Genomic DNA, 57,671 nt, shown 5'->3' with positions numbered 1-57,671 from the left:
CGCTTTAATGCCAGTGCCAGTGAGTTTGAAGGTTGGGTCGATTTTTATCCTAATTGGAAGACCCAAGGGCTTAAGGTCGTGGCGAGTAAGTTTTACTTTGCCCCTGAGGTTAAAAAAGAGGGAGAGGCGGATTTTGGTGCGGACCAAGTCCTAACGAATTTGCCGCCGGTAGCGGTGAATGTGGAGGATTTTCGCTTTTTCGATAAGCCCTTTGGTCAGTTAGTGTTACAGGCTGGCCCACAGGCGTCAGGTTATCGGATCCAAACTTTATCTTTAAGTACCAAGGATGTGAACTTGCAAGGGGCTGGCATTTGGCGGCAGCAGGATGGACATAACAACACAGATCTGAGCCTGACGTTAAATGCCACTCAGTTTAATCATCTAACCCATCAATTGGGGATAGATCCTGGCGTTAATGAGGCGCCGCTTGAGGTTAAGGCCGATCTCTCCTGGCAGGGCGCGCCCTATGCTTTCTCCCTCGAAACCTTAAATGGCAAAGTGCAGTTTGCATTGGGGAAAGGCCATTTATCCCAAGTGAGTGATAAGGGCGCGCGGATTTTCTCCCTCTTTAGCTTAGATTCCCTCGTGCGTAAGTTATCCCTCGATTTCAGTGATGTGTTTGGCCAGGGAATGTATTTCAACTCCTTTGGCGGTAATCTACAGATTGACAATGGGGTAGTGAAAACCACAGATACTGAAATGGATGCAATCGCGGGTAATATGAAAGTGCGTGGCTATACGGATCTCACCACTGAAAGTTTAAATTACGATATCCGCTTTGTGCCGCAGTTGGCATCTAGTGTGCCGACCGTTGTGCTGCTCAGTACCAGTGCTTGGACCTTGGGCCTAGGGGCGTTTGCGCTAACCAAAGTGCTTGAGCCTGTGATCGAGGTGATCTCCGAAATTCGCTTTAGGGTCACGGGCACTATGGCCGATCCCGTGGTTGAGGAACTCGAGCGCAAGAGTAAAGAGATTGAAATTCCAGAGTCTATACTGCCAATGCTCGAGCCGCCTAAGGTTGAGCCCGCCGTCACTGAACCCGCCGTCGAACCCATAAAGCAACTTCAGGGAGATAACCATGCACATCAGCCTGTTGCAATGTCAGAGCAGTCGCGACGTCAGCGCCAATCTGCTGTTTATCGAATCGCAGCTTAAGGATCTAAAGCGGGATGCCGATACGCCGCATTTAGTCGTGTTGCCCGAGTGCAGCCTGCTGTTTGGTGGCCATGAAAGCGCGCAACTTGCCTATGCGGGCGATAGCGATCAAGGCCCACTCAAATTGGCGCTAAGTTCATTGGCCGCTCAGTACCAAGTCTTTATGGTTGCGGGCACTATTCCGGCCCTCGCCGAGGATGGCCGTGTGTATAGTCGTTGTTATCTGTTTGATGATAAAGGTGATACCTTAGGGTATTACGATAAATTGCACCTTTTTGATGTGGATGTGGCCGATGGCACTAAGCAGTACCGCGAAAGCGAAACCTTTTGCCCCGGCGATCACATTAGTGTTATAGACACACCTTTTGGCAAAATTGGCCTGACCGTCTGTTATGATTTACGCTTTCCCGACCTCTTTAGGGCGATGCGCCTCGCGGGGGCCGAAATCATTACCGTTCCCTCGGCATTCACTAAAGTGACGGGGGAAGCCCATTGGCAGGTGTTATTACAGGCAAGGGCCATTGAAACCCAATGCATTATTTTAGCCGCTGCCCAATGGGGACAGCATAATGAAGGCAGCCGGGAAACCTGGGGGCAGAGCATGGTTGTTGGTCCTTGGGGAAATATTATCGCCCAGCGCCAAACGGGAACCGGTTGGGTACATGCAGAGGTTGATTTAGCCGAGGTGCACAGCATTCGCAGTAAAATGCCCGTTATGCAGCATAATCGTTTTATCGCACCCGCTTTAAAATCCAGCAGCTGAAAGCACAACGGATAGAAAGCAGTTTCATTATTGATTTTAAAATAATTAGTACAGCCAGTCGGCTTAGTTTTTATACTCAGCATAGTAAGATCCCTTGGGATCAGAGAGAGCATCGATGCCATTTTTAGCACAAGTAGAGCAGAGTTTATTGAAGGGTGGGTTAGCGTTAGACGGCCTACAAACCTATTTAAACATCATACATCAGCACAAAATCGATTTTTCCGATCTCTATTTCCAAGGCAGTCGCCATGAATCTTGGGTGCTGGAAGATGGCATTATCAAAGATGGCAGCTTCCATATTGAGCGTGGTGTGGGCGTGCGTGCCATCAGTGGTGAAAAAACCGGTTTTGCCTATGCCGACGATATCACTCCCGCCGCGTTGAGTGCAGCGGCCGAAGCGGCCCGTGGCATTGCTGGTGCGGGTGAGCAGGCCAAGGTTCAGGCTTTCAAACGTCAACAAGCCTTGGCGCTGTACGATAGTCTCGACCCTATCGCCGCCATGGAAGAAGTCAAAAAAATCAATCTGCTGAAGGAGGCCGATGCTTTTATTCGCAGCTTAGATAGCCGTATTATCCAAGTGGTGGTTAGCCTGGCTGGCGTGCATGAAGAAATCCTGGTTGCCGCCAGTGACGGCACTTTGGCCGCCGATATTCGCCCGCTAGTGCGGTTTAACTGCAGCGTGATCCTAGAGGAAAACGGTAAACGTGAACGCGGCGGTGCCGGTGGCGGTGGCCGCCATGATTACAGCGTATTAATGGCCAGTGATGACACGGGTTTACCTATGTGCTTCGCCTTTGCCCGTGAAGCCGTACGCCAGGCGCAGGTCAACCTGAATGCCATTGATGCGCCCGCGGGTGAGATGCCAGTGGTCTTAGGTAATGGTTGGCCGGGCGTATTGTTACACGAAGCCGTTGGACATGGTTTGGAAGGGGATTTTAACCGTAAGGGCAGCAGTGCTTTTAGCGGCATGGTCGGCCAGCAAGTGGCCTCTAAGTTAGTGACTGTGGTGGACGATGGCACTTTGGCCAACCGCCGTGGCTCACTCAGCATAGATGATGAAGGGGTGCAAACCCAAAGAACTGTGCTGATCGAAGACGGTATTTTAAAGGGTTATATCCAAGATAAATTAAATGCGCGCCTGATGGGCGTTGCCCCTACGGGTAATGGTCGCCGTGAATCCTACGCCCACTTACCTATGCCACGTATGACTAATACCTATATGACGGCGGGGCAGTCGGATCCGAGTGAGATCATCAAGTCGGTGAAGAAGGGCATTTACGCACCTAACTTTGGCGGTGGCCAAGTCGATATTACCTCGGGCAAGTTTGTGTTCTCGGCATCAGAGGCCTATCTGATTGAAAATGGTGAGGTCACTCAAGCGATTAAGGGCGCAACCTTAATTGGTAACGGCCCAGAAGCCATGGGGCAGATTTCCATGGTTGGCAATGATATGGCGCTGGATAAAGGTGTCGGTGTGTGTGGTAAGGATGGCCAGAGTGTGCCCGTCGGTGTCGGCCAACCGACTCTGAAACTCGACAAGCTCACCGTGGGTGGCACGGCTTAACAGTTAGAATCTAGAGCGTAAGCACATAAAGCTGGATCCCCGCGGCGATAACTGATCCTGCGTTATTCTACCTCCTGCATCCATGCAGTCGTACGCGAGGATGACGGCTTAAGTGCTTCTTCGACTAGCTTCACGCCACACTTAAGGAGGCGAGTTCTAGCCGCTGTTCGCGATGAATGTTATCATTCGCAAAGGAAATTAGAGTAACTACTCTAGAGGTGTTAATGAAACTATCCCGTGTGGCATGGCTATGTTTATTGCCACTGCCTTGTCTATTGCCTTTGGCTGCCTCGGCGCAGCCCATCAGTTTCACCGACGCTTGGCAACAAGTGCTCAAGGTGAGCGACAAGTTGCAAGCCCAATCCCAGGAAGTCAACCGTGCCAAGGGGGAAGAAGCGGCGGGCGAAAGCTTAAATCTGCCTTCATTGAGCCTTAATGGCAGTTATACCCACCTCGAAAAACCGATCGAGTTAGATTTAAGGGATCTCAATCCCTTAGCCTCGGGTTCATTGCCATTACCTCCTGAATTAGGTGGCATACTGGCGAGTATTCCGGGTTCAATGTTTGTCACGCCTTTTACCGAGCAGGATATTTTTCGTGCCAGCCTACAGGCCATGTGGCCTATCTATACGGGCGGCCAGATCACCGCCGCCCAGGGCATACATGCGGCCATGGTGGCCGAGAAACAGCAAGAATTACAGCTCGCGACCCGTGACCTATTCACCCAGCTGGTGGACAGATACTACGCCGTTGACGTTACTAAGGCCCTAGTGAATACTCAAACAGAGCTTGTGGATTCCTTCACTAAACACCTTGACCATGCCCTCGCATTAGAGCGTGAAGGGCAAATTGCTAAGGTCGAGCGCCTTAATGCGCAGGTCGCCCTAGACAATGCTAAGGTCAATTTAGGTAGTGCTCGCCGGCAACATGAAATGGCGGTGATCGCCCTATCGCGCATGTTACAACAGAACGCCCAGCTGGAAACCCAGTCCTCATTATTCCTCTTGCCCCATGCGCCCTCTTTAGGGGATTTAACCCAAGTCACCCTTAGTCAGCATCCGGCGCTAAAGTTGCTGGAGTCAAAGGAAGCGCAGGCTAATGGATTGGTTTCATTAGAGAAAGGCAAATATCATCCCACAGTGTTCCTCTTTGGTAATTACATCCTGTACGAAGATGACAGCTTGTTTTCTAAGGTGGAGCCGGATTGGATGGTCGGTGTCGGCGTGAAAGTGCCCATCTTGAGCCGCGATGGCCGCAGCGGCAAAGTCGAAGCCGCTAAGAGTGCATTCTTGCAGGCCCGTTATACCAAAGCGCAAACCCGGCAAGACTTAAGTTTGTTGCTCGACCAAAGTTATCGCCAGTTATTGCAGGCCGAGGAAGAAGTGAAGGCGCTCGATACATCACTGGAATTGGCAACTGAAAACCTACGCCTTAGGGACATCGCCTTTAATCAAGGGCTTTCAACCTCCATCGACAGAGTCGATGCCGAACTAAAATTGAGCGCCGTGAAAACACAACAACTCGGTGCCAGTTATCGTTATGTGCAAGCCTACGCTAGATTAATGGCCATCAGTGGCCAATTAGATGAATTCATCGGTCGCACCACCGATAGTCGCTTAATGCAGGAGACAAACAATGCGCGCTAACCGAATGCTTGCCCTTGTGGCGTTAGTGGCATTAGGCCTTATCTTAGCCTACGGCCTCAAGCTGGCCTATAGTCCGCAGCCAAGCTTGATGCAGGGACAAATTGAGGCTCGAGAATATAATGTGTCATCTAAGGTGCCGGGGCGGGTCGAACAAGTATTAGTTCGCCGCGGCGATAGTGTGGCCGAAGGGGATTTGTTATTCGCGATTGAAAGCCCTGAACTTGATGCCAAATTGATGCAGGCCGAAGGTGGCCGTGATGCGGCTAAGGCTAAGCAATTAGAGGCAAATAATGGTGCCCGCAGCCAAGAAGTGATGGCCGCCAAGGAGCAATGGCTCAAAGCCCAAGCGGCGGCAACGCTGGCTAAAACCACCTATAACCGAGTTGAAAACCTGTTTAATGAAGGTGTGGCAGCAAGGCAAAAGCGTGATGAAGCCTTTACCCAATGGCAGGCGGCAAAGTACACAGAGCAAGCGGCACTGGCCATGTACCAAATGGCGCAGGAAGGGGCTCGTGCCGAGACTAAAGCCGCAGCCGCAGGCAATGCCCGTATGGCCGAGGGAGCCGTCAAAGAGGTCAGCGCTATTATGGCCGATACCCAAATGCGCGCCCCTAAGTCCGGTGAAGTCAGCGAAGTATTGTTGCAGGCGGGAGAGTTAGCGCCGAGTGGTTTTCCTGTGGTGAGCCTGATTGATATGCAGGATGCTTGGGCCGTGTTCCAAGTGCGTGAAGATCAGCTTAAACGCTTTAATAAAGGCGATAAAATTCAACTGAATATTCCTGCGCTCGGGCAGGATGTGGCATTCACTGTATCCCATATCAGCGTGATGGGGGATTTTGCGACATGGCGCTCTACCGAAAGTGGCCACGATTTTGATATGCGAACCTTCGAGGTGGAGCTGCGCCCCAGTGAGCCGATAGCAAACCTAAGGGTTGGTATGTCAGTACTATTACGTGGTGAGTAAAGGCCGTGACTGAACCTAAGCCTCAGGTCAACGCGGTAGACAGCATCAAAAATACGCCGCATAAGCTAAGCTTTATGGCGCTGCTTATCGCCTTGGTTCGCCGTGAACTGCACGCCCTCTGGCGCGATCCTTGGCAGTTGGCGTTGGTCAGTTATATTCCGCTGCTGAGCGTGCTATGTCTCTGGTGGTTGTTTAGTGCTGGGTTGCCAAGGCAACTGCCGGTGGCGATTGTCGATCAAGACCATAGCCAATTAAGCCGTATGCTGACCCGTCAGCTTAAGGCCAACCCGGTTACCGATCCGCAAAGTTTTACCGATCTTCCCTCGGCTGTCGCGGCCATGCAGCAGGCGCAGGTCTATGCCGTGGTGGTCTTTCCCCATGATATGAAAAAAGATTTGCTCACAGGCCACAGTCCCACTATTGATGTGCGTTACAATAGCCAGTTCCTGCTGGTGGGTAAATTGTTGTCGAGCCAAATTCAGTTGAGTCTAGGCGATGGATTGTTGCAGATCGCGGGTTTAAAGCAGCTCGCTAAGGGGATACCTAAGTCCCAGGTGGCGGTGAACTTAAGCCCAGTAAAAAGCCAAACCACAGCCTTATTTAATCGAAATAACAACTATATCGGCTTTTTAGTGCCGCCAGTATTGGTCGCACTCTGGCAGTTGTTATCTATGCTCGTGATGGCTAACAGCTTAAATCGCGAGTTACACCTTAATGCCGCGCAGCCAGAGGATGGGATCTCCAATCGATTGACCGAGCATTTTTGGCTTAAGGTGTTAGCTAAAATCCTGTTGTTTACGCCTATCTTGATGCTGCAAGGCGGATTTATCCTCACTTGGTTGTATCTGTATTTAGCTTTGCCTTTTGCTGGCAGTTTAGCACTGTTGCTATTTGCCCAGTTGATTATGCTGCTAGCGGTGTGGAGCCTAGTGTTATTTATCTTTGTGCTGATGCGCGATAGCGCGCGGGTCATCAGTTTTTGTACAGCCTTATTTGCCCCCGCTTTTGCTTTTATGGGGATCACTTTCCCCACCCATGAGATGCCACCATTAGCCCAGTGGTGGCGGCTGATTATGCCATCGAGCCATTATATTGAGTCCCACGTTAGCGTGGTGAGTTACGGCGTCACTTGGCCAACTGTGGCTGCTCAAATGAGCAGTTATTGGGGATTTATCTGCCTGCTGCCGTTGATTTACCTTTTGTCGCGTAAATTACTGCCTCTTACTGTGAGTGCTAATGGTGTGACGACAGTTGACTCGGACACCGCATTCGCTGTGAAGGGGCAATAGCATGAATTTATGGCAGTTAGTGCTGACAGAATTAAAGGCGATTGTGAGCGATAAAGCGATAGCAGTGACCTTATTTGGCGGCGTATTGTTTTATTCGATTTTGTACCCTTTACCCTATCTAAACCAAGTGCCAACCGAGCAACAGCTTATCGTGGTGGATTTAGACCATTCCTCCCTGAGTCGTCAACTTATTCGCCATGCGGATGCCAGCGCAAAGATCCAAGTGATAGGCCAAGTGGGCTCGATAACCGAGGCGAAGCGTTTTATCGAAACCGGTAAGGCCCATGGTTTATTGGTGATCCCCGAAGAATTTCGCCGCGATTTGCTGCTCGGTAAAGGCGTGACCTTAAGCTACGGCGGCGATGCCAGCTATTTCTTGATTTACTCCGCGGTGGCCGAAGGTTTGGTCAGCGCAGGAATGGATGCGGGTAAACAAGTACAGTTGATAGGCATGCTCGCCCAAGGTCAAAACCCTAAGTTGGCACAGGAAAGCTTAAACTCGCTTCACCTTAATAGCGTGCCCGCCTTTAACCCAAGTCTTGGATATACGCCCTATGTGGTGCCGGGGCTGTTTTTGCTGATCCTGCATCAAACCTTGCTGATTGGTACTGGGATTTTAGGGGCGGGACAATGGCGCCATAGGAGCTATTGGCAGCAGGTATCACCAGTGCAATTGCTCTGTGGTCGCATTTTTGCTTTTATGTTGATTTATACGGTTTTTACCAGCTTTTATATCGGTTATTGTTTTCACTGGTATAAGGTGAGTATTCAAGCGAGCCTTGGTTTAGTGGCGCTGTGGTTATTGCCTTTTTTATTGGCAAGCGCAGCGGCAGGGGTCGCCATGAGCACACTGTTTACCCGCCGCGATTTACCGACCCAAGTGTTGCTGTTGATTTCTATGCCGATCCTGTTCGTCTCTGGCTTTGTTTGGCCGATAGCACTGATCCCCGAACCTTTAGTATTGGGCTCGCAGTTTATTCCCGCGGTGCCAGCCATTATGGGCATGTTAGAACTCAATCAAATGGGCGCAAGTTGGGCGAGTGTGATGCCAAAATGGTTACAGCTGTGGGGGTTGTTTGTGCTGTTTTTTGGTCTTGCGATTTTAGGGATTAAACGTCGTGCGCGGGAATGGGAGTAGCTCTGTTCATCTTTCCTATTGCCGCATAGTCTCTGTATCTTAAATGAACTTTCTCTAGCTTTAAACATAGCCTTAATGGGATGGTTTATGCCTAGATAAGTCGTTTTTCACTTCTGATTGCGATGGCATTTATCCCTGTCTTCTCGCCCCAATGGGCTGGCTTTTTACGTATCTTTGCTCCCTTTACCGTATAGACGACACAGATAGGCAACTTAATGCCCTTATTGGGTTGTCTTCGACTCTGTTTTGGGCGAAAATGCGCGCCGAAAAAATAACCGGGGTATGCAGTATCCCGGTTATTTTCTTTTTGAGCGTATGGGTTTTAAACCAAATGAGGCCGGTAAACATCCGGAAATGATATGAGGTTCGTTTGAACCTACTTTACTGAGGACAATTCAATGGGGCTGTTGTTTACCGGATGTTCGGTAGTTGCCGTAAATCAATCTGTTGCGCTTGCAATTCCACCTGCTGCAAAAGGAGGTTGGATATGAGCCAACAAAATCCAGGCTTAAAGCAAAGCCTGAGTCTGTGGCAAGTGGTTGTGATGGGGTTAGCCTATCTCACGCCCATGGCCGTGTTTGACACCTTTGGTATTGTCTCCGAGATCACCTCAGGCCATGTGGCCACCTCTTACCTGCTCGCGTTAGCGGGGATCCTGTTTACCGCCTTTAGCTACGGTCACTTAGTGCGTAAATATCCCTATGCGGGCTCGGCCTATACCTATGCGCAAAAAACCTTTAGCCCGAATGTGGGCTTTATGGTGGGCTGGTCATCGCTGCTCGATTATATGTTTATGCCGATGATCAATATGCTGCTGGCAAAAATTTATCTTACGGCGATGTTCCCTAGCGTCGAGCCGTGGATCTTTATCTTCGGTTTAGTCGCTGTGATGACGCTACTCAACCTGAGGGGCATAGATTTAGTGGCTAATTTTAATGGCGTTATTGTGTTCGCCCAGATAGCCATTATCTTAGTGTTTATCGGTTTAATGGCCCACAGCCTGTCCCTTGGCGAAGGCGAAGGTGTGATTGCCAGTGTACGCCCATTCTATTCCGAAGAGATAACCCTGGCGCCACTATTTACTGGCGCGACTATTCTATGTTTCTCCTTCTTAGGTTTCGATGGCTTAAGTTCTTTGAGTGAAGAAACCAAGGACGCTAAGCGGGTGATCCCCCGCGCTATTGTGCTGACGGCGATGATTGGCGGCGTGATTTTTGTTAGCGTGTCCTATTTCTTGCAGCTGTTTTTCCCGGATATTTCTCGCTTCCAGCAGTTAGATGCTGTGCTGCCTGAGATTGCCCTGTATGTGGGCGGGAATTTATTCCAGTCGGTGGTGCTGGTGGCAACCACCATTGCGGTTTTGGCCTCGGGCATGGCGGCCCATGCGGGCGTGGCGCGTATTCTCTACGTGATGGGGCGCGACAATATGTTGCCCAATAAGGGCTTTGGTTATGTGCATCCTAAATGGCGCACACCGGCATTTAACGTGATTCTGGTGGGATTACTGGCGCTTTCGGCGGTGTCCTTCGATCTCGAAATGGCACTGGCGCTTGTCAATTTTGGTGCCTTAGTTGCCTTCACCTTTGTAAACCTGTCTGTGATAGTGCAGTTTTATATCAAAGAGAAACGCAACCAATCCTTGAAAGAGCACTTGCAGTATTTCGTCTTACCCTTGTGCGGCGCGGCGACTATTGGCTTACTGTGGCTTAACCTTGAACCTGAGTCCTTAGAGCTTGGTCTAATTTGGGCTGCAGTAGGGGTCTTGTATCTGGCGCTGCGAGGACTGCGGTTACGTAAGGCGGTAGAGTTACAGAATTAATCTATAAATTGAGCTAGAAAGTAAAAGACCCGCATTTGCGGGTCTTTTGGTTTTTACAGTGTCGGCACGGTAAAGCTGAGGGAGGTCTTAACTTGCTTGGGAGTAGTGGTCACTATGCTGACTTGACTTCCCGCAGAGGCGGTGAAACTGAGTGGTGTGCCTAAGCCATTCTTCCCGGTGAGAGTATTGGCTACCTCAATGATATCTGGCGCACCGTTACAATCGACGCAGAGCTCGATTTTGGTCTTAGCAGGCATAATTTGCTTGGCACTGTCATGTACAAACACCACAAACTCAGACTCGGCACCTGCGGCAACGGGTTTAATATCATTAACGCCCGCAAGTAACACACCGTCCTGCTGCACACTGATATAGGCCTGCGAGCCTGATATACTCATTACTAACGCCTTGCGGATATAGGTTTTATTGGCTTGGCCTGTGCCACAGAGGCTACCCTGACATTGAGGGCCGTTAAACTTACCATCGGCGGTGGGATAGGTTCCGCGGCCAAGGTTATCGAAATAGCGCTCACCACTGTCATAGGCAAAGTTTTCGTTGTCATCACGGAACGCCGTTGGTAAGTCGCTAAAACCGCTACTGTGGAAGGTTTCGACATCCATACCATTACCGCTACAGTTGCCGGCTACCCCATTGAATAAACAGGCGTTAGTGATAGCGCCACCATCGGCACTATCAAACTGATTGTTGCCGTTAGTGTCGAAGAAGGTTTCGTGACCCAAGGCGTAGGCCAAGATGGTAATACGATGATCTTGAGGACGATGAGCGCTTGAAGTCCAGGTTACGCTACAGGCGCCATTTTGAGTCAGGCAGCTTGGGGCGATTTGTCCACCTTCGGTGGTAAAGTTAACGGTTGTGTCGTTGGGCGCTGGGTTACCAAAGCTGTCAGACAGTCTGGCGGTAATAGTCGCAGTTTCACCATCATGATCGCCTGCTTCTGGATTGAATACTGTCGTTGATAGACTAAATCCCAGCTGTTGCGGTAGACCAGTATTTACAGTTAATTGCTCAGATTGGCTAGTGATCACTTCCTTGGTGTCGGTATCTATGGCGCTTGCGACCACGCGCACCGGTGTCGGTACTGTGCCGGATAACACGCGCACACTGGCGATACCTTGGGAGTTGGTTAGGCTTTGCGCATTCGCTGTGCCATTGGCAAAACTTAAACCACCGACAACCGTATCTAAGGTAAAACTGACTTCTTGCTGCGCCGCGGGTTGACCATTGGCGCTGGTGACTTTAAAGCTGACTAAAGAGGATTCGCTTGAACCTGTACCGCCCGCACCTTTAATACGAATTTGTGCTGGTTCTGCCGATTCAAAACTTAAGCTAGCAAGTGTTTGGCGTTGCAGGGTAAAAGGCAGGCTAGCCGTTAAGGTTTGATTGCCCGCAACTGTGGTGGCGATGATCTGGTCGTTACGCTCGCTATTGCCGCTGCAACTTGTGTCTTGGAAGGTCGAGCTGGCATTACCCGATAACGTAGTGACAGGCGTATCGAGTGTCGCACTATTGCTGCTGGTACAATCTGAGCTAAAGCTGATGGAAGAGGGCGTTTGCACCCGGGTAATAGTGCCGTCATTGGCCTCTAGCACTAAACTTGCAGTCACTCCAAAGCTGCCACCTGCGCTGATTTTATATGCGCCATTGGCATCGGCGGTTAAGGTGCTCGCCAATTTACCCTCGGTAAAGACTGTGCCATTGAATGAACCTAATTTCAGCGTTCCTTCTTGGTTGACGGCATCTTTGCTGAGCACTTCATACAGACTGCTGTTTTGCAGCGATTTCCCCTGATAATCCACTGTTACTGTTAGGGTATTTGCCCCTAATTCAGTTGCACTTGGCGTATAAGGCACCTGGGCAATACCTTGAGGGTCGGTCAACGCACTTGCAGGGTTGAGTACTGCAGAGCCGGCGCTGAACGTCACTTTCGCGCCTTCGATACCTTTGCTTTCGCTATCGAGCAATATGGCTTGTAGTTGCACCGACTCATCGACTTTAAAGCGAGTGACTAAGGTTGAACTGCTTAAAATGCTGGCGCTGAGTTTAGGGGGGGGCGGAGAGGTGCTATCTCCTGCGCTTAAAAACTCAAAATAGCGGCTAGCGGTGAGTGCGATTGTGGAATCTTTTGGGGTTGTCGTTGCAGTAATTGTCCCTGCATTGACAAGTAAATCAGGATTACTAACGACAATAATGGCTTCACCGTTATTGTTTGTTAGTTTGCTACTAGGTGTTAATACACCAAGGTCTGTCGTAAAGTCGACTTTCTGATTACTGACTGCGGCTGAGCCTTTTTCTAACTTCGCGACTGCGCAAAAACCTGTGTCTTTAGGGAAATTTTGGTGCGAAGTAAAACTGCCGCATTCAGAACCCGATAGGGTCTTAAAGTCGATAGACAGTTTATAGATGCCGTCAGTAGCATCTGTCCCACCGTTATCTTCATCGGCGGCGCCATTACAACCACTGAGCGCGATAGCGCCCAGTAATGCCCAAGAAAATACCGCTAACGTTTTGCTTAGTCGCATAAGCAACATCCTTGTGGGGCTGAAGTTAATTAGTCTTGGATTTCGCTGCGTAGATATTTAAACAGCTCTTTAGATGATTTTGATTCAGGGCCTTTGGCCAGTTCTTTGGTCGCTTGACGCACCAAAGTTCGCAGCTTTTGTCGGTCCAATTGTGGGTAATGTTCCACTAAGGTTTGGATTTCAGCATCACCTTGAGTCAACAAACGTTCACGCATTTTCTCAAACATCTGCAGTTTTGCGGTTTCGTTGTTGTTTTTGTTGAGCACAATCGCCAGGGCGGCCTTGATAGGTTCAACATCAAAATTACGCATCAATTTGCCGATATACTGCATATGGCGACGGTACGCCTCAGTATTGACTTTGATTTTGCGCGTTTGCAGGATAGCGTCATACAAAAACTCATCCAGCTCGATTTTATCTAGCTGAGTCTTGCTCAGTGAAACCAGTTCCATACCAATTTTTTGAACAGCCTCACTATCACGCTTGTCCGACGTTTTGCTACTGACATAATCTTCATCAACGTCGTAGGGCTGTTTAAAATGCTCTGAATCACCAACAATCTTCATATAGATAAAACCTCAAGTAAAAAACTTGCTAATAATAACATCTCCAACCAAAAATCACCTAGGTGAATGTGTTGAAACAAAGACCAGAGCTCCTTTTACGGCTTAGCCTAGTGCCGGGCCGTGACTCATTGTCATGCTAATAATTAATGTGAATGGGATTTGTGTTTGTTATGCTAGCGCCATTGCCGATAACGAAAGAGTAGCTTTGTGTCTTTGAACAGAATCGATAGTGAATTGGGCGCGCTGAAAGATGCGGTTGCCGTGGCACTCGAATATGCCAATAAATTAGGAACGAACGCGGCCGAAGTGGCGATCAGTAAGCAACAGGGCCTGTCGGTTTCAACCCGTTTAAAAGAGGTTGAAACCGTTGAGTTTAACAAAGATGGTGCCCTAGGGATTACGGTTTATCGCGATGGTTGTAAGGGCAGTTCATCGACGTCGGATTTAAGTCCAGAGGCCATCGCTCTTGCGGTAAAAGCGGCCGACGATATCGCCCGTTATACTTCGCCCGATCCCTTCAGTGGCCTTGCCGATAAAGCCTTAATGGCGACCGAGATCCGCGATCTTCAGCTGTATTATCCACAAGATATTTCCCCCGATGAGCTCGCTCAGCTCGCGATCCGCGCCGAAACCGCAGCGCTCGATGCCGATCCTCGGATCAATAACTCCGATGGCGCGAGTGCTAATGCTCACACGTCGGTCAAAGTGTATGGCAATAGCCATGGCTTCTTAAACGGTTATTGCAGTTCACGTTATAGCTTAAGTTGCAGCGTGATTGGTGAAGATAGCGAAGGCAATATGCAACGGGATTACGATTACACTATCGCCCGTAAATTCAGCGAGATGCTTGCACCTGAAACCGTAGGTTTAAAGACCGCCGAGAAGACAGTAAGTCGCCTCGGTGCGCGCAAGATTGCGACGACACGTTTACCGATTTTATTAGCTCCCGAGATAGCAACGGGTTTGATCGGCCATTTAATCGGTGCCATTAGTGGCGGCAGTTTATATCGCAAATCCAGCTTTCTATTGGATGCCATCCACACGCAAATCTTCCCCGATTGGTTCAGTATTGAAGAACAACCCCATTTACTGGGCGCACTCGCGAGCGCCAACTACGACAGTGAAGGTGTGGCGACTCAGGACAGACGCATTATTGACCGCGGCATGTTAGAAACCTATCTGTTAACCAGTTATTCTGCCCATAAGTTAGGCTTATCCAATACAGGCCATGCCGGCGGGATCTATAACTGGACCCTCGGCCACACGGGCCAAACCGTCGACCAGTTGGTGAAGGATATGGGCACAGGTTTGATTGTGACCGAAGTTATGGGCCAAGGCGTGAATATGGTGACTGGGGATTATTCCCGTGGGGCGGCGGGTTTCTACGTTGAAAATGGCGAGATCCAATATCCAGTGGAAGAGATCACTATCGCGGGTAACTTGAAAGAGATGTTCCGTGGCGTGCAAGCCGTGAGTCAGGATTTTGATCTGCGCTCATCGATTCGTACTGGTGCTATCCTGTTATCTGAGATGAAAATCGCGGGTAACTAATCTCACTATGATATCCCTATGGGAAAAGGGCAAACGCGCTAACGTTTGCCCTTTTTTGTGCCTATCGGCTATGTCTAAAACGCATAGCTTGCGCTGAGTTCAAATGAGCGTCCCGCGCCAGCCACCTGATTAAAGCCATTGGTGTTATCGGCCTTAAATTCGGCCACACTCACTCCGCCTAGGGGGAGTTCATAGTAGCTATCGAACAGGTTATTGATGGCGAAGGTGAGGGTCAGATCCTGCCATTTCATACGGCTATTCAAGTTAAGTAAGGAATAGCTGTCGGTTTGATTCTCAAGGCGGCGATCATCGACGCGATCTTTGGTTGCAACCCATTGCCATGCAAGGCTGTTTTCCCAGTTACCGAGTTGATGTTGCAGTGCCAACTCGGTTTGCAGCGGCTTGATTTGATACAGCGGCTCATCACCTTCATCCCGCTCACCACGGGTAATATTTACCATTCCCTCGATCTGCCACTTACCGCTACTGGTTTCTGCTAATTCATAGAGAGCATTGAATTTGCCCCCGTAAAGATTAGCATCTAAATTTGTGAATTTAAGGATATTACGTTTGCCATCGGGCGTATTGGTACGATTAAAGCTGCCAATCACTTCGGCGTCGACATAGTCAGTCACCGCTGTGTACCAGGCTGTGGTCGAGGCTTGCCAGCTATCGCCATTGAACTTGTAGGCGGCACTTACAGTGTGGGCTGTTTCAGGCTTAAGATCGGGATTGCCGACATAACCGTTACCATCGCCATACCAGCCGATCATGGTCGTTGCCATCACACCGCGGCCCCAGCTGTAGCGCTCGTACAGATTGGGTGCGCGATTTTTACGGGCTAATCCCAATTCAAGTTGTTGATTGGTAGATACTTGATAGCGAGCGAGTAGGGTGGCATCGATAAGGTTATCATCGCGTTTTCTGTCCATCGCATTAAAGGCTTTTGCCGCTTCTGCGTCGATATTGGGCATACCCATCATAGGCGCTCCTATCATAGCGCTAGGGCTATAGGCTTGGACTTCACCCGTATTGGTGGTGACATACTCAAAGCGAACACCCGCCGATAGCCACCAACTAGGACTCAAATTTTGTTGCCACTCGCCATACACCGCGGCGCGCTGGCGCTCACCGTCATTGATGTTGATGTAGTCATTGGGCGCCATCATAGTACCGGGAACCGCTGGCCAAACATCGTCGAGGTGATAGCTGTAGTATTCCTGACCGACCAGTAAGGTGCTGTCATCCCCCATCGGCAGACGCCAATGCAGTTGATAGCTGTAATCATCGCCTTTGGTATTCATGGGCATCTTGCCGGTTTTTTCTGGGGTGAAAAAGCCCATCTTATGCTCCACGCCGTGCCAATTGAATTGGGCGCTAAATTCACCATCATCCTCGAGTTTTAGCTTGTAACGGCCTAGGGCGCCATAGCTCTTGTTATCCGTCATATCCATGTATTGATTAGGAAAACCTTGAAATGGAATATTCTGATGGGTGAGTTTGATGGCTATTTCTTGGGTCTCATCGCGCCAAGCGGCTGAGAGGGCATGGTTTTGTGAACGGTACAAGGTATCTATGACTTTATCGCCATTACCATCTTTATAGCTGTTAGCATCCTCATAGGCACCTTGATAACTTAGGCTGACATTTTTGCTGGCAACGGCTGCATTTGCTCCGAGTAGTAAAGTGTCGCTAACGCTGCGATAACCTGTGGAAATATCACCGCTTTGCCAGTTGATGTCGTCGCTATTATCAAACTGTGGCGCTAGGCTAGTGATCTTAATGACGCCGGCAATATTGTCCCCGCCCGCACTCACGGGGGATACGCCTGCTACCACTTCGGCGAGGGCGATTTGATTGGCCGACACATAGGAAAGCGGTGGGTTCATATGGTTAGCACAGGATGAAGTGATATCCGCGCCATCCACTAACACTTTAATGCGATCGCCCATCATGCCATTGAGCACTGGCAGTGCTGATACGCCACCAGCGGCGGAAAAATCGACGCCTTGGTCTTTTAGTAAGTTTTCGGCGGAGCCTAAGATCTTCGGTTTGTCGCTTTGCTGACCATGGACCTCAATGCGCTCGATATTGGCGAGGTCGCTGTTATCAGCCATGGCCTGTGGGACGAGAGTGATGCCTAGGGCAATCGTGAGGGATGAATAGAGTACAGAGGTATTAAAAGGGTAAGAATTTGCAGCCATTTTGTTGTTTTCCATTCACTTAGAGAAATTGCGCTGCATTATAAAGATCATCCAAGTGATAAAGGTGCGGCATATTGTCGCACACTGGAAATGTGCTGATTTGTACAAACTATGTACATCGTAAAATATTGCGCTATAGTAGCGCCGTTAAGCCGTGGGCTTAGCTTATTAGTGAGTTGATTTATTCTATTTGGAGTTGCTATGGGCAAACAAAAAATCGCGGTCGTGGCGATGGAACACGACAGTGGGCGAGGCACTATCACTGACAATGCACTCAAAGCTATTGTAACCAGTCCTCTCTTTCGGACACGTACCGAAAAGGCGAAAAAGGGCAAAGGGTCTTACAACCGTAAAGCAGCAAACCGAAAGGGGTATCAGCATAAGGGTGATACCCCTTTCGACTTTTTACGGCTGAGCTTTTGCTAGTCTACGACTATTTGAATCTGCTTTTTACTCGTCATTCATCCTGCTAGTGCCTGCCTCAATATCCATCTCGACTCAATCATCCTCAGTTCGATAGTCTCTGCTGTTCAAACTTATTAGCCTGGCATTAATTAACTGGGGATAAATTGTACTTTTGCCTTGAGCGAGTATGGTTAACCTATAGCGAAGGAGATGCGTATGGCACAGCAATATCGAATCGAACACGACACTATGGGCGAGGTACAAGTCCCCGCAGACTGTTATTGGGGCGCGCAGACCGAGCGTTCGCGGCAGCACTTTCGTATCGGTATCGAAGCGTCAATGCCGATTGAAGTGATCCACGCATTTGGCTATCTCAAAAAGGCCGCCGCCATTACCAATCAACAACTTGGCACTTTGACTCAAGCTAAAGCCCAACTGATTGCCCAAGTGTGCGATGAACTGATAGCAGGTAAACTCGATACGCAATTTCCCTTGGTGATTTGGCAAACGGGCTCGGGCACGCAAACCAATATGAACGTCAATGAAGTGATTGCCTATCGCGGCCATGTGCTCTCGGGCGGGCAACTCACCGATGCGGTTAAATGTTTGCACCCCAATGACGATGTGAATCGCTCGCAATCTTCCAACGATACCTTTCCCACCGCCATGCACATTGCCGCCTATCGCCAAGCCGTTGAGCTGGTTTTGCCCTGCATGAAGTCACTGCAGCAGAGCTTGCAGCATAAGGCCGAGGAATTTGCGCAAATCGTTAAAATCGGTCGCACCCATTTTATGGATGCAACACCGTTAACTTTAGGCCAAGAGTTTTCGGGTTATGCCGCGCAATTAAGTCATGGTATCGAAGGCATTGAGCACAGTCTTAAGCGGGTGGCCGAGTTAGCCTTAGGTGCTACCGCCGTGGGCACTGGGCTAAATACGCATAAGGATTACGCCGTTAAGGTGGCGGACAATATCGCAAAACTCACTGGCTTGCCCTTAGTGACGGCGCCGAATAAGTTTGCCGCCCTCGCTGCCCACGATGAATTAGTCGCGCTGTCGGCGGCCTATAAAGTGGCGGCGGTTAGTTTAATAAAGATAGCAAATGATATTAGGATGTTAGGTTCTGGCCCGCGCTGCGGCATCGGTGAGTTATTACTGCCTGAAAATGAGCCGGGGTCGTCCATCATGCCGGGCAAAGTGAATCCTACTCAGGTCGAGGCCATGACTATGGTGTGCGCGCAAATCATGGGTAATGATGTCGCCGTTAGCATTGGCGGCAGCAATGGTCAGTTTGAGCTTAATGTGTTTAAGCCGATGATTATCGCCAATGTGCTGCAATCGGGGCGCTTACTGGGGGATGCTTGCCAATCGTTTAATGACCATTGCGTGGTTGGCATAGTGGCGAACGAGCCACAAATCGCGCTGCATGTGGAAAACTCACTTATGCTAGTCACGGCGCTGAATCAACATATCGGTTATGAAAAGGCCGCTAAGATAGCCAAAAAAGCCCATAGCGAACACAAGACGCTGCGCCAAGCGGCATTGGAACTTGAGTTGGTCACGGCAGAAGAGTTCGAGCTGTGGGTCGATGCCAATAAGATGCTAGGGCCAGATGCCTAGTGAAGGTAGAAAGCAGGACGAGCTTCGCCCTGCTAGGAAGCTGCAAACAGCGCAGCTGCGAGAGTCTAGGCCCTAGAGCCTAGAATCTCGCTTAATGCTTAGTCTTGGGTGTCAGCGTCGACCACTTCGGCCCATAGATCGTGTTCATCTGAATGGGTGATGCGGGCACGAACCAACATACCAGGTTCCAACTCAGTTTCACCATTGATAAACACCATGCCGTCGATTTCAGGTGCATCGGCGAAGCTGCGGCCAATGGCGCCTTCTTCGTCTACATCGTCAATCAGAATATCTAAGGTTCGGCCAACGAAACGGGCTAAACGCTCGGCGCTGATCTCGGCTTGGACTTCCATAAATCTGTGGTATCTGTCTTCTTTCACTTCTTCGCTGATAAGCTCGGCGATAGTGTTGGCGACAGCACCATCCACTTCAGAATACTTAAAGCAACCTACGCGATCGAGGCGAGCTTCTTTTAAGAAATCGAGCAGCATTTCGAAGTCTTCTTCGGTTTCCCCTGGGAAGCCGACGATAAAGGTCGAGCGGATCACTAGATCGGGGCAGATTTCACGCCAGCGTTGAATCGCTTCTAACTGACGGTCAACACGGCCTGGACGCTTCATCATCTTGAGGATGCGTGGGCTTGCATGCTGCATTGGAATATCTAAATACGGCAGGATCAAACCTTCCGCCATCAGCGGGATCAAATCGTCAACCCATGGGTATGGGTAGATGTAATGCAGACGCACCCAAGCGCCCATTTTACCCAGTTGGCGCGCTAGGCTAGTAATGTCTTGTTTGACTGGCATACCGTTCCAAAAATCGGTACGACCGCCTTTGTCTTTGCCGTAGGCCGAGGTGTCTTGGCTCACGACTAGAATTTCTTGTACGCCTGATTCCACTAAACGCTTAGCTTCATCTAAGACGCTGCCCGCTGGGCGGCTGTCGAGGTCGCCACGTAGCGAAGGAATAATGCAGAAAGTACAACGGTTGTCGCAACCTTCTGAAATCTTTAAATAAGCGTAATGCTTAGGCGTTAACTTAACCCCAGTTTGTGGGATTAACGAGGTAAAAGGGTTGTGCTCTGGTTTTGGCACATATTTGTGAACGTGCTTTAACACCGCTTCATAGCTGTGCGGGCCAGTGATTTCTAATACATCTGGATGCACTTCACGGATTTGGTTTTCTTTGGCGCCAAGACAGCCAGTGACGATCACTTTGCCGTTTTCTTCTAAGGCTTCACGTACAGCATCCAGAGATTCTTCCACTGCGGCATCGATAAAGCCGCAGGTGTTGACGATAACTAAGTCGGCATTGTCGTAGCTGTTAGTCACTTCGTAGCCGTCGATGCGTAACTGAGTCAGAATACGCTCTGAATCCACGAGGTTTTTGGGGCAGCCCAAAGACACGAAACCGATGCGATTCCCAGTAGTAACAGCATTAGTGCTTGCTGCTTCTAATGTTTTGACTGGGATATCAAGCGTGGTCGTTTGCTTGGGTTTAAAAGTTTCAACTGTCATGGTTACTCGCTGGGGTATAAGCTGCCTTAAAAAAGTTGGCGGATTATACCTGAAGTGATTAAAAGGTACAGTAGCTTTGGCTGAAAAGTGTACAACTGGGGCGCTGAATATGCCAGTTAACCCTAAGGCCTATTTTGGGTGTGGATATAGACATATCCGCTAGAGATCCACTATCGAACCCAGAGGGATAAAAAGAGCTAAATATTTTTCAGAAAAATTAACCCCTTTTAAATTTTCGCCCGTTTGTAGAGTCATCATGCTAGGTGCTAGCAGGGTTACATATTGACACAGGTATTTGTCTCTTAAGGTGATAGCTTAAGTCGTCAATGGTATTTAGATTACATTTTTGGAGTCAGTGATGAAAAATTCTCTTTTAGCGGTATTGGTGGCGGGTGGTCTTTTTTCGAGTGCGTTTATGGCGCCCCAAGCGCTCGCCGCCGAGGTCGATTTCCCGCATATCGAAACTATGGGGGTAAGCCAAATTCAAGTCGAACCCGATATGGCGGATGTGAATGTAGAAGTGGCCGTGACCGAAAAAACCGCTAAAGCCGCCAAGGATAATTCCGATGCCGCCGTAGCTAAGTTTATCGCCCGCTTAACGACAGCGGGTGTGGCTAAAGACCAGATCCAGAGCGCGAATTTAAATCTTCAGCCGCAATACACTTATGTGCAGGATAAGGCACCTGAGCTGACGGGTTATACCGCTAGTCGCCAAATTACCGTGACGGTAACAGACTTAAGCCGCTTGAATGCAATTTTAGATTCAGCCCTAGAAGAAGGGATGAATCGGGTAAACAATATCGCCCTTAAATCGAGCAAAGAAGCTGAATATATCGCCAAGGCCCGCCAAGCTGCGATAGCGGATGCCAAGCAAAAAGCCGAATCTTTGGCCCAGGGGTTTGGGGAAAACCTCGGTAAGATCTGGCAGATCCGTTATTACGATCAACGCCCTGTGCAACCTGTCATGTTACGTATGAGCGCCAAAGCCGATGCTATGGGCGCCGCCGAGAGCTATCAATACGGCCAAGTAAGCATCGAAGATAGAGTCGAAGTGATTTATAAACTGAAGTAAATCAGTCAGAGGCATATGGTGATGGATGAAGCTCCTATTGGGATTCATCCATTTTTTATGCCGTTTACAATCGTTTTATATTTTTGGAAATAGCATTCTTCACTCTATATGTGATGGATTTTATTAGGATGATGAACAGTAAAAACTGGCAAATTTAAGTATTTATCCTCACACTAGAAAGGATACTTTTTAGGAGGCCGTTTATGGATTTTCCCGCTCGAATAAAGCAGCAAACTTGTATGGATTGTTTAAGTGGTCAGTCATTAGGATTTGAAATTCGAATGGCATTTCAACCTATTATCCACTGGCCTAGCCGTGAGATTAGTGGTTATGAAGCCCTTGTTAGAGGTCCAAATGGAGAAGGGGCTGCATGGGTGTTTGAGCGGATTAATGAAAATAATAAATACTATTTTGATCAGGCTTGCCGAGTTAAAGCGATAGAAACCGCCTCAAAGCTGGGGCTCGATAAGATGCTCAGCATCAACTTTTTACCTAATGCCGTATATAACCCCGAAACCTGCATCCGCGCTACGATTGAAGCTGCAGATCTCTATGGCTTTGATATTCATAACATCATGTTTGAAATGACCGAAGGTGAGCAGATTGTAGATAGAGCAAAATTAATGCGCATCTTCGAGAGCTATGCCAAACGTGGCTTTATCACGGCTATCGATGATTTTGGCAGTGGCTTTGCCGACTTAAGTTGGCTTGAAGCCCTGCGCCCTCAAGTGTTAAAACTCGATATGACCTTGATCCGTGATATCGATTTAGATAAAGAAAAACAGCTAGCCGTGGATGAAATACTGCGAATTTGTCGAGAATTTAATACTCGAGTCTTGGCCGAAGGCATTGAGACTGAAGCTGAACTCAATTATCTCGCTGGAATAGGGATTGAGTATTTTCAGGGTTATTACTTTGATAAACCTAGGCTCGAACATTTAAGTACCTATGAGGAGCTAAGTTTTCACGCGCCAAAGTAAATGGTTAGGTGGATTGATATCGTTGCATGATTAGAGTGGTAACAAGTGCTGAGACTCGATGAATAATTCTTTGTTTCTGATATTGGCTAACTGAGATATCATGCGCCACCCTTAATTGCCCGTTACCTATTCGCTACTATGTCTTCCAACGCGCTCTATACCGATCTCTCCGGTTATTACGATTTAATGTGCTCCGATATCAACTATCAACAACAGAGTGCGAGCATTCATAGGTTGCATCAATTTTTGGGTAATAATGGCAAACAACACCTCGATTTAGCCTGCGGTACTGGCCCCCATGTGCGGCATTTTATTGATCTTGGCTATCAGTGTAGTGGCTTAGATATCAATCAGCCTATGCTCGATATGGCCATGCGCCGCTGCCCTGAGGCTCAGTTTGCATTGCAGGATATGACGGCCTTTTATGTAGAGCAGCCCGTTGATTTGATTACTTGTTTTTTATATTCCATCCATTACAGTGCGGGCATAGAGCGTCTAAAAAGTTGTATTGCCAGTGTGCACCGCGCCCTTAATGAGGGTGGATTGTTTTGCTTTAATACGGTCGATAAACACAGGATCGATAACACCGCCTCGATTAAGCATTTTGCCGAGTTTGATGGGCATCACTTCGCCTTCGAATCTGGCTGGCACTACAGTGGGCAGGGGGATAAACAGTCGTTAAATCTGAGTATTGAGAAGAGTAATCAGCCCTTCAGTCGGCTCACTGATTTCGAGCTGTATAGCGAGGAAAGTCTGCGCCAAACTGAGTTATGGCAAGACCAACATGCGATGGTTGCCACAAGCTTTACTGAACTACAGGCATTATTAGCCCCCTATTTTGATGTGCATGTTTTTGAACATGACTATGAACGAATCGTCCCGTGGGATTTAGCCTCCGGCAATGCACTATTCGTCTGTGTAAAGATTTAACCTTGGGCTGCGCTGATGCGCAGCCCATTTTTATAGTGCGTATTAGAGTTTCCAGCTTAAGGTTGCGCTGTAATTGGCCGGAGCGCCGTAAAACCCTTGCGCCCAGTACAGACTGTTGATGTATTTCTCATCGGTCACGTTATTGGCATTGAAGGTGAGACTGATGTTTTCGCTAAAGGCGTAGCGCGCCATCAGGTCGACAATAGCATAAGCGTCTTGGCGGCTGATAATAGTGTCGCCCGCATTGGCAAAGCCTGCGCCAACCGTGCCTTGTTCGCGGGATATATCATCCTGCCAGCGCATATTGACCCCCAAGCTTAAGCCCTCTAGTTGGGCAATATCGTAGGTGGCGGCGAGCTTGAATAACTTGCTTGGAGTATAGTTAGCGACTAACTCATCACCCTTAATATCGAAGTCAGTAAATCCAACACTCACTTGTAAGCCATCATAGATTTCGCCTGCAATATCAATTTCATAGCCATCGCTGCTGATACCGTCAGCCGCAATGTATTTTTGCTGGTTAGGCGGTAAGTTAATGGTGGCAGGATCTAACTTCGCGAGGTTCACCTGATCGATTTGGAAATAAGCTAAGCTGGCAATTAACTTGCCCTCAAATAACTCACTTTTAAGGCCGATTTCTTTGCTTTCACCTGTTACTGGATCCAGTGGCTGCTCATTAATATCGACTTCAGTTTGCGCCAAGAAGGTTTCGGTATAGCTGGCATAGGCGACCAGTTCGGGTATAAAGCGGTAAACGGCCCCTATGTAGGGAATAAAGTCATCGGCCTCGGCATCGCGGGACTTACCATAGGATTCACCTTCGGCATCCCAACGGTTAAAACGGCCACCGGCGATAAGGTGCATATCCTCAAACAGGTTAAAGCGTCCGGTAAAGTAGGCGGCTTTTTGGGTCGAGTCAGTATCGCTGCCCGATGGGCTATCGGCAAAGGTGGGATACGGGGTATTGCCATCCCAAGTGTTGAGATCGGGCATTTTCGGGAAACCATTACCCGTGGTGTAATCGTAGAGGGAGTGTTCTTGCTTATCGGCGGTGGAATAGTTAGCACCAAACACCAACTGATGATCACGGCCAAAGAGACTAAAATCACCTTTTACATAGATATCAGCAAGATCTGTGGTTTCTTTCGCATCATAGGCACTGCCGTAACCCGTTAAGCCAAGGCCTGTTTCCTTATCTGGCGTGCCATAAACGTAAAAGAGTTCGGTGTCTTCATCGGCGGATTTATGGGAATAAGTCGCCCGTAAGTGCCAGTCATCATTAAATAAATGGCTCAATTCAACCACGGTATTGTTTTTCTCAACTACCCAAGCCGACCAATTGGCCGATGTGCTGGTGGAGCGATCATAGTTGGTGGCGCTGCCATCGGTAAAATACAGCGGCAATGCACCCCACAGGCCGCCGCTGGCGTCGTTATTGATATAGCTGTGGCTGATGGAAAAGCTGGTGCTATCGGATAAATTGGCTTCAATAAAGGCATAGAGCACGGTCTTGTCTTGCTCATAACGGTCAAGGTACGAGTCTTGCGTTTGCTTTACCGCCACGGCGCGAGCGGCAATATTCTCACTCAGCTTGGTGGAGCCGTCGAGTTCGAGGCGGGCGTTATTAAAGCTGCCATAACTGCCATTGATATTCAGTTGAGTGTCGGCCGTTGGGCGTTTACGGATAAAGTTAATCGTTGCCGAAGGATTACCTACGCCCGTCATCAAGCCGTTAGCACCACGGATCACTTCGATACGATCATAAATCGCGGTATCTTCATCGGCATGATTACTGCCCGAACTTAAGGGCAAACCAATGCCATCCACTTGGAAGTTGGTAATGTCGAAACCACGGGCGGTGTAATAGGTTCGGTCGGTTTCAATGCGCTCAACATTCACACCCGTTGCCGAGTCGAGGGCGGCATTAATGTTAGTGAGTTGGAAGTCACTCATTTGAGCATTGGTGATCACCGACACCGATTGAGGAATATCGCTTATCGCTAAATCGAGGCGAGAGGCACCGCTGGCCGTGCTGGCATTGTAACCCGCGATATAGCTGCCTTTCACTTCTACTTTTTCAATATTATCAGTGGTTTTTTTACTGGTGGTGTCATCAGCATAGCTCAGGCCCGAAGTACCGAGTGCCAGCAACATGGCTGAATAGAGTAGGGATAAGCGTGGTGTGTTCATCAATAGGCCCAATTGTGTAAAGAATGAAATGCAAAAGTGGGCACAATATAGCGCAATAGCACTTTAGTGTTAATGATATCTGTTATCATTTACATTTGTTAAATATTGTACAGAGATGCAGAAGATTCTTTTAATTATGGGGCTTGTTAAACTCTTAAATTAGTTCAATTTTTGAATTGTTAAAGTCAAGATCGTGGGGCTTCACCCTGATTCGACTTACACTATCTCGGCCTGCGGCCACCCCGAGGGGAGGTGAACTTCTGTAGCTTTGGCGTTGTCTGCGATTTATTGAACAAGAGAGCTGCATGTCCCATCTTTTCACCATCTTTTTATAATAGAAAAGGCCAGCTACTGGAGCTGGCCTAAAAACTGTCAATCTCTCTTAAGACTGGGAATTTTTAATTTATACATCGCATTTTAAATAATTTATCAAAGTTGATTTCCATAATTTTTCATTATGTTCAGTATTTATTCTTTGTTTATGTTTTTCATGTTTAATCATATAGTCTGGTTGATAGTTAGGCATTCCCTTATCGATAAGGTAAGAGCAAGCTTTTGATTTATTCTCTGAATTGATAAACTGAGCTAAGTGTTGCTCAAAATTTTGCTGTTCCAAAGCACTTAATGTCCAAATAGAATCTTTCATCACAATATTAACTATTCCATGGGCTGTCTTGTCACTGGTTCTTAATGTATCGAAATAAGCATATGCGCTGGCAGAAAAGTAGTTATATATTGCTAAGTCATATAGTTGTTTATCAACACATGACTTTAGTGAATGATATAAGATCACTGGAGTCATTTCATTTGATATCGCGTCAGCATTTAGGCAAGAGATGGTACTTTTTGGGCTTGCATATTCAGGAACTATGGCTTTATCTTCATGCTTAACTTCACTTGGAGTACAAGATGGAATGGGGCGTTAATTTAATACTCTAATTTCCCAATCGCTTGATATGCTCGTTCTATGTTGTGCTGAAATTTCATATCGCATGCATTCCTGTGCGATCAAAGGATAGACCTTTGATTCTGAGCCTTTACCTCTACTCGGGCCTGTTGTTATTACATGCACCGAATGATACCCAGGTTTGATATTTTTCTGGCGAATGTTAGACTCGAAAGAGCCATCAATCGCAACTATTTCAACATCATAGTTATTAGTATCAGAAGCTAAACTTTGGCTACCATCAACGATAGCATATGGTGTAGATTTACAACCAGCTAGAAATAACAGAGCGATAATATAGTATTTTTTAATTATAAATTTCTAATTATGTATTAAAGTATGTTGATATAACTGGCTATTATTATTTAAATAATAGCCAGTTAATTTTAAAAAGCTTAATTATTTTTTAGTAGCTCATCTTTGGGCGCGATTTTAGCTGTGCCGTAGAATTTTACTGGTACTCTATTTTTATTTGAAGGTGATGGTTTAAAACTTTGTTTTGGCATTGAGTCAATTTTGGCTTGTGTCATAAAACCTTCAGGTGTTGAACTAATTAAAGTCCTTTCAACTTCTTGGCCATTTGAGTCAATAACAGTCATAACGGTCCACTCTCCTTTGCCTTGGGGTAACCATGTAGGACGTTTTTTCAATATTTTTATATTGCCACTATGAATCCAATACTGATTTAACTCATCTGGTTTAACTTCTATAACTTCTGAAGTGAACTCAGGTACTATCTCGGGAGCTGTAGCTTGGCAGCCAAATAGACTAAGGGTTAATAGGATAAAGCTAATTCTCTTCATTTTATTCTTCCATGTATAAGTAACATTAAACTGTTTTCAAGTCCTATCTTGAAAAGGCGAGTGGCCACATCTCAAATCATAAAAGCCGTAGACCACAGACGAAGTAGTTTTTCACTATCTGTTGTCTTTGTAAATGAAATGTTGGTATCTGTTTGGCCACTAAACATGGACGAGTTTACGGCGTGTCACTGGAATGGCGGTGCTTAATGGTTTAATTGACGCTAAATCAGTTGGTTAGGTTAATCATCTAGTTGCTGTTAAATGATTAAGCAACAGCCAGTCAGATCAAAGCTGGATTCCCGCTTAACAGCATTGCGGGAATGACGCTGAATGAGTGGCTGGCTGTATTAGACTGACGGCTAACAGTATAGACTGACAAATACTAACAAATCAATGCGTTATTTGATAAACGCGAACGCATCACCGTAGAGATGCGCTTCCTCTACACCAATCTCGCGGAAGATTTCCCGAGCGGCACCCACCATATCGAAACGGCCGGCGATATAGATGTCGTAGCCATTTAAGCTGACAAAATCCTGTTTGATTTGGGCTAATAGATTGGCAGTTTTACCCTGCCAGTTGGCGGGGGCTTCTTCGACAACGGGGACAAAGTGTAACCAAGGGTAAGCGTCGTGCCACTGTCTGGCTATGGTCTCAAAATACATGGCATCTTGAGTGCGACAACCCCAATAGAGGGTGGTTTCAACCTGTTGACCGAGGGCGATTTGGTGCTCGACGATACTCTTAATGTAAGAAAAACCAGTGCCGCCAGCGATTAACAGGCGAGGGCGTAGGCTTTCGTGGCGCAGGTGGGCTTCGCCGCCTGGGGCTTCGATATCTATATGGCTGCTGGTTTTTAAACGCTCGACCACTTGCATTGGGTAGCTTTCGCTGACGGCGGCGCCAATGTGCAACTCAATAAACTCGGCATTGGGCGCTGACGCGATAGAGAAGGGGCGTTTATCTTTTTCACCCATAACAACACATAAGTATTGTCCCGCTTGAAAATCGAAGGCGGTTTCTGGCTTTAACAACACTTGATAAACGGCGTCGTTAAATGGGCTAACTTTCTCTATCTTACAGCGTATGGTTTTCATCAAACTTCCTTTGCACCTTTTATCAACGTTATGTATTTAGGTGTCGCTTTAGCGGCCGATTATTGGCCTATTCTCTTGGCTTAAGTGGGTACTTGAGTATGTGCTTAAGCTGAATTATAGGGTTGGGCTGTCGTCTATGCCTAACTCATCCCAAATTGAGTCGATCTTTTGTTTAACCTTTGGATCCATCACGATGGGCGTGCCCCATTCGCGGTTGGTTTCACCTTCCCACTTATTGGTGGCATCGAGTCCCATTTTTGAGCCTAAGCCCGCGACGGGAGAGGCAAAATCGAGGTAGTCGATCGGGGTGTTTTCGATCATCACGGTATCGCGTTTAGGGTCCATGCGGGTGGTGATCGCCCAGATCACATCCTGCCAATCGCGGCAGTTCACATCTTCATCGACGATAACAATAAACTTGGTATACATAAATTGGCGTAGGAAAGACCACGCGCCCATCATCACCCGTTTGGCGTGCCCAGGATATTGTTTGCGAATGGAGATCACCGCCATGCGGTATGAACAACCCTCAGGTGGCAGATAAAAATCAACGATCTCAGGGTATTGCTTACGTAAAATCGGCACGAACACTTCGTTTAATGCGACACCCAGCATTGCGGGCTCATCCGGTGGACGGCCAGTGTAAGTACTGTGGTAGATGGCATCTTTACGCTGAGTGATGTGGGTAACGGTAAATACTGGAAACTTATCGGTTTCGTTGTAGTAACCCGTGTGATCGCCGTAGGGGCCTTCTTCCGCCAGTTCCTCTGGGTCGATATAACCTTCGAGGATGATTTCACTGGTGGCGGGGACTTCTAAGTCACAGCTTAATGCTTTACAGACTTCGGTGCGTTCACCGCGCAGTAAACCGGCAAAAGCGTATTCGCTCATGGAATCGGGGACTGGGGTGACGGCACCTAAAATGGTCACAGGATCGGCGCCGAGTGAGACCACAACAGGGTAACGCTCACCGGGAAATTGTTGTTTAAAATCAGCAAAATCTAACGCGCCGCCACGGTGGGATAACCAGCGCATAATCAGCTTGTTTTTACCCAGTAATTGTTGGCGATAAATGCCTAAATTTTGACGACTCTTACGCGGCCCCTTGGTGATGGTTAAGCCCCAGGTCACCAGTGGCGCGACATCGCCCGGCCAGCAATGCTGAATCGGCAATTGGGTTAAATCGACCTCATCGCCGGTTTTGATGATTTGTTGGCAAGGCGGGTTACGCACTGTCTTTGGCGGCATATTCAAGGCTTGCTTGAACATAGGGATCTTAGCGATCGCGTCTTTAAAGCCCCGAGGTGGTTCGGGTTCTTTTAAAAAGGCTAACAGTTCACCCACTTCGCGCAGGGCTAATGGGTCGTCTTTACCGAGCGCCATGGCCACGCGCTTGGGCGTGCCGAACAGGTTTGCCAACACGGGCATATGGTGATTTTTAGGATTTTCAAACAAGAGTGCAGGGCCTTTGGCGCGTAGGACGCGATCGGCGATCTCTGTCATTTCTAAATGAGGATCAACTGGGTAGCTAATGCGTTTGAGTTCGCCATTGGCTTCTAAGTGATCAATAAAGCTGCGTAAATCCTTAAAACTCATGTGGAAATAGCCTCTGCAGTGAAAATCCATGTGGCGCGCACTATAGCATTTTTCTGTTTTAGGGTTAACCTATTCAGTGATCTTCAAGCTTTTGAAGCGTAAAATGAGCAGCAGTAGGCCGCGGTTTATCTCGCTTACGCCCTGTATCTCGAGGTTTATATGCATATCTCCCAGCTGTTTGCCCAACAAAAGTGCACCCCAAGTGAGCCATATGTTACCCATAGGTGGCAGCTAAAGGGCTTAGTTTTATCCTTGGCTCTGGGGATATTTGTGTTAGGGGCTCCAACGGCAACCTTTGCCAGTCAGCGTGGCGACTCAGAACATAATAGTGCGGATCAGTACAACAACCACTATAACAATACCCATAGTTATAACGGCTATCGCCCTTATTATCGTCCTTACTATCGCCCGTATTATCCTTGGGGTAGCAGGTGGTATTCGGGGTGGAATCTTGGCTATGGCTGGGGTTCCCGTGGTTATTGGAACTCACCTTACTCTAGCATCGGCCTATCTATTCCAATGGACTATGAAGAGGAATCCGTTGCCGTTTCAGCCCCTGTACGGGTGACAACCAGTATGCAGTATGCTCCGAATGAAGGCCGTATGGTGTCGAGTATGCCTAGCGGCGCAAACGGCCAAACAGTGAATGCGATGGGGGCACTTGCACCTAAGGTTCAGCGGGCTCGCAGTGTGTCGAGTTTACCGAGTAATGCCAGAATCGTGCAGCAGGATGGTCGTACTCTATATGAGTGGCAGGGTGTGCTTTATGCCTACGATTGGAACAGCCAAACCTATCAAGAGCAGCTCGTTAAATAGGAACACATAGTGTAAATTTTTGAAAAATTGGAGCCCCATAGTGGGCTCCAATTTATTGGTCAGATTTTAATTATAAGGCGCTCGTCAGATTCTATATTCAGCCCCTTTGTATGGTGATATCGGCGATATAGCCATGCTCTGTGGCGATAAGAGCTTGTTTTAGCATGTCAGCGGCTTCATCGGCGGACATAAAGCTTGAGGTATCCAAAGCCTTACCGCTACTGGGCCAAAAACCGGTGTCCATGCCGCCGGGATACACGGCAATTAACTTCATTGGGCTATTTTTTAGCTCTAAACGCACCGATTCAACAAAGCCTCTCACCGCCCATTTGGCCGCGCAGTAGGTGGATTCTCCTGCTTTGGCGGCAAGTGCGGCGGTGGACATCACAATCACCACAGTCACCGCGCGCTCTTTATAGCGTTGCACTAACTCGCGCACTAACAGGATTGTCGAGGTGACATTGTTCTCTAGCAGGCTTTGGATATCGCTCGCCCTTTGGGTTTCGATCGCACCAAAGTAACCGCTGCCTGCGCAGTGGATCACGGTTTTAGGGGCTTGTGTTAGGCCATCGAACAGGGCTGCAATGCTCTGCTCGCGGGCTAAATCGGCGGTGATCGCGGTTATACCTTGGCTTGAAAAGGGGCTTAAGGCATTGGCCACTGTTTGTAGGCGTTTGCTATCCCGGCCCGTGAGTGTCAGTGGGGTATTTTCTTTGGCATAGCGTGCGGCTAATGCGGCGCCTAATCCACTGCTTGCGCCAGTAATGAGTATCATATTGACCTCGTGAGTCTTTCTCTGTTTATTCCTAGGTTTAGGGTCCAAGTTTAATACTTAAGTTTAATGCCTAAGCTTAATCCATAGATTTAATGCCTAAGTTGGGATTTGGGTCTCGCTGCTGGGCAGTGAGTCGATGATAAAGAGCGGTTGATCGAATGCGATTTCATCACCGTCTTTTACCCAAATGGCACAAATCACACCATCCCGCTCAGCTTCTATGGGGTTTGCTTAAGGCGTTTTATGGCCGCCGCCAGCGCAAATTCATAGCCCTGTGCCCCAAAGCCACAAATGACCCCAATGGCTTTATCGGATAAATAGGAATGATGACGGAAGGGTTCGCGGGCGTGCACATTGGATAAATGCACTTCAAAGAAGGGTATATCGACCCCAAGCAGGGCATCACGCAGGGCTACGCTGGTATGGGTAAAAGCCGCCGGATTGATAATGATCATTTGGGCATCGGTGGCGTGGATCGCGTTGATCAGTTCAAATTCGGCGTTCGATTGCAGGTGCGTCAGTGTTACCCCTGCCTCCTGTGCCTGCTCGTTGAGCACGGCCACTATATCGGCCAAGGTTTGATGGCCATAAACGCTAGGCTCACGTCGGCCTAATAGGTTGAGATTGGGGCCATTGAGGAGCAAAATTTTGTGACTCATTGCGCTTTCCTTTACGACATGCCTTGGGATTAAAGCTGGGCTGAATTGATTTAGCTTTGTACTAGGCCATTAACTTAACCTGTTCAAATGGATTTTGCATTAGCCGCAAGCCGATTATGTCGTTGAAATCCAGCACTATGGTCAACCTGTGTGAACCCAAAACAAGGGGCCTCACTGTGCTCGGCTAGTCATGGCTCTTCTGTTGGCGCATGGCTTTAGTCGCCCCCCGCTGTTTTTTTGAATCGAGCCGCCGCGTTTGGCTGCCCTTAGTGGCGCGGGTGGGAATACGTTTTTTCTGCACTTCACCGACACTGGCAACTAATTCAATAAACTGTTCCAACGCGCTCTGACGGTTGGCATCTTGGCTGCGACTCGCTTGACACTTAATGATGATTTTGCCGCTTTTAGTGATGCGGTGATCGGCCTTGTTGAGCAAGCGCTCTTGGTAAAACTCAGGGAGTGAGGAACTTCTGATATCGAAAATAAGCTGCGCCGCGGTAGAGACTTTATTGATATGCTGGCCGCCCGCACCACTGGAGCGGATAAATTGCCACTCGATCTCATTTTCCTGAAGCTCCACACGGTTTGAAATTTTTATCATGGCACACTTAGGCATTTTTCAGCATGGATTGAGAAGCTATCAATAATGACTTATGGCTTTTCAATAGATTTGTTATCATCGGGCGCATTCTTTGCCACGGCGTAGGTTAGGCCTTGCCTGCAAAAGTCTAGTGTTCTCGATTCGGAGTGCCTCTATGTTATGCCAAATCCCCGATATTGCTAAGGGTGTTATCAGTCTTTTCGCCAGTGGTCGATTATCCTCAACCGATTATCGGACTCGTCTACAGCCAGCGATTAAGAGTTACCGTAAAGATTGGGGCCAAGTTTGCCTGTATATTGAGGCGGACGTGTTACTCGAAGGCTGGGAGTTTGAATCGCTTACGGGCAGTGGTGAAGTCCAATTGCCTAATTTTGAAGCCTTGGTCTTTGTTGGCGGCCCAGATTGGGTGGGCAATGCGGTGCGTTTACTCGGGCCTTTTATGCAGGGTGAAGTGGCTTGGTTTCCCCTCGAACAAAAAGCCAAAGCGATTGCCTGGATCACTAAGCGTTCGACTATCTAATACCCAAGAAGGGTTTAATTTTTATAAGGAATTAATTATGCCATTGTTGAAATCTTTTACTGCTAAACCCGCCTTTGCCAAAGTCAGTGCCATTGCTTTGGTACTCGCTTTTACCGCAGGACTGAGTGCCTGCGCCCCGGAAGTGGGTAGCGATGCTTGGTGTAAGCAGATGAAAGAAAAGCCTTCTGGCGATTGGACGGCAAACGAAGCCGCCGATTACGCTAAGCACTGCGTGTTTAAGTAAGTCGCGTTTAAGTAAGTTGAGTGGTCATAGATCACAGCTTGGCGGCTTTTGCTTGCGGGCTGTGAACTTATGTTTAAACTGTGGGTCAGAAATTCCGTTATCCGTTATCCGTTATCCGTTATCCGTTATAGGTGATATTTGATTTCTACCGTTAAGCCTTTCTTTATCAGAATGGCGATGTTCCTGATAGCCATCATAGTGCTGCAATTTGCGGGCGCCAATTTGGGTGCGCATCAGTTACATGCGGGTAATAGCGTCGAAGAATCCGAGAATCACCCCCATCTGCAATTTAGTGCCCAAGTAACTACTTTGAGCCAATGCCTCGATTGTGTGTGCCCAAATGAGCAAACGTTGGGATTGAGCGTTGCAGGTTTTACCGAGTATTTAGCGCAGTTCTTGACTCCAGTTGAGGCGCTGCAAACCAACCAGACTAGCGGATTTCACTCGCATTTAGTGAAAACCACTGAAATCCAAGATTTTGACCTGTGCCTCGACTGCCAATGTCATGGTGGCCATGTGGCGCTACTGACGCAATTAGTCAGCCAGCCTATGCCTATGGTTGAAAGTCTTTATATGGCCCATGATTTAAGCTATTTCCCCCCTGAGAATTTCCCTAAATATCGCCCTCCCATCGCTTAATCCTGTGATCCTGCTTATCCACGGCCAGTCCATTACACAGCGCCGCACGGTAAGCCGTTTAGTTTACAGTTTTTAAGCTTATCCCCAAAAAGATGCGACTTATCACCTAGGACTAGCATGCAAAATGCTATGGGTTTGAGCCGTGATTATTTTTTAAGGGGATGATCCGATCGGCGCCAATTTGCCCCGCTTTCACTGGGGGCCGTGGCCGATCCCTATTCGATATAGTTAGGATTTGCGATGAAGAAAACGATTATCGCCCGCACCCTATTAGGTTTGTTGAGCGGCGGTGTACTGCTATCCGCTCTGCCACTTTCAGTCGCCGTAGCCGCTGACCCCCTCCTTGAAGCCAATATTATTGAGGCTGAAACAAAAGTTATCGAGGCTGACTCAGCGGATTTACGAGCCAAGGACGCCGATTTAGCCAGCGTTTCCTTTGGCAAATGGTTGCCTGAGTTAGTGGAACAATTTAACCGCTTGCCAGAAGTGCAGGCGCAGTTAGTCCGCCAGCAGCAGGCCGAGCTTGCTATTCAGGCGGCCGATCGCGCCGTCTATAACCCCGAACTTGGGCTGAATTATCAAAATGCCGACACTGACTCCTACAGTGTAGGGCTGAGTCAAACCTTAGATTGGGGCAATAAGCGGGGCGTTGCGACTCGTCGTGCCCAGCTTGAAGCGCAAATGTTATTGGCTGACATAGGCTTAGAGCGCGGTCAAATGTTTGCCGAGCGATTGTTAGCCCTCGCCGAGCAAGCACAGGCAAGCAAGGCACTGACCTTTGCCGATCAACAGCTGAGGTTCACCAAGGCACAGCTCAATATTGCCGAGCAGCGATTGGCGGCGGGGGATTTGTCCGATGTGGAGCTGCAACTCATGCAGCTCGAACTCGCCAGCAATTCGGCCGATTATGCCTTGGCCGAACAGGCCGCATTAGTGGCTGATGGAAAAGTGATTGAACTACTGGGCAATGATCAGTTTGCCTTTAGTGAGTTTATCGGGAGCATTGAAGGGGCATTCACACAGTTCAGCAAGGCCTCTGGGACTGAGCCAAGATTACCCGCGCTGACGTTTGCCTACCAACAAGTGTTGCTTGCGAGGGCGAATGCCATGCAGGTTAAGGCAGATACGGCGGCGGATCCGACCATCAGCATCGCCGCCGAGAAGGAGGGGACAGACAATAAACTGGGCATAGGTGTGTCAGTTCCACTACAGGTTCGCAATAATTACAGCGAGTTACAGGCAATCGCCGAAAAAGATACCGCTATCGCAGAACAACAGTACCTCGCCCGTGAGCGAGTGCTAACTGCCAAGCGGAAACAAGTCGAGCATGCGCTGCCGCGCTTACTCGCCCGTTATCAAGATTGGCGTGAATTAGTGCAAATCTCAGGTGCTAAGGCCGCTAAATCCCTAAGCCAGCAATGGCAGGCGGGTGATATCAGTACCAGCGACTACTTGCAGAGTCGGCGTCAGTTAGCCGCCAGCTATTTGGTCGGCTTAAACCTTGAAACCGCAATCTATCAGACTTGGTTAACTTGGATGGGGGAAAGCGGCCAGCTTATGCCCTTTGTCGAGCAGATAGTCTCATCCCCAAGCGCGTTCAAACAGGCTAATGCCGCGCCTTCGATAACACCAAATGCCGCCGCAGGCACTGCCAATGAATGAGGAAATCGCAATGAATTCAAATACCCACCAAGTTAATACCCTTCTGCCTGTGACAGTGGCAGTGCCAACAGAGCGTTCGTTTACACGCTCAAGACTCGCTCTTGCATTATCTATGTTGGTTTCGCTGACATTCACCCTCGCCCAGCCAGTATGGGCGAGTGGCGATCATGCCGCACAGAGCCTTGCTGCAAATGGTGCTCCAGCAGCGCAGGGGGATGAACATAGCGAACAGGCATTAAAGTTCACCGAGGCGCAGCAAGCTTTAGCGGGGATAAGTTTGCAGTCACTGACGAGCGATAGCTTGAATATCGCCAACTTAAATTTGGATATCAGGGCAACGGCCACCTTAGTAGTTGACCGAGACAGAACTGCAACTCTGGCACCGCAGCTCGATGTGCGGGTGCTTGCGCGCCATGTAGTGCCGGGGCAAGAGGTTAAAAAAGGTGAGCCTTTACTGACCTTGGGAGGTGCAGCGGTTGCGCAGGCGCAGGCGGACTACATCAATGCCGCCGCTGAATGGAGTCGAGTCAAACGCATGAGCGAAGGCGCAGTGAGTGTTAGCCGCCGTATGCAGGCGCAGGTGGATGCCGAACTTAAGCGGGCGATTTTAGAGGCGATTAAAATGACGAGCACGCAAATTCGCGCACTGGAATCGACGCCTGAAGCGATAGGCAGTTATCAACTTTTAGCGCCAATTGACGGCCGAGTGCAGCAGGATATCGCCATGCTCGGCCAAGTGTTTAGTGCGGGCACGCCGTTAATGCAACTGACCGACGAGTCCTATTTATGGGTCGAAGCACAGTTAACGCCAACCCAAACCGCGCATATCACTGTCGGTGGTCCGGCCTTAGTGCAAGTGGGAGACAAAACCTTAGCGGGTAAGATTATCGGCCGCTCCCATGAGCTCGATAGTGTGACCCGCACCGAGCAAGTGTTAGTGAGTCTGCCCAATCCCGAACACGTTCTGCATGCGGGACAATTCGTTGAATTGTACTTTGCCAATGCCAGCGCTAACTCTGCTGGTAAAACTGTCGATAGCGCTGGCGGTGGCATAGTGCTGCCCGATGCAGCGCTGACCCGTGGGGGTGACGGCGATTGGCAGATCTTTATTCAAGATGAGGATGGCTTCGAATCCATCGAAGTCGAAGTGGTGCAGCGTCAACGCGGCTTGAATTTAGTGCGTGGCCCAGAGCTTGAAAAGGCTAAAGAGGCTCAGCTTAAGGTCGTGGTTTCTGGCGCATTTTTCTTGGCATCCGAGCAGGCGAAAGCAGGCTTTGATATTCATGCCCACTAATACGAGCCCTCGTTTTGGAGATTTACTATGTTGCAAAAAATAATCGAAGTCGCGATTAAAAATCGGCTATTAGTGGTGCTTGCCCTGCTCGCCGTGATTGTCGGCTGCGCGGCTATGTTGCCTAAATTGAATCTCGATGCCTTTCCCGATGTCACCAACGTGCAAGTGACCATCAATACCGCGGCCGAAGGTTTAGCCGCCGAAGAGGTAGAAAAGCTCATCAGTTATCCTGTGGAGTCGGCTATGTACGCCCTCCCTGCGGTAACTGAGGTTCGCTCCCTATCACGTACGGGGTTGTCGATTGTGACTGTGGTATTTGCCGAGGGTACGGATATTTACTTCGCCCGCCAGCAAGTGTTTGAGCAGTTGCAGGCGGCGCGGGAAATGATCCCAAGTGGGGTTGGTGTGCCGGAAATCGGCCCTAATACCTCGGGATTAGGGCAGATTTATCAGTATATTCTGCGCGCCGAGCCGGATTCAGGCATTGGGGCCGCTGAGCTTAGAAGTCTCAATGATTATCTAGTGAAGCTTATTCTGATGCCCGTGGGTGGGGTGACAGACGTGTTGTCCTTTGGTGGCGATGTGCGCCAGTACCAAGTGCAGGTCGACCCCAATAAACTGCGTGCTTATGGTTTGTCTATGGCGCAGGTGACCGAAGCGCTAGAGAGCAATAATCGCAACGCTGGCGGTTGGTTTATGGACCAAGGCCAGGAGCAACTTGTGGTGCGGGGTTATGGCATGTTACCCGCAGGTGAGGCAGGGCTCGCAGCGATAGCCCAAATTCCTCTGGCCGAAGTCCGTGGCACACCGGTGCGAGTGGGCGATATTGCTATCGTCGATTTTGGCAGCGAAATTCGTGTTGGCGCTGTGACTATGACCCGCCGTGATGAAGCGGGCAAAGTGCAAAACCTCGGCGAAGTGGTCGCTGGCGTAGTGCTTAAACGCATGGGCGCTAATACTAAGGCGACGATCGATGATATCGGCGCGCGGGTGAGTCTTATCGAGCAGGCCTTGCCCGAGGGCGTGTCCTTCGAAGTGTTTTACGACCAAGCAGATTTGGTTGAAAAAGCCGTGACTACAGTACGGGACGCACTGCTGATGGCTTTTGTGTTTATCGTGGCTATTCTGGCATTGTTCCTCGTCAATATCCGCGCGACCCTGCTGGTACTGCTGTCGATTCCTGTGTCCATTGGACTCGCGTTAATGGTGATGTCTTACTATGGATTATCGGCAAACCTGATGTCGCTTGGCGGTTTAGCCGTGGCGATCGGTATGTTAGTCGATGGCTCTGTGGTGATGGTGGAGAATATTTTCAAACACTTAACCCAACCCGATCGCCGCCATTTACCCGAGGCGCGGGATAGGGCCGATGGTGAGATTGACCCTTACCACAGTGAGGAGGACGGTGGTAAAAACGGCGTTGAATCGAATATGGCTATCCGTATCATGCTGGCGGCTAAGGAGGTTTGTAGTCCGATCTTCTTCGCGACCGCCATCATCATTGTGGTGTTTGCGCCGCTATTTGCGTTGGAAGGGGTTGAGGGCAAACTGTTCCAACCTATGGCGGTCAGTATTATATTGGCGATGATTTCCGCTTTACTGGTGGCCTTGATTGCTGTGCCTGCACTGGCGGTGTATTTGTTTAAGCGCGGCGTAGTATTAAGGGAGAGTGTGGTATTAGCGCCCATAGACATAGGCTATCGCAAGTTACTCACTGCTACCCTAGCACGGCCGAAAGTGGTGATGATCAGCGCCATCTTGATGTTTGGGGTTAGCATATTGTTATTGCCGCGTTTGGGAACGGAATTTGTGCCCGAACTAGAGGAAGGCACGATTAACCTTAGGGTGACGTTGGCGCCGACCGCGAGTCTTAGCACCTCCTTGGATGTTGCCCCAAAGCTTGAGGCCATTTTACTGGCGTTTCCCGAGGTGGAATACGCCCTGAGCCGTATCGGTGCGCCAGAGCTTGGCGGTGATCCTGAGCCTGTGAGTAATATCGAGATTTATATTGGTCTTAAGCCGATTGATGAGTGGCAATCGGCAAGTTCACGCTTGGCGTTGCAGCGCCTGATGGAGGAAAAACTCAGTGTATTTCCCGGACTGCTGCTGACCTTCTCGCAGCCGATTGCGACTCGAGTCGATGAGCTGCTCTCTGGGGTAAAGGCGCAGTTGGCGATTAAGCTATTTGGCCCCGATTTAGCGGTATTGTCGGAAAAAGGCCAAGCACTTACCGATCTGGTGGCGAAAATCCCCGGCGCAGTGGATGTGTCATTAGAGCAAGTGAGCGGAGAAGCGCAATTGGTTGTGCGGCCAAAGCGTGAGTTGCTGGCCCGTTATGGCATTAGTGTCGATGAGGTGATGAGCCTCGTTAGTCAAGGCATTGGTGGCGGCAGTGCTGGGCAAGTTATCGATGGCAATGCCAGATATGACATCAATGTGCGCCTCGCCACCGAGTTTCGCCAAAGCCCTGATGCGATTAAAGACTTATTACTCAGTGGTACAAATGGCGCCACAGTGCGCTTAGGAGAAGTCGCTAGCGTCGAAGTGGAAATGGCGCCGCCGAATATTCGCCGTGACGATGTGCAGCGCCGTGTGGTCGTGCAGGCCAACGTGGCGGGCCGGGATATGGGGTCTGTGGTAAAAGATATTTATGCCATAGTGCCACAGGCCGATTTACCCGCGGGATACACAGTGATAGTGGGCGGCCAGTATGAGAATCAGCAGCGGGCACAGCAAAAGCTGATGTTGGTGGTGCCGATTTCTATCGCCTTGATTGCCTTGTTGTTGTACTTCTCCTTTGGCTCAGTCAAACAAGTCTTGCTTATCATGGCAAACGTGCCTTTAGCCTTGATTGGCGGCATAGTGGCGCTGTTTGTCAGCGGCACTTATTTATCCGTACCTAGCTCTATTGGCTTTATCACGCTATTTGGTGTGGCTGTGCTCAACGGTGTAGTGCTGGTGGATTCCATCAATCAACGCAGGCAGAGTGGTGAGACACTCTATCAGTGTGTTTATGAGGGTACGGTTGGGCGTTTACGCCCGGTATTGATGACGGCACTGACCTCGGCCCTAGGTTTGATCCCGATTTTATTGTCATCGGGGGGGGGCAGTGAGATCCAAAAGCCACTGGCCGTGGTGATTATCGGTGGCTTGTTTAGCTCGACGGCGTTGACTTTGCTGGTGTTGCCGACCTTGTATCGCTGGCTGTATCGAAACGATAACCAACCGACGCTCGAATAAGCTTAATCACGGGCCTTGCGATTTCTGTGGCAAGGCTCATGTTAAAGTCTAAAAATCAGTGAGCTATAGTGCTTGATATAGGCTAGGCTTAACACTTGGATTAAGGATTAATATCTCTGGAGAGCATTATGATCGCTGTCATTTTTGAAGTCATTCCAACCAAGGAAGGCAAGGAAGAATATCTGCACGTGGCGGCTGAAATGCGCCAATACTTAGAAGGCCGCAAGGGACTGATCTCCATCGAACGTTTTCAGAGTTTAACCGACGATGGCAAAGTGCTGAGCCTGTCATTTTGGGAAGATATGGCGTCCATTACCCAATGGCGCAACCAGATGGCCCATAGCATTGCCGAGCAAACGGGGATAGTGCCTTGCTTATTTAATGCTTACCGCATTCGGGTGGCAGAAGTCGTGCAGGATTACAGTGAAACTTTGCATGAAGTTGCCGAATAGCTGAGTTATCGCTTTGATAAAAACAAAACCCATCGAATTCGATGGGTTTTTTATGCAATAAAGCGAGGTTACTTTTCTTGCTGGCTTTTTAGCAGATCGCGGATTTCCGACAGTAACTCTTGATCTTTTGTCGGTGCAGCGGGTGCCTTAGGTGCTTCTTCTTCCTTGCGTTTTAGGGTGTTAATCGCTTTTAAACCCATAAAAATGGCGAAGGCGATAATGGTAAAGTCGATAACGGTTTGAATAAACTTACCATAGGCAATCACAACCGCGGGCGCATCGCCCTGGGCGGCAAGCAGCACAAAGCTCAAATCGCTAAAATTCACACCACCTAAAATAATACCTATGGGCGGCATAATGATATCGGCCACAAAGGACGACACAATTTTACCAAATGCGGCACCAATGATAATACCCACCGCCATATCGATCACATTACCACGGGATGCAAAAGCCTTGAACTCTTTTAGTAAGCTCATTAGGTTTCCTCCAAAATTAAGATTAAATGTTAAATTTTATTATGTTAACTGTATCAGGAAAACCTAAGGTCTTTTGCTGCCTGTTACCTTGTCAAGCTTATAGGGGCTTATAGATTAAGGCAATTATGACATTAAGGATTTATCCTTTGCCTGCGATTACAGGCTGACATAATTACAGTTGTTACGGCAAAGTGACGGTTTTTTAGGCGTCTTGGTCATCTTTGCCGATAAATTCGGGCACCTCTAATACTTGAGTTCCCCAACGTTTAAACAGCGCAGCATAGATAAATTCGATAAAGACGCGGTATTTTCGCGGCAGATAGGCTCGCTGTGGATAGCTGAGTACCACCTTAGTTTGACTCATAGGGTAATCGTCAAGTAATTGGATTAAGTGACCTTTTTCTAATGCGGCTTGGGCTATGATGGATGGTACTGCGGTAATGCCTAGCCCTGCGATTGCTGCTTCACGGGCTAGGGTGACATTGTTTACCGTTAATTGAGCCACAGGTTCTATCACTACCCAAGATTGACCATCAAATAGTTTCCACGCTCCTTCGATATGTGCCGATTGTAAACGGATGGCTTTATGTTTGGCTAAATCCTGCGGTACCTTAGGTGTGCCGAGTTCGGCCAAATAAGCTGGGCTTGCCATAAGGGATTTATGGGCATTAACGAGGGCGTAGCTTTGTAGGCGCGTGTCGCCCGAATCGGCGATTTGAAATAAGATATCGATTCCTTCCTCTATCACATCCACCTTACGGTTGGTCAGTTCTGCGTCTAGGGTTATCTCGGGATAAAGTGTTAAAAATTCAGCCAAAATTGGCCCTAAAAACAATTGGCCTAATTCAATGGGGCAGACGATTTTAAGATTGCCTTTGATCAGTTGCTGCTGGGCGCTGAGTTGATTTTCGGCGTTCTGCAGATCGCTTAAGATCTTATTGATCCTGTTGTAATAGCTCGATCCCGCTTCGGTGAGTTTAAGGGCCCGAGTAGTGCGAAATAGCAGTTGAGCCCCCGTATCTGCCTCTAATTCGGCAATCTTTCGACTGACGGTCGCCTTAGTGATCCCTAGGGCCTTGGCTGCACCGGTAAAACTCCCCTGTTCTACGACTTGAGCGAAAATTTGTACGCGATTGAGGTCCATTATTGTTACACCTGTGAAACAGTGGGTTGGTTTTTAACTGACTAATAAATTTGGTGAGACAGTAGTACACTAGATGTCACTAATCAAGGAGTCATTCATGTCCAAAAGTAAACTCATTATCGCCGCGCCATTATTACTCGCCGCCGCTGCGGCTGGCGGTTATTACTGGTGGACTCAAGTACGTTTTATCGAAACTACGGATAACGCTTATGTTGAGGCTGATATTTCCAATATCAGTGTAAAAGTCCCTGGCTACGTCGTGTTAAGCGATGTGACCGATAACCAACATGTGAAAAAAGGGGAATTGTTAGCCCAGCTTGAGGATAACCAATTTAGTGCTAAAGTCAGCCAAGCCGAGGCTTCACTCGCCAGTGCTAAAGCCGATCTACAAACCTTAGCCGCTAAGGTGGAGTTGCAACGGGCTTTAATTACCCAAGCCAGTGCCGGTGTCGTGGCTGCTGAATCCGATAAAATACGTGCTGAGCAACAATTGAGCCGCTCAAAAAAGCTTAAAGTCAGTAACTACAGCTCCCAAGATGATGTCGACCAACTGCAAGCAGGATTCGATTCTGCCGCCGCCCGTCTCGATGAAGCTCAAGCCGTGTTAGTGGCAAAGCAACGTGAGTTAGCGGTTTTCAATGCGCAACTTATTCAGGCAAGCTCAGTGGTCGAGCAGGCCGATGCGACTTTAGAACTGGCAAAAATTCAATTAAATGATACCCGTGTGACCGCACCTTTTTCTGGGGTGATAGGTAAACGCGGTGCTATGGTGGGGCAGTATGTGCAACCCGGCCAAGCACTCTACAGTTTGGTTCCGGATGGGGCTGTGTGGATCACGGCGAACTTTAAAGAAACCCAGATCCAACATATGCAACCAGGGCAGTCGGTGCAGGTCAGTCTCGATGCGTTTCCCGACAAAACCTTTAGTGGTGTAATCGATAGTCTGTCACCGGCGTCTGGAGCCAAATTTAGTCTACTGCCTGCGGAAAACGCCACGGGTAACTTCACTAAAATCGTACAACGCATTCCCGTACGTATTCGCTTAGATTTATCCCAAGAAGAAGTGCGGGTCATGCCGGGCTTAAGTGCTATCGTGAAAGTGGATACGGCATCAGGTTTATCAACATCGACAATCGCTGCAAATACAGGTCGTTAGTATGAGCGTAACTGGCTCTGCAACTGCGTCTACGGATATGGAGGCGCAGGGTATTCGTACCGCTAACACACCTTCCGATTATGCGCGTGGCAGTCGCCGCTCGTGGATTGCCGTATTTGGTGGTTTGATCGGTGCCTTTATGGCGATCCTCGATATTCAAATCACCAATGCATCGATGAAGGAAATTCAAGGCAGTCTTGGGGCTACGCTGGAGGAAGGCAGTTGGATTTCAACTGCGTATCTGGTTGCTGAGATGATCGCGATCCCGCTGTCTGGTTGGCTCAGTACCGGATTGTCGGTCAGGCGTTATCTGTTATGGACCACCGCCGCCTTTATTTTTGCCTCGATTCTTTGCTCTATTGCGTGGAACTTAGAGGCCATGATCGCTTTTCGGGCGCTACAGGGCTTCTTCGGTGGTGCGCTTATTCCGTTAGCCTTTCGGCTGATTCTTGAGTTTTTACCCGATAACAAACGGGCCGTTGGCATGGCGTTATTTGGTGTGACTGCGACCTTCGCACCTTCCATCGGCCCCAGCCTAGGCGGTTGGTTGACCGAGCAATTTAGCTGGCATTATCTGTTCTACATTAACGTGCCACCAGGCTTGTTGGTGATGGCCATGTTGGCCTATGGCCTTGAGAAGCGCCCCGTTGTTTGGGATAAACTGAAAAATATAGATCTGGCGGGCATTATCACTATGGCGCTGGGAATGGGTTGCCTTGAGGTGGTACTCGAAGAAGGTAATCGCAAGGACTGGTTTGGATCGGATTTGATCCGCGATCTCACCTTGATTGCGGTGGTGAACTTAGTGCTGTTTGTCTGGATCCAGTTAAGGCGTAAGGATCCCTTAGTGAACCTACGTCTGCTCGGTAAGCGGGATTTTGTGCTCTCCACCGTAGCGTACTTTTTACTGGGGATGGCACTCTTTGGCGCTATCTATTTGATCCCACTTTATCTTTCACAGGTCCATGATTACACCCCCTTAGAGATCGGTGAGGTGATTATGTGGATGGGGTTTCCCCAATTACTCGTTTTACCCTTAGTGCCTAAGTTAATGGAGCGCTTTGATGGTCGCTACCTCGCCGCCTTTGGCTTTTTAATGTTTGCCATCAGTTACTATATGAATAGTCAGATGACCGCAGATTATGCGGGGCAGCAGATGATTGCCTCGCAGGTAGTACGCGCCTTAGGCCAGCCTTTTATTTTAGTGCCAATTGGCATGTTAGCGACCGCGCATTTATTGCCCCATGAAAACGCCTCGGCATCGACGGTATTGAACGTGATGCGCAACTTAGGCGGCGCCTTTGGTATTGCGCTGGTGGCGACCCTGACTGACACTTTGTCGCGGGGACACTTAGCTCATATTAAGGAATCCCTGCCCGCGGTGAGCACTCAAGCGCAGGATTATTTAGCCCAAAGTGCAAGCCTGTTGCAGGCGGGAGGTTCAGATCCCTATACCGCCGCCGCGCAGGCAAAAGCCTTGCTGGGCAAAACCATGGGCCAGCAAGCCTATATTCAAGCCTATAACGATGTGTTTTTTATTATGGGGGCTCTGTTACTGATCGCCGTCGCCGCTGTGCTGCTCATCCGTAAACCGACTGGGTCTGTAGCCCACGATGCTATGGTTGAATAATGACGTTTTTCGTTATCCTGTTGTCGCTCTAAATTTCTCTTGAGCGATAGCTTTGCGCCTTAGTCTTCGCAGATTAAGGCGCTTTTTTATGGTCTTTATGCTGTGCTAGACTCAAGGCTCTTTTCGATGATTTGCAGAGGGATAGTCGTTTGCAGTGGCAAAATCTGACGTTTAATCAATTAACTGCCAATACCCTATATGACATATTGAAGCTAAGAGTCGATGTGTTTGTGGTAGAACAGGCCTGTGCCTATCCTGAGCTTGACGATAAGGATAGACACCCAGAAACTCAACATTTATTCGCCCTCTCCACCGGGGGAGAACTCCTCGCCTATGCGCGAGTTTTACCGCCGGGGCTGAGTTATCCCGAGGCGAGTATCGGCCGAGTCGTCGTGGCACCTGCGGGGCGAGGCCTGGGTATTGCAACACCGTTAATGCAGCGGGCTATTGAGTCGGCCCTAGGGACATGGCCCGATGCGGGGATCCAAATCGGTGCCCAAGATTACCTTAAAGCCTTCTATCAAAAGCTTGGCTTTAAAGCTTGCTCCGAGATGTATCTAGAAGATGGTATTCCCCATTTAGATATGCGCTATCAATCAGCATAAGCGATCAACAAAAGCTTGGCACATAAGCATTCAACATTAAGCTAATAAGGAACCGAGATGTCGACTTCAACGGACTATAGAATCAATCAACAACAAATTGCCTGCGTGGCGAGTTTTCTGGCTAAAGAGGGCAAAACCGAAGCGCTGATCGAGGCGCTCGCGAGCCTTATTCCTGATACGCGCCGCGAAGCGGGTTGTATTCGTTACGAACTCAATGTGAGCCGTGATGAACCACGCCGCGTGACGTTTGTAGAGAAGTTTGTCGATATTGCCGCCTTTGATGAGCACTGCGCTAAAGATGCGATTCAACACTATTTCCACCAAGTTATGCCCGAATTAGTTGAGTCATACCATGTGGAAACCTATCATCAAGTGATTATTTAACCATGAGATAAACGATTAGGAGCTTGTTGTGTTGATTAACGCTATCGAGCCAGTATTTAGATCTCTATCCACTTAATTGGACCCATTCGAACTTCATCGCAGAGTGCGTTTTATATCCATTCCAATCTAAAAAGCCGAGTGGTTTATCACTCGGCTTTTAATATATCTTAGATATCGCTTTATTTAGTGAAGAATACTAATGTCCAAGGAACTACATATGCTTGGAGTACAGTGATCACGCCAATAAAAGTACAGAAAAATAGACTGTGCTTTAGTGTAAAGCGGAAAAGGTCTGACTCTTTACCCGCTAATCCCGTTGCAGCGCAAGCAACGGCAATCGATTGCGGCGAAATCATTTTGCCCGTTACACCTCCCGTAGTGTTTGCGGCGACCAATAACTCCGGTGTTACACCGATTTGGTTTGCTGTATTGGCTTGCAGCGCGCCAAATAGGGCATTTGATGAGGTGTCTGAACCTGTTAAAAACACACCTAACCAACCTAAGAATGGCGAGAAGAAGGGGAATGCTACGCCTGTGCCAGCGAGCACGAGTGCTAAGGTTGAAGATAGACCTGAATAGTTTGCGACAAAGGCAAATGCTAATACTAATCCAATCGACAATATCGGGAATTTTAATTCAATTAACGTTTCTTTAAAGGATGCCAGTGCATTACTTACGGACATCTTAAGTACCACAATTGATATCATTGCTGCGATTAAAATTGCCGTTCCAACAGCGCCTAATAAATTAAGTTTATATATTGCTGCATAAGGGGTTTCCTTAGCGACAATAGGCGCAGTTTTGATAACGAGATTATGCAAGTAAGGTACTTCAATACTGATAGTGGCAAAACTTAAGGCCAGTTGTACATCCTTAATACTCCACAGGGTTACAATCGCCGTGAGAATAATAAAGGGAGACCATGCTTTAAATATTTGGCTATTAGAAAAAGTAGATTTAGGTGTAATGACTCTTTGTTTCATACCTGAAAAGGTGAAAATTTCTTTTGGCTGCCAGATTTTTAAGAATAACGTTAAACAAATTAGACTGACTAAAGCTGAAGTAATATCGGGTAATTCGGGACCGATAAAGTTTGAGGTCAAAAATTGAGTGATCGCAAATGAAACGCCTGCTACTAATGTTGCGGGCCAAGTTTGACGTATTCCCCTGAGACCATCCATCATTGCGATGAGCCAGAAGGGGACAATAATCGATAATATTGGCAACTGACGGCCAGCGAGTTGTCCAATATGAAATGGGTCTAGTGATGAAACCTGACCCGCTACGATAATTGGGATACCCATAGCGCCAAAGGCGACGGGTGCCGTATTAGCAATTAAGCAGAGTCCTGCTGCATACAATGGATTGAATCCAAGCCCGACAAGTAATGCAGCTGTAATAGCAACAGGTGCACCAAAACCAGCAGCTCCTTCGAGGAAGGCTCCAAATGAAAAGCCAACCAATAGCATTTGTAATCGTTGATCCTCCGTGACTGAGATTACTGAAGAGCGAATAACCTCAAATTGGCCTGTTTTAACGGTAATTTTGTATAAAAATACCGCGGTAATAATGATCCAAGCAATTGGCCACAGCCCATAACTAAAACCGTATACAGCAGAAGCTAACGCTATACTAATAGGCATTTTGTAGGCGATGATCGCAACAGCTAGGGCAATTAATAGGGTTAATGCACCAGCGATATAGCCTTTAAGTTTTAACACAGTCAAAGCTAAGAAGAAGAACACAATAGGCAGTAGAGCAACAATTGCTGTTAGCCACAAGCTACCGAGTGGCGTGTATGTTTGGGTCCAGGTCATAGGGAGGTTTCCGTATTGTTATAATATGTTAATGAACAACGTCGCCATTGCAACATAGCAGATACTAATGTTTAGTGATGGAGGAGCAATCTTAAATGTTGTAATAAGTGATATTGGTCACGTGGTACGTTAGTAAAGGATGCTGAAAAGAATACTTAAATAATAGGCAAGTAATATATTGCCTGATTTGGCATGACTTGATTAGAGCCTAAATTAGATTTTGTTAATTCATTATTTGCTACCAAAGTAATTTTTATGAGTTGTTAAATTAACTGAAATATTGTGTTTTATGAAAAAATTAGCTGTGTTGGTACAGTTTTTTTGATCATTTTTATAAGAGTGTTTTTATAAATTCCTGTTTATCTTTAGATATAAATATGTCATTAGCCACAAATTTTGACTCGTTTAAGGTGTTTTGGTTAGTGATTTATTTCAAGATTATTTTTGGCTTTACTCAGCTGGAAATTTATCTTGCTATATGTGGCTGTGGGTATGACAGTAGTCATACTCGGTGGACTATTGTTAGATACCATTAAGGCCGAATGTTGGTTTTGATATTGACGGTTTTACGCTAGTAGATTGGATTTTTAATTTTGCAGCATAGTATTTTTAAGGAAACAACATGAAACAAGTCAAAGTATTAGGTAGTGGTTGTGATAAATGCAGTAAAACCGCCGAGATGATAGCGGACATATCTGAAGAAATGGGCGTAGATGCGATTGTGAAAAAGGACACAGATCCTCAATCCCTATTGAAATTTAAAGTGATGAAAACCCCAGCCGTAGTGATCGATGGTGAGTTAGTGCATAGTGGCTCAGTGCCTAGCCGCGGTGATATTGAAGAGTGGCTGCGGAATTAATGGTGAAACTGAGTGAGTAAGAACCCATTCAAGCTTGTTAGTGATGCTATTGGATTTTATCTAAAAGTGTGGATGGCTTTTACTGGGATGACGTTAACACTAGCCCAATGGATTATGGGATGGAAACTAATGCTTAAGTGGCTGAATATATTGATTTATAGCGGGCTAATAAGTGTGGCTATTATGGCTTTACCGCTATGGTCCGCGCAAACACCCCCTGGGTTGATTCCGTCACTAAAAGCCGAAAATGATTGGAAAAACACCGATTATATTATCCAAGCCTTCGGTGAAGTCGCCCTTAACAATGAGTATGACAATGCCAAACATGGCGTGCGTAAGTGGCGCATGCCGATACGAGTATTTATCGAGCATCAAGTGGGCGATAGGGCGCTGCACACCCAATTAGTACAGATGCACTTAGCCCATTTAGCCAAGATAACAGGTCACGATATTCAATGGACGAATACGCCATCCGAAGCCAATATTCACTTAGTTTTTACCCGTCAATCCCAGTGGGCGAGTGAAGTGGAGCGCTTAATGGGACCGAGTGCGGCTAAGAATCTCCATGGTTCAGTGTGTATCGGGACATTTGCCCTTAACAGACAGCACGACATTGCACGTGCTTGGATCATTATTCCCGTCGATCAAGCCAAAATGCACGGCAAGTTAGTGGCCTGTGTAGTGGAAGAAATAACCCAAGTGTTAGGTCTACCCAATGATTCAGAGAAGGTATTTCCCTCCATCTTTAACGATAAAACCCCACAGGATTTACTGACAGGGCTCGATTTTATTTTACTTAAATTGCTCTACAGTCCAAGTATCAGTGCAGGAATGACGGCCGATGAAGTTAAGCAACCCCTGCTGACTTTGATTGCAAAATGGCTGCGTGATGGCACAGTTGCTAATGCCGATAAAAGCGTGCGCCAAGGTGAGTTATATCCTTTACTCGGTTATTGAGGATGAAGTGTTACCTCTAACATTGGCATTGTTTGCCTTGGATGAATTAATTCTTTTTCTTTGAGGAATAAGGGCATAGTCTATCTTTATATGAGATAAACATATTGGAGGGATACCATGCGCATGACACTGCAGTTTTTAGGGGCGACGGAGGAAGTGACGGGCTCGTGCCATTTACTTTCGGTCGATCATGAACACTTATTGCTCGATTGTGGGTTGATCCAAGGAGGTAAAGCGGATGAATTGCGTAACCATGAACCTTTCACCTTCGATCCCGAGTCTATTTCCGCTGTGGTGCTCAGCCATGCCCATATAGACCATTCTGGGCGTTTACCTCTGTTAGTCAAATCGGGCTTCGATGGGCCTATTTATACCCATAAAGCCACGACTGAGCTTTGTGCCATCATGCTTAAAGATGCGGCCATGCTGCAGACTCGAGATACAGAAAGAGTCAATAAAAAGCGTGCCAAGCATGATCTTGCCCCCCTAGACCCCCTATTTACCGTCGAAGATGCCGAGCAGGTTATTAAGCAGTTTGTGCCTCTGGAATATGGCCAAGTGACTCGGATTATTCCCCATGTGGATATTTGTCTATCGGATGCGGGGCATATTTTAGGCTCGGCCTTAGTCGAACTGTGGTTAGGAGAAGGCGAAGCGCAGAAGAAAATTGTCTTCAGTGGCGATTTGGGTCGTGCGGGCATGCCTATCTTGCATAACCCGACCTTAGTGGACACGGCGGACTTAGTGTTAATGGAAAGCACCTATGGCAATCGTTTTCACCGTAGCTGGACGGACACGTTAGCCGAGTTAAAGGAGATTTTTGCTAAGGCGGTGAGCGAAAGCCAAGGGAATATTTTACTGCCGGCGTTCTCGGTTGGGCGGGCGCAGGAGTTGCTATATCTGTTTCACTTATATGCCAAAGAGTGGGAGCTTTCCCGCTGGCGGATCTGTTTGGACAGCCCTATGGCCATTGAGGCGACCCGGGTTTATGTTAACAACTACCCTTTGATGGATGAGGATTTCAAGCGTTTCACCCGCCAGCATCCTGGGCAACACCCACTACTCTCAAATGTTGAGTTTATTCAAACAACTGAAGAATCTATCGCGCTCAATGATGTTCATAAGGGATTGATTATTATTGCTGGGAGCGGCATGTGTAACGGTGGGCGTATTCGCAGTCACTTTGAACATAACCTATGGCGTCCGGAATGTGATGTGATCATCTGTGGTTATCAAGCCATAGGTACTCCTGGACGCGCCTTAGTCGATGGGGCCGAAGAGTTGACTATTCATGGCAACAGCATCAAAGCTGCTGCTAAGTTGCACACCGTCGGGGGGCTTTCTGCCCATGCGGATCAGGCCGAGTTATTGAATTGGTATCGACACTTTGATAACCAACCACCGCTGATCTTGGTTCACGGTGAACCCGAGGCGCAGCATGGCTTAGTCGAAGTGCTCAATCAAGATCCTAAAACTAAGCCACAGGCCATAGCGATCGCTACCCAGGGGGATCGACTGGATTTAAATGCGTTACCCAAATTAGTGTGGAAAACCGCTTAAGTCTAGCCAATATCTTGAATGCAATGGCGAAGGTTTCGTTATTGATATGTAACTTTATTTAAAGCTCACACCGCTGTGAGCTTTTTTATTATGCAATTAAGGGTGAGTATTAGTCTGAGTTATTATCAAACTCAGTATCATCAAGTAATTCGAAGACGGGGGCGACATTAGGCACGTCTTTAAATAAGCGAGTAAAGTGACGTTGTACCCCTTTTAAGTCTATTCCCGCCAAGCCAGAAGCGAAGCCAAACCATGCATAGAGGCCGCTAAAGTTATCGAACATGGGCGGTAAATATTTCGGTGGGGTAATAATGCCTTCTTGGCAGGCTTGATACAGCACCGGAATGTCTTCGATTGCTAGCTTTCCTAAAAATAACATAGGGATAAGCTCAGGCAGGCCCGATGTGATTGCACTACGAATGAAGTTAATGTTTTCTACATAGCCACGCACGTAGGAGATGTCTTTGGTAAAAAAACTGCCTCCTTCAACCATGCCACCTCTAAAGACTCTTTGGGTCACACGGTAGCTATCCTTTGCACTTAAATTTAACCCTCTAAAATAGTTAAAAACGTCAATAAAATCTGCCCCATTTTCTGCCATATCCACGGCGGCGACGCGATCGCTAATGCGGCGGGCTCGGCCAGGATTTGAACTTAGGGTCAACATTTCGAGTAATACGGCTAGGCCTTCCTGCGTCGCGGCAACACGGGGTGAACCGACACTGAGCCAAGTGGCATGGGGCTGGGCTCGGCCATTGAGGGTTGTGCCGACATGTACCCAACCTTCGTGTACCTCATACACATTGAGATCCGACTCGCTAAACATGGCTTTACTATTGAGTTTTACCGTATCACCACCCACGGCGGCATCCGAGACAATACCGTCACTGAGACGCACGCGCATATCATCGCTGTGGAAGTATTTCTCTAATCGTTGGCTAAGCACATGCACGGCTTCTGGAGCCGTAATAATTTTGGGATGGTGTTTATTCATATGCCGCGCCGCGGGCAGAGAAAAAATATAACTGAGTTTATCGCCCAATTGGCGCAGAGTATGGCGATCTCCATGCAATTTGTGGTTAGCACTTCCGTATAATTCTTGGCTGAGTTTGCCAAAAGTCGGGGTACCTCGATGGCCTAACATATCCACAACCAGGCGATATTGATCGACGTTAGCAACTAATATCTTGCCGAGTTTATCCCGTTTACCTAAACGTCTATGGATATCCTGTTTGAGGGAGGCTAGTTCTGCTTGGGTTTTGACGGGGTCAAAAGGTAAAGCTATGTTTTGATAGAAATCTTGCTTAATGGCTGGCAGAGCCGTGCCCTTGCTTGATAGAAAACGTTCTTCCATCTCCCTTGGCCATTTAATGGCATCGAGGATTTTTATGGGAGTTTGGATACGAATGAGTTCATCGGAAAAGCGGCGTAGATCTTGTTGGTACTGGGCTAACGACTCTGACATTCCCGTAATCCTACTGGTAACTTAAACGCTAGAAATTAGGCTAATCATAGCCTTAAAGCCTCGCTATTTATACGGCGAAGCCTAATCGAGGCTGAAAAAATCCCGATTAAATCTCTTTGCAAAGGAGATTGTGATGGCGCTGATGGGTGATATCAGTTTGATTGAGCGTTAAAACTTGAGCCGATAAAGTCACTGGCTAAAAATGGCGTGATAAAAGCTGAGTGAAATGCACACCCAGCCTCAAGTGCTGGGTGAGGCGTTAGTTTTGCTGGTTTTTAGTGTGCGCCCTAGGGAAGAGCGCACTAGCAGAACGGAATCATAAAGGCTTAAAAAAAATCGTCATCTCCTAATGCACGTCTTAATTCGGCGCGTTCGAGGTAATCTTCTAAGCGTTTTTTGACTTCACGCTTATGTTGCATTGCTTCGGCCGCTTTGCTGTTTCTAGGGGTGGTCATTGCCTCAAGTTCAGTATCGTTGGGCACGACTTCAGTAATATGAGCCATAACGAATTCCTCTTGTTGTTCCTACCGACTTTCTATCTAAAAAGAGTGTGCTAGAAAAGCAAAAAATTTTGTGGATCAGCGTAAAAATTTTTTCCCGTTATGAAGGCCTGTGGGCCAGATAGTGATGGCGCAATAATGGCGCATGTACGCTTAATTTAGTTTATGCTTATTTTGTGATTAAGCGCATAACTCTGTCATTTTATTCCTGTATTAATTCCTACTTAAATAGTAGGAAAACTTGAATTTAGCAAGGGTTAGAACAACACTTGAATAAGTAATTATTATTCTCCTTAGCTAAGGAATGGGCGTATATGTACAAGGATGGTTTTCCTGAATCTTTCGATTCCCCGAAGAAAAATTATTTTCGTGTACTAAGTTCAAGCTGGCTGATGGTGCTTGCCATGTTGTTTTTTATGGGCATTTCCTGGTACGCCCTCGAAGAATATTTTAGGGACCGTGGTGAAGAGCGTTTCAACAACAGTGTGCAAGAGCTGATCGAAGCTGTAAACCATAGGATGGTTGCCTATGAGCAAGTGTTGCGGGGCGGCATTGGGCTTTTTCTTTCCTCCAATGGAGTAACACGTCAAGAATGGCAAATCTATATTACTAATGCACATTTAGGTGAGTATTACCCCGGCATTCAAGGGATTGGATATGCTGAATTGCTAACGCCAGTAACTCTAGGGGAGCATGTTAAGCAAATCCAAGCCGAAGGGTTTAATGAATATAAGGTTTATCCAGAGGGAGAGCGGGAGCTTTACTGTGCTATCAATTATTTAGAACCCTTCGACTGGCGTAATCAACGTGCCTTTGGTTTCGATATGTGTTCCGAGCCCATTCGCCGCGCGGCGATATCTAGCGCGATAGTTTCGGGTATGCCCACAATTTCGGGAAAAGTCACCTTAGTGCAGGAAACTTCAGACGATACTCAGTCGGGGTTTTTAATGTATTTACCTCTGTATCGAGGCTTAGCCACGACGGAGGCTGAGCGAAAACAGCAAGCCATTGGTTTAGTCTATGCCGCATTTAGAATGAATGACTTAATGCAGGGGATTATGGGTAATCGTTTCTCCGGCTTGAAACTCGCTATTTATGATGGTGAGACTGCCAACAGTGCCAATTTGATGTTCTCCAGCAGTAAAAAGCTTCCATCGACCCAGGACATTTTTTATAAATCACAAACGGAGATGATAGAAGGCCAGACTTGGCGTTTGGATATTTCTTCCCAGTCACGTTTTATTTCGAGTTCAGAACAGGCGCAAAGTATTTGGTTGCAGGTGATTGGCTGTGGTTTTGTGTTGGCCTTGTTTTATTCGGTCATTGTGATGGCGCGTAATCGCTATCAAGAGTCGATGCTTACCGCAGAGTTGATCGCAAACGAAAAGCGCTTCCGTCTGGTGATTGAAGCTTCTCCCAGCGCATTGTTTATGGTGGATAAGTCTGGTGTGATTACCTTAGTTAACACCCATGCGGAGCGCCTCTTTGGTTATGCGAGGGACGAATTGCTTGGGCGATCCATTAATATGCTATTGCCTGAAGTTTTGCGTAACGCCCATCAGCAGCACATGAGTAATTACTTGGTACAGCCCATTGCTAAGAATATGTCGATGCGGGATGACCTGTTTGGTTGCTGTAAAGATGGTACTCGTTTGGCTATCGAAGTGGGGTTAACTCCCATCCATTTCAGCAATGGGGTTTCTATTCTGGCAACGATTAATAATGTGTCCGAGCGTAAACGCATTGAAATTCAGCGCGCCGAGCATACAAAGGAGCTTGAACGGATCAATCAAGAGTTAGACCGTTTCGCTTACATTGCGTCCCACGATTTGAAATCACCCCTGAGGGGAATTGAGCAATTGACGAGTTGGTTATCGGAAGATCTTGCTGATAATACTAATGAAAATGTTCAAAAGTATTTAGGTTTGATCCAGAGCCGTATTCATCGAATGGTGTTATTACTCGATGGCTTGTTAATGTTTTCCCGTATTGGTCGGGTCGATACCGAGATTGTTGAGGTGAATACTCAGCAACTTATGGAAGATATGTTCGCGTTAGTTGCGCCGCCAGAGGGATTTGAATTAGTACTCGAAGGGAGTTTTCCTCAATTTAAGACGGTGAAAACCCTGTTGGAATTAGTGGTCAGGAATCTGATGAGCAATGCCATTAAACACCACGATAAAGGGCAGGGCGTTATTAGAGTGCAATGCGAGCAGAGGAATGAGCAATATTGGTTTAGCGTGATTGATGATGGCCCAGGTATTTCTAACGCTTATCATGGAAAAGTGTTTGAGATGTTTCAAACACTAAGGCCTAGAGATGAGGTAGAGGGCAGTGGTTTAGGTCTATCCCTAGTGAAAAAAACCGTAGAGAGTCTCGGTGGCCAGGTCCAGCTAAAATCCGAAGGGCGGGGTTGCTGCTTCCAGTTTAGTTGGCCTATGCGAATTATCGACAAGGAGGTGTTATGAGCAGCTGCGATAGTTACAATCAGGTGATGATTTTACTCGTCGATGATGATGATGTGGATTATATGGCGGTGCAAAGGGCGATGCGGCAGCTGCGCCTATTGAACCCCTTAATACGTGCTCGAGATGGGTTGGAGGCGTTGAATATTCTCACGCATCCTGAAACGATTAAAGGGCCTTATCTCATATTGCTAGATCTGAATATGCCAAGGATGAATGGCTTTGAATTTCTTGAACATATTCGCTCAGATCCAACATTATCTGCATCAGTGGTTTTTATGCTCACCACCTCAAGTACCGATGAAGATAGGATGAGAGCCTATAGCCATCATGTCGCTGGATATATGGTGAAAACGGATATTAAAGACGGTTTTAATAACATTTTTAATATGTTGGAAGGTTATTGGCGCATTGTCGAGCTCCCAACCGTATGAGGTGTTTGTATGGACTTACTACTGATCGACGATGATGAAGTGGATAGAACGGCAATCATCCGAGCGCTAAGGCAGTCAAAGTTGTCGTTTAATGTTATTGAGGCCAATTGCGCTTTCGATGGGTTGAATCTCGCCCTTGAGCGCCACTTCGATGGCATCTTATTAGATTATTTATTGCCGGACGCCAATGGCTTAGAAGTATTAATTAAACTCAGTTCTATGACTCAAGAGCAAACCGTGGTGGTAATGCTGAGTCGCTACGAAGATGAAAAACTGGCCCAACGCTGCATCGAGTTAGGTGCCCAGGATTTTTTGCTTAAAGATGAAGTCAATTCACGCATTTTGAGTCGTGCAATTCGTTATGCTAAGCAAAGATCCTCTATGGCTTTGGCCCTAAGAAATAGCCATCAGAAGCTTAAAGAACTCGCCGAGCATGATTCTCTCACTAAATTAGTTAACCGTTATGGCTTTGAACTTTGCCTCAATCGAGCCATTGCCAGGGCGAAGAGAAGTAATGACTTTTTAGCGGTAATTCTACTCGATCTTGATGATTTCAAAGCTATAAATGACACCTTAGGCCATCAAACTGGCGATATTCTATTGGTGCAGGTCGCTTCACGTTTAAGTGGCGTATTACGCGATGGGGACGTTATTGCCCGATTAGGTGGCGATGAGTTTGTTGTGCTAGTGACCGACAATGACTACAAATATTTTCCCATGATAGTCGCTAACCGTTTGCTTAAGGCATTTGAAGAAGTATTTTGTCTGGGGGATAACGATGTATTGATCGGTGCCAGTATTGGGGTCGCGTTTTATAGCGAGGCCGCATCGAATAGCTCTGAGTTGATGAAATGTGCCGATATCGCCATGTATCGCGCGAAGAAAATGGGGCGCAATCAGATCCAGTTTTATTCTGAAGCCTTAGATAGGGAGGTTCGTTATCGTAATCATATTGAATC

At 47.8% G+C, this 57,671-nt stretch carries 50 protein-coding genes and 1 pseudogene (2 of these 51 running past the window's edge); 33 read left to right on the top strand and 18 right to left on the bottom strand.

Features of this window, described 5'->3' with window-relative positions:
- The 8 genes from MJO46_RS10040 to MJO46_RS10005 form a co-directional block, all read left to right on the top strand.
- On the top strand, nucleotides 1-1,155 hold the 3' end of the coding sequence (locus tag MJO46_RS10040; protein ID WP_253989184.1) for a YhdP family protein. The gene continues 2,862 nt to the left of window position 1, outside the view; only the last 1,155 of its 4,017 coding nucleotides appear in the window; its start codon lies off the left edge, out of view; it ends in the stop codon at nucleotides 1,153-1,155.
- Nucleotides 1,079-1,918, top strand: coding sequence for a carbon-nitrogen hydrolase family protein (locus MJO46_RS10035; RefSeq protein ID WP_253989183.1), 840 nt, complete (start codon nucleotides 1,079-1,081; stop codon nucleotides 1,916-1,918). The genes MJO46_RS10040 and MJO46_RS10035 overlap by 77 nt, the downstream gene beginning before the upstream one ends.
- A 115-nt stretch (nucleotides 1,919-2,033) precedes the next feature.
- Nucleotides 2,034-3,482, top strand: a complete 1,449-nt coding sequence (gene tldD / locus MJO46_RS10030; RefSeq protein ID WP_253989182.1) for a metalloprotease TldD — start codon at nucleotides 2,034-2,036, stop codon at nucleotides 3,480-3,482.
- Nucleotides 3,483-3,706: 224 nt separating this feature from the next.
- On the top strand, nucleotides 3,707-5,128 hold the full coding sequence (locus MJO46_RS10025; protein ID WP_253989181.1) for a TolC family protein: 1,422 nt from the start codon (nucleotides 3,707-3,709) through the stop codon (nucleotides 5,126-5,128).
- Nucleotides 5,118-6,092 (top strand): HlyD family secretion protein, encoded by a 975-nt coding sequence (locus MJO46_RS10020; protein WP_253989180.1) that lies wholly within the window; start codon nucleotides 5,118-5,120, stop codon nucleotides 6,090-6,092. Before MJO46_RS10025 ends, MJO46_RS10020 begins: the two co-directional genes overlap by 11 nt.
- Before the next feature lie 74 nt (nucleotides 6,093-6,166).
- Nucleotides 6,167-7,381 (top strand): ABC transporter permease, encoded by a 1,215-nt coding sequence (locus MJO46_RS10015; protein WP_253989291.1) that lies wholly within the window; start codon nucleotides 6,167-6,169, stop codon nucleotides 7,379-7,381.
- Nucleotide 7,382: 1 nt separating this feature from the next.
- On the top strand, nucleotides 7,383-8,519 hold the full coding sequence (locus tag MJO46_RS10010) for an ABC transporter permease (RefSeq protein ID WP_253989179.1): 1,137 nt from the start codon (nucleotides 7,383-7,385) through the stop codon (nucleotides 8,517-8,519).
- A 487-nt stretch (nucleotides 8,520-9,006) separates the two neighbouring features.
- On the top strand, nucleotides 9,007-10,338 hold the full coding sequence (locus MJO46_RS10005) for an APC family permease (protein WP_253989178.1): 1,332 nt from the start codon (nucleotides 9,007-9,009) through the stop codon (nucleotides 10,336-10,338).
- Between the two features lie 53 nt (nucleotides 10,339-10,391).
- Here MJO46_RS10005 and MJO46_RS10000 read toward each other — a convergent pair whose 3' ends face one another.
- Nucleotides 10,392-12,878, bottom strand: a complete 2,487-nt coding sequence (locus MJO46_RS10000; RefSeq protein ID WP_253989177.1) for an Ig-like domain-containing protein — start codon at nucleotides 12,876-12,878, stop codon at nucleotides 10,392-10,394.
- 29 nt (nucleotides 12,879-12,907) lie between these two features.
- Nucleotides 12,908-13,444 carry a ribosome biogenesis factor YjgA gene (yjgA, locus tag MJO46_RS09995; protein WP_198782147.1) on the bottom strand — a complete coding sequence of 179 codons (537 nt, stop codon included), beginning with the start codon at nucleotides 13,442-13,444 and terminating at the stop codon, nucleotides 12,908-12,910.
- A gap of 207 nt (nucleotides 13,445-13,651) precedes the next feature.
- Between yjgA and pmbA the strand changes: the two genes are divergently transcribed.
- On the top strand, nucleotides 13,652-14,995 hold the full coding sequence (pmbA, locus tag MJO46_RS09990) for a metalloprotease PmbA (RefSeq protein WP_253989176.1): 1,344 nt from the start codon (nucleotides 13,652-13,654) through the stop codon (nucleotides 14,993-14,995).
- A gap of 74 nt (nucleotides 14,996-15,069) precedes the next feature.
- Here the strand turns inward: pmbA and MJO46_RS09985 are convergent, their stop codons facing one another.
- A complete protein-coding gene (locus MJO46_RS09985) occupies nucleotides 15,070-17,199 on the bottom strand; it encodes a TonB-dependent receptor (RefSeq protein WP_253989175.1) in 2,130 nt (709 codons plus the stop codon).
- Between the two features lie 201 nt (nucleotides 17,200-17,400).
- On the opposite strand from MJO46_RS09985, the gene MJO46_RS09980 reads away from it, so the two are divergent.
- Both MJO46_RS09980 and fumC read left to right on the top strand, forming a co-directional pair.
- Entirely contained in the window at nucleotides 17,401-17,625 is a 225-nt protein-coding gene (locus MJO46_RS09980) for a ribosome alternative rescue factor ArfA (protein WP_253989174.1), read from the top strand.
- A gap of 195 nt (nucleotides 17,626-17,820) precedes the next feature.
- Entirely contained in the window at nucleotides 17,821-19,224 is a 1,404-nt protein-coding gene (gene fumC, locus MJO46_RS09975) for a class II fumarate hydratase (protein ID WP_253989173.1), read from the top strand.
- Nucleotides 19,225-19,322: 98 nt separating this feature from the next.
- Here fumC and rimO read toward each other — a convergent pair whose 3' ends face one another.
- Nucleotides 19,323-20,741, bottom strand: a complete 1,419-nt coding sequence (gene rimO, locus MJO46_RS09970; protein ID WP_253989172.1) for a 30S ribosomal protein S12 methylthiotransferase RimO — start codon at nucleotides 20,739-20,741, stop codon at nucleotides 19,323-19,325.
- A 358-nt stretch (nucleotides 20,742-21,099) separates the two neighbouring features.
- On the opposite strand from rimO, the gene MJO46_RS09965 reads away from it, so the two are divergent.
- The 3 genes from MJO46_RS09965 to MJO46_RS09955 all read left to right on the top strand — a co-directional run bounded on the left by MJO46_RS09965 (nucleotide 21,100) and on the right by MJO46_RS09955 (nucleotide 23,723).
- A complete protein-coding gene (locus MJO46_RS09965) occupies nucleotides 21,100-21,813 on the top strand; it encodes an oxidative stress defense protein (protein ID WP_253989171.1) in 714 nt (237 codons plus the stop codon).
- Between the two features lie 203 nt (nucleotides 21,814-22,016).
- The gene (locus MJO46_RS09960; protein WP_253989170.1) at nucleotides 22,017-22,793 is read left to right on the top strand and encodes an EAL domain-containing protein; all 777 of its coding nucleotides are present in this window, start codon (nucleotides 22,017-22,019) and stop codon (nucleotides 22,791-22,793) included.
- 138 nt (nucleotides 22,794-22,931) lie between these two features.
- Nucleotides 22,932-23,723, top strand: a complete 792-nt coding sequence (locus MJO46_RS09955) for a class I SAM-dependent methyltransferase (protein ID WP_253989169.1) — start codon at nucleotides 22,932-22,934, stop codon at nucleotides 23,721-23,723.
- A 42-nt stretch (nucleotides 23,724-23,765) separates the two neighbouring features.
- On the opposite strand, the gene MJO46_RS09950 is transcribed toward MJO46_RS09955, so the two are convergent.
- The 5 genes from MJO46_RS09950 to ubiD all read right to left on the bottom strand — a co-directional run bounded on the left by MJO46_RS09950 (nucleotide 23,766) and on the right by ubiD (nucleotide 30,355).
- Nucleotides 23,766-25,913, bottom strand: coding sequence for a TonB-dependent siderophore receptor (locus MJO46_RS09950; protein ID WP_253989168.1), 2,148 nt, complete (start codon nucleotides 25,911-25,913; stop codon nucleotides 23,766-23,768).
- 403 nt (nucleotides 25,914-26,316) lie between these two features.
- Complete coding sequence (locus MJO46_RS09945; protein WP_253989167.1) at nucleotides 26,317-26,562, bottom strand: hypothetical protein; 246 nt, start codon at nucleotides 26,560-26,562, stop codon at nucleotides 26,317-26,319.
- Between the two features lie 692 nt (nucleotides 26,563-27,254).
- Nucleotides 27,255-27,662 (bottom strand): hypothetical protein, encoded by a 408-nt coding sequence (locus MJO46_RS09940; RefSeq protein ID WP_253989166.1) that lies wholly within the window; start codon nucleotides 27,660-27,662, stop codon nucleotides 27,255-27,257.
- A gap of 398 nt (nucleotides 27,663-28,060) precedes the next feature.
- Nucleotides 28,061-28,759: an NAD(P)H-flavin reductase gene (fre, locus tag MJO46_RS09935; protein ID WP_253989165.1), complete on the bottom strand. Its 699-nt coding sequence runs from the start codon at nucleotides 28,757-28,759 to the stop codon at nucleotides 28,061-28,063.
- 114 nt (nucleotides 28,760-28,873) lie between these two features.
- Nucleotides 28,874-30,355 carry a 4-hydroxy-3-polyprenylbenzoate decarboxylase gene (gene ubiD / locus MJO46_RS09930; protein ID WP_253989164.1) on the bottom strand — a complete coding sequence of 494 codons (1,482 nt, stop codon included), beginning with the start codon at nucleotides 30,353-30,355 and terminating at the stop codon, nucleotides 28,874-28,876.
- Between the two features lie 159 nt (nucleotides 30,356-30,514).
- On the opposite strand from ubiD, the gene MJO46_RS09925 reads away from it, so the two are divergent.
- The gene (locus tag MJO46_RS09925; protein ID WP_253989163.1) at nucleotides 30,515-31,171 is read left to right on the top strand and encodes a hypothetical protein; all 657 of its coding nucleotides are present in this window, start codon (nucleotides 30,515-30,517) and stop codon (nucleotides 31,169-31,171) included.
- Nucleotides 31,172-31,268: 97 nt separating this feature from the next.
- Here MJO46_RS09925 and MJO46_RS09920 read toward each other — a convergent pair whose 3' ends face one another.
- The 4 genes from MJO46_RS09920 to arfB all read right to left on the bottom strand — a co-directional run bounded on the left by MJO46_RS09920 (nucleotide 31,269) and on the right by arfB (nucleotide 33,221).
- A complete protein-coding gene (locus MJO46_RS09920; RefSeq protein ID WP_253989162.1) occupies nucleotides 31,269-31,946 on the bottom strand; it encodes an SDR family NAD(P)-dependent oxidoreductase in 678 nt (225 codons plus the stop codon).
- A 96-nt stretch (nucleotides 31,947-32,042) separates the two neighbouring features.
- Nucleotides 32,043-32,147, bottom strand: coding sequence for a hypothetical protein (locus tag MJO46_RS09915; protein ID WP_253989161.1), 105 nt, complete (start codon nucleotides 32,145-32,147; stop codon nucleotides 32,043-32,045).
- Nucleotides 32,148-32,164: 17 nt separating this feature from the next.
- Complete coding sequence (gene aroQ / locus MJO46_RS09910) at nucleotides 32,165-32,605, bottom strand: type II 3-dehydroquinate dehydratase (protein ID WP_253989160.1); 441 nt, start codon at nucleotides 32,603-32,605, stop codon at nucleotides 32,165-32,167.
- A gap of 184 nt (nucleotides 32,606-32,789) precedes the next feature.
- Nucleotides 32,790-33,221 carry an alternative ribosome rescue aminoacyl-tRNA hydrolase ArfB gene (gene arfB, locus MJO46_RS09905; protein WP_253989159.1) on the bottom strand — a complete coding sequence of 144 codons (432 nt, stop codon included), beginning with the start codon at nucleotides 33,219-33,221 and terminating at the stop codon, nucleotides 32,790-32,792.
- 139 nt (nucleotides 33,222-33,360) lie between these two features.
- On the opposite strand from arfB, the gene MJO46_RS09900 reads away from it, so the two are divergent.
- The 7 genes from MJO46_RS09900 to MJO46_RS09870 all read left to right on the top strand — a co-directional run bounded on the left by MJO46_RS09900 (nucleotide 33,361) and on the right by MJO46_RS09870 (nucleotide 41,257).
- The gene (locus MJO46_RS09900) at nucleotides 33,361-33,726 is read left to right on the top strand and encodes an STAS/SEC14 domain-containing protein (RefSeq protein WP_198782202.1); all 366 of its coding nucleotides are present in this window, start codon (nucleotides 33,361-33,363) and stop codon (nucleotides 33,724-33,726) included.
- Between the two features lie 37 nt (nucleotides 33,727-33,763).
- Nucleotides 33,764-33,970 carry a DUF3012 domain-containing protein gene (locus tag MJO46_RS09895; RefSeq protein WP_253989158.1) on the top strand — a complete coding sequence of 69 codons (207 nt, stop codon included), beginning with the start codon at nucleotides 33,764-33,766 and terminating at the stop codon, nucleotides 33,968-33,970.
- Between the two features lie 171 nt (nucleotides 33,971-34,141).
- On the top strand, nucleotides 34,142-34,609 hold the full coding sequence (locus MJO46_RS09890; protein WP_253989290.1) for a hypothetical protein: 468 nt from the start codon (nucleotides 34,142-34,144) through the stop codon (nucleotides 34,607-34,609).
- A 240-nt stretch (nucleotides 34,610-34,849) separates the two neighbouring features.
- Nucleotides 34,850-36,271 (top strand): TolC family protein, encoded by a 1,422-nt coding sequence (locus MJO46_RS09885; RefSeq protein ID WP_253989157.1) that lies wholly within the window; start codon nucleotides 34,850-34,852, stop codon nucleotides 36,269-36,271.
- A 10-nt stretch (nucleotides 36,272-36,281) separates the two neighbouring features.
- Entirely contained in the window at nucleotides 36,282-37,565 is a 1,284-nt protein-coding gene (locus MJO46_RS09880; RefSeq protein WP_253989156.1) for an efflux RND transporter periplasmic adaptor subunit, read from the top strand.
- A gap of 27 nt (nucleotides 37,566-37,592) precedes the next feature.
- Nucleotides 37,593-40,805, top strand: a complete 3,213-nt coding sequence (locus MJO46_RS09875) for an efflux RND transporter permease subunit (RefSeq protein ID WP_253989155.1) — start codon at nucleotides 37,593-37,595, stop codon at nucleotides 40,803-40,805.
- A 128-nt stretch (nucleotides 40,806-40,933) separates the two neighbouring features.
- Nucleotides 40,934-41,257, top strand: a complete 324-nt coding sequence (locus MJO46_RS09870; RefSeq protein ID WP_198782207.1) for an antibiotic biosynthesis monooxygenase — start codon at nucleotides 40,934-40,936, stop codon at nucleotides 41,255-41,257.
- A 68-nt stretch (nucleotides 41,258-41,325) separates the two neighbouring features.
- Here MJO46_RS09870 and mscL read toward each other — a convergent pair whose 3' ends face one another.
- Together mscL and MJO46_RS09860 are read right to left on the bottom strand one after the other, a co-directional pair.
- Nucleotides 41,326-41,736, bottom strand: coding sequence for a large-conductance mechanosensitive channel protein MscL (mscL, locus tag MJO46_RS09865; RefSeq protein WP_253989154.1), 411 nt, complete (start codon nucleotides 41,734-41,736; stop codon nucleotides 41,326-41,328).
- Between the two features lie 202 nt (nucleotides 41,737-41,938).
- Entirely contained in the window at nucleotides 41,939-42,880 is a 942-nt protein-coding gene (locus MJO46_RS09860) for a LysR family transcriptional regulator (RefSeq protein WP_253989153.1), read from the bottom strand.
- Nucleotides 42,881-42,977: 97 nt separating this feature from the next.
- On the opposite strand from MJO46_RS09860, the gene MJO46_RS09855 reads away from it, so the two are divergent.
- From MJO46_RS09855 to MJO46_RS09840, 4 genes are all read left to right on the top strand, one after another.
- Nucleotides 42,978-44,036, top strand: a complete 1,059-nt coding sequence (locus MJO46_RS09855) for an HlyD family secretion protein (RefSeq protein WP_253989152.1) — start codon at nucleotides 42,978-42,980, stop codon at nucleotides 44,034-44,036.
- 1 nt (nucleotide 44,037) lies between these two features.
- The gene (locus tag MJO46_RS09850; protein WP_253989151.1) at nucleotides 44,038-45,666 is read left to right on the top strand and encodes a DHA2 family efflux MFS transporter permease subunit; all 1,629 of its coding nucleotides are present in this window, start codon (nucleotides 44,038-44,040) and stop codon (nucleotides 45,664-45,666) included.
- 149 nt (nucleotides 45,667-45,815) lie between these two features.
- On the top strand, nucleotides 45,816-46,271 hold the full coding sequence (locus MJO46_RS09845) for a GNAT family N-acetyltransferase (RefSeq protein WP_253989150.1): 456 nt from the start codon (nucleotides 45,816-45,818) through the stop codon (nucleotides 46,269-46,271).
- A 57-nt stretch (nucleotides 46,272-46,328) separates the two neighbouring features.
- Nucleotides 46,329-46,655 (top strand): putative quinol monooxygenase, encoded by a 327-nt coding sequence (locus MJO46_RS09840; protein ID WP_253989149.1) that lies wholly within the window; start codon nucleotides 46,329-46,331, stop codon nucleotides 46,653-46,655.
- Between the two features lie 179 nt (nucleotides 46,656-46,834).
- Here MJO46_RS09840 and MJO46_RS09835 read toward each other — a convergent pair whose 3' ends face one another.
- Nucleotides 46,835-48,472, bottom strand: a complete 1,638-nt coding sequence (locus tag MJO46_RS09835) for a lactate permease LctP family transporter (protein ID WP_253989148.1) — start codon at nucleotides 48,470-48,472, stop codon at nucleotides 46,835-46,837.
- A 438-nt stretch (nucleotides 48,473-48,910) separates the two neighbouring features.
- On the opposite strand from MJO46_RS09835, the pseudogene MJO46_RS19990 reads away from it, so the two are divergent.
- The 4 genes and pseudogenes from MJO46_RS19990 to MJO46_RS09820 form a co-directional block, all read left to right on the top strand.
- Nucleotides 48,911-49,021, top strand: a pseudogene (locus tag MJO46_RS19990) (permease); the annotation flags it as partial.
- 73 nt (nucleotides 49,022-49,094) lie between these two features.
- Nucleotides 49,095-49,331 (top strand): thioredoxin family protein, encoded by a 237-nt coding sequence (locus MJO46_RS09830; protein ID WP_198782211.1) that lies wholly within the window; start codon nucleotides 49,095-49,097, stop codon nucleotides 49,329-49,331.
- Between the two features lie 183 nt (nucleotides 49,332-49,514).
- The gene (locus MJO46_RS09825; protein WP_253989147.1) at nucleotides 49,515-50,288 is read left to right on the top strand and encodes a DUF2927 domain-containing protein; all 774 of its coding nucleotides are present in this window, start codon (nucleotides 49,515-49,517) and stop codon (nucleotides 50,286-50,288) included.
- 117 nt (nucleotides 50,289-50,405) lie between these two features.
- Nucleotides 50,406-51,848 (top strand): MBL fold metallo-hydrolase RNA specificity domain-containing protein, encoded by a 1,443-nt coding sequence (locus tag MJO46_RS09820; protein ID WP_253989146.1) that lies wholly within the window; start codon nucleotides 50,406-50,408, stop codon nucleotides 51,846-51,848.
- Between the two features lie 109 nt (nucleotides 51,849-51,957).
- Here MJO46_RS09820 and MJO46_RS09815 read toward each other — a convergent pair whose 3' ends face one another.
- Entirely contained in the window at nucleotides 51,958-53,313 is a 1,356-nt protein-coding gene (locus tag MJO46_RS09815; RefSeq protein ID WP_253989145.1) for a flavohemoglobin expression-modulating QEGLA motif protein, read from the bottom strand.
- Between the two features lie 326 nt (nucleotides 53,314-53,639).
- Nucleotides 53,640-53,816 carry a PA3496 family putative envelope integrity protein gene (locus tag MJO46_RS09810; protein ID WP_253989144.1) on the bottom strand — a complete coding sequence of 59 codons (177 nt, stop codon included), beginning with the start codon at nucleotides 53,814-53,816 and terminating at the stop codon, nucleotides 53,640-53,642.
- Between the two features lie 311 nt (nucleotides 53,817-54,127).
- Here MJO46_RS09810 and MJO46_RS09805 point away from each other — a divergent pair, with 311 nt between their 5' ends.
- The 3 genes in view from MJO46_RS09805 to MJO46_RS09795 are tightly spaced (at most 9 nt apart) and all read left to right on the top strand, a layout consistent with a single transcriptional unit that may run on beyond the window.
- Entirely contained in the window at nucleotides 54,128-56,281 is a 2,154-nt protein-coding gene (locus MJO46_RS09805; RefSeq protein ID WP_253989143.1) for a CHASE domain-containing protein, read from the top strand.
- Nucleotides 56,278-56,712: a response regulator gene (locus MJO46_RS09800; RefSeq protein ID WP_253989142.1), complete on the top strand. Its 435-nt coding sequence runs from the start codon at nucleotides 56,278-56,280 to the stop codon at nucleotides 56,710-56,712. The genes MJO46_RS09805 and MJO46_RS09800 overlap by 4 nt, the downstream gene beginning before the upstream one ends.
- Nucleotides 56,713-56,721: 9 nt before the next feature.
- A protein-coding gene (locus MJO46_RS09795; RefSeq protein WP_253989141.1) for a bifunctional diguanylate cyclase/phosphodiesterase crosses the window boundary here: on the top strand, nucleotides 56,722-57,671 show its 5' portion. It continues 772 nt past the right edge of the window; the window shows 950 of its 1,722 coding nt (coding positions 1-950); its start codon is at nucleotides 56,722-56,724; its stop codon lies off the right edge, out of view.

Origin of the sequence: Shewanella sp. KJ2020 (assembly GCF_024197625.1) — a bacterium.
Lineage (GTDB): Bacteria > Pseudomonadota > Gammaproteobacteria > Enterobacterales > Shewanellaceae > Shewanella.
The sequence above is the reverse complement of the archived record's forward strand: the minus strand, read 5'-3'. Positions and strand labels throughout refer to the sequence as shown.

Excerpts from the sequence above, each read along its gene's own strand:
- MJO46_RS10035 (WP_253989183.1), top strand. The coding sequence starts at position 1,079 with ATGCACATCAGCCTGTTGCAATGTCAGAGCAGTCGCGACGTCAGCGCC.
- tldD (WP_253989182.1), top strand. The coding sequence starts at position 2,034 with ATGCCATTTTTAGCACAAGTAGAGCAGAGTTTATTGAAGGGTGGGTTA.
- MJO46_RS10025 (WP_253989181.1), top strand. The coding sequence starts at position 3,707 with ATGAAACTATCCCGTGTGGCATGGCTATGTTTATTGCCACTGCCTTGT.
- MJO46_RS10020 (WP_253989180.1), top strand. The coding sequence starts at position 5,118 with ATGCGCGCTAACCGAATGCTTGCCCTTGTGGCGTTAGTGGCATTAGGC.
- MJO46_RS10015 (WP_253989291.1), top strand. The coding sequence starts at position 6,167 with ATGGCGCTGCTTATCGCCTTGGTTCGCCGTGAACTGCACGCCCTCTGG.
- MJO46_RS10010 (WP_253989179.1), top strand. The coding sequence starts at position 7,383 with ATGAATTTATGGCAGTTAGTGCTGACAGAATTAAAGGCGATTGTGAGC.
- MJO46_RS10005 (WP_253989178.1), top strand. The coding sequence starts at position 9,007 with ATGAGCCAACAAAATCCAGGCTTAAAGCAAAGCCTGAGTCTGTGGCAA.
- MJO46_RS10000 (WP_253989177.1), bottom strand. The coding sequence starts at position 12,878 with ATGCGACTAAGCAAAACGTTAGCGGTATTTTCTTGGGCATTACTGGGC.
- yjgA (WP_198782147.1), bottom strand. The coding sequence starts at position 13,444 with ATGAAGATTGTTGGTGATTCAGAGCATTTTAAACAGCCCTACGACGTT.
- MJO46_RS09985 (WP_253989175.1), bottom strand. The coding sequence starts at position 17,199 with ATGGCTGCAAATTCTTACCCTTTTAATACCTCTGTACTCTATTCATCC.
- MJO46_RS09980 (WP_253989174.1), top strand. The coding sequence starts at position 17,401 with ATGGGCAAACAAAAAATCGCGGTCGTGGCGATGGAACACGACAGTGGG.
- fumC (WP_253989173.1), top strand. The coding sequence starts at position 17,821 with ATGGCACAGCAATATCGAATCGAACACGACACTATGGGCGAGGTACAA.
- rimO (WP_253989172.1), bottom strand. The coding sequence starts at position 20,741 with ATGACAGTTGAAACTTTTAAACCCAAGCAAACGACCACGCTTGATATC.
- MJO46_RS09965 (WP_253989171.1), top strand. The coding sequence starts at position 21,100 with ATGAAAAATTCTCTTTTAGCGGTATTGGTGGCGGGTGGTCTTTTTTCG.
- MJO46_RS09960 (WP_253989170.1), top strand. The coding sequence starts at position 22,017 with ATGGATTTTCCCGCTCGAATAAAGCAGCAAACTTGTATGGATTGTTTA.
- MJO46_RS09955 (WP_253989169.1), top strand. The coding sequence starts at position 22,932 with ATGTCTTCCAACGCGCTCTATACCGATCTCTCCGGTTATTACGATTTA.
- MJO46_RS09950 (WP_253989168.1), bottom strand. The coding sequence starts at position 25,913 with ATGAACACACCACGCTTATCCCTACTCTATTCAGCCATGTTGCTGGCA.
- MJO46_RS09940 (WP_253989166.1), bottom strand. The coding sequence starts at position 27,662 with ATGAAGAGAATTAGCTTTATCCTATTAACCCTTAGTCTATTTGGCTGC.
- fre (WP_253989165.1), bottom strand. The coding sequence starts at position 28,759 with ATGAAAACCATACGCTGTAAGATAGAGAAAGTTAGCCCATTTAACGAC.
- ubiD (WP_253989164.1), bottom strand. The coding sequence starts at position 30,355 with ATGAGTTTTAAGGATTTACGCAGCTTTATTGATCACTTAGAAGCCAAT.
- MJO46_RS09925 (WP_253989163.1), top strand. The coding sequence starts at position 30,515 with ATGCATATCTCCCAGCTGTTTGCCCAACAAAAGTGCACCCCAAGTGAG.
- MJO46_RS09920 (WP_253989162.1), bottom strand. The coding sequence starts at position 31,946 with ATGATACTCATTACTGGCGCAAGCAGTGGATTAGGCGCCGCATTAGCC.
- aroQ (WP_253989160.1), bottom strand. The coding sequence starts at position 32,605 with ATGAGTCACAAAATTTTGCTCCTCAATGGCCCCAATCTCAACCTATTA.
- arfB (WP_253989159.1), bottom strand. The coding sequence starts at position 33,221 with ATGCCTAAGTGTGCCATGATAAAAATTTCAAACCGTGTGGAGCTTCAG.
- MJO46_RS09900 (WP_198782202.1), top strand. The coding sequence starts at position 33,361 with ATGTTATGCCAAATCCCCGATATTGCTAAGGGTGTTATCAGTCTTTTC.
- MJO46_RS09895 (WP_253989158.1), top strand. The coding sequence starts at position 33,764 with ATGCCATTGTTGAAATCTTTTACTGCTAAACCCGCCTTTGCCAAAGTC.
- MJO46_RS09890 (WP_253989290.1), top strand. The coding sequence starts at position 34,142 with ATGGCGATGTTCCTGATAGCCATCATAGTGCTGCAATTTGCGGGCGCC.
- MJO46_RS09885 (WP_253989157.1), top strand. The coding sequence starts at position 34,850 with ATGAAGAAAACGATTATCGCCCGCACCCTATTAGGTTTGTTGAGCGGC.
- MJO46_RS09880 (WP_253989156.1), top strand. The coding sequence starts at position 36,282 with ATGAATTCAAATACCCACCAAGTTAATACCCTTCTGCCTGTGACAGTG.
- MJO46_RS09875 (WP_253989155.1), top strand. The coding sequence starts at position 37,593 with ATGTTGCAAAAAATAATCGAAGTCGCGATTAAAAATCGGCTATTAGTG.
- MJO46_RS09870 (WP_198782207.1), top strand. The coding sequence starts at position 40,934 with ATGATCGCTGTCATTTTTGAAGTCATTCCAACCAAGGAAGGCAAGGAA.
- mscL (WP_253989154.1), bottom strand. The coding sequence starts at position 41,736 with ATGAGCTTACTAAAAGAGTTCAAGGCTTTTGCATCCCGTGGTAATGTG.
- MJO46_RS09860 (WP_253989153.1), bottom strand. The coding sequence starts at position 42,880 with ATGGACCTCAATCGCGTACAAATTTTCGCTCAAGTCGTAGAACAGGGG.
- MJO46_RS09855 (WP_253989152.1), top strand. The coding sequence starts at position 42,978 with ATGTCCAAAAGTAAACTCATTATCGCCGCGCCATTATTACTCGCCGCC.
- MJO46_RS09850 (WP_253989151.1), top strand. The coding sequence starts at position 44,038 with ATGAGCGTAACTGGCTCTGCAACTGCGTCTACGGATATGGAGGCGCAG.
- MJO46_RS09840 (WP_253989149.1), top strand. The coding sequence starts at position 46,329 with ATGTCGACTTCAACGGACTATAGAATCAATCAACAACAAATTGCCTGC.
- MJO46_RS09835 (WP_253989148.1), bottom strand. The coding sequence starts at position 48,472 with ATGACCTGGACCCAAACATACACGCCACTCGGTAGCTTGTGGCTAACA.
- MJO46_RS09830 (WP_198782211.1), top strand. The coding sequence starts at position 49,095 with ATGAAACAAGTCAAAGTATTAGGTAGTGGTTGTGATAAATGCAGTAAA.
- MJO46_RS09825 (WP_253989147.1), top strand. The coding sequence starts at position 49,515 with ATGGCTTTACCGCTATGGTCCGCGCAAACACCCCCTGGGTTGATTCCG.
- MJO46_RS09820 (WP_253989146.1), top strand. The coding sequence starts at position 50,406 with ATGCGCATGACACTGCAGTTTTTAGGGGCGACGGAGGAAGTGACGGGC.
- MJO46_RS09815 (WP_253989145.1), bottom strand. The coding sequence starts at position 53,313 with ATGTCAGAGTCGTTAGCCCAGTACCAACAAGATCTACGCCGCTTTTCC.
- MJO46_RS09810 (WP_253989144.1), bottom strand. The coding sequence starts at position 53,816 with ATGGCTCATATTACTGAAGTCGTGCCCAACGATACTGAACTTGAGGCA.
- MJO46_RS09805 (WP_253989143.1), top strand. The coding sequence starts at position 54,128 with ATGTACAAGGATGGTTTTCCTGAATCTTTCGATTCCCCGAAGAAAAAT.
- MJO46_RS09800 (WP_253989142.1), top strand. The coding sequence starts at position 56,278 with ATGAGCAGCTGCGATAGTTACAATCAGGTGATGATTTTACTCGTCGAT.